At 53.5% G+C, this 55,833-nt stretch carries 60 protein-coding genes and 1 pseudogene (2 of these 61 running past the window's edge); 36 read left to right on the forward strand and 25 right to left on the reverse strand.

The window, feature by feature from the left end:
• From cmoB to LU196_RS15160, 3 genes are all read right to left on the reverse strand, one after another.
• A protein-coding gene (cmoB, locus tag LU196_RS15150) for a tRNA 5-methoxyuridine(34)/uridine 5-oxyacetic acid(34) synthase CmoB (protein ID WP_232759812.1) crosses the window boundary here: on the reverse strand, positions 1 to 357 show its 5' end (the start). It extends 612 nt beyond the left edge of the window; the window shows 357 of its 969 coding nt (coding positions 1-357); the start codon lies at positions 355 to 357; the stop codon falls past the left edge of the window.
• A complete protein-coding gene (gene cmoA / locus LU196_RS15155) occupies positions 354 to 1,082 on the reverse strand; it encodes a carboxy-S-adenosyl-L-methionine synthase CmoA (protein WP_232759813.1) in 729 nt (242 codons plus the stop codon). The genes cmoB and cmoA overlap by 4 nt, the downstream gene beginning before the upstream one ends.
• Before the next feature lie 74 nt (positions 1,083 to 1,156).
• Positions 1,157 to 1,978 carry a DUF72 domain-containing protein gene (locus tag LU196_RS15160; protein WP_232759814.1) on the reverse strand — a complete coding sequence of 274 codons (822 nt, stop codon included), beginning with the start codon at positions 1,976 to 1,978 and terminating at the stop codon, positions 1,157 to 1,159.
• 180 nt (positions 1,979 to 2,158) lie between these two features.
• Between LU196_RS15160 and aspS the strand changes: the two genes are divergently transcribed.
• The 6 genes from aspS (at position 2,159) to ruvB (ending at position 7,608) form a co-directional block, all read left to right on the forward strand.
• Complete coding sequence (gene aspS / locus LU196_RS15165) at positions 2,159 to 3,940, forward strand: aspartate--tRNA ligase (RefSeq protein WP_232759815.1); 1,782 nt, start codon at positions 2,159 to 2,161, stop codon at positions 3,938 to 3,940.
• Positions 3,940 to 4,371, forward strand: a complete 432-nt coding sequence (gene nudB, locus LU196_RS15170; RefSeq protein ID WP_232759816.1) for a dihydroneopterin triphosphate diphosphatase — start codon at positions 3,940 to 3,942, stop codon at positions 4,369 to 4,371. Before aspS ends, nudB begins: the two co-directional genes overlap by 1 nt.
• A gap of 212 nt (positions 4,372 to 4,583) precedes the next feature.
• Complete coding sequence (locus LU196_RS15175; RefSeq protein ID WP_232759817.1) at positions 4,584 to 5,327, forward strand: YebC/PmpR family DNA-binding transcriptional regulator; 744 nt, start codon at positions 4,584 to 4,586, stop codon at positions 5,325 to 5,327.
• A 37-nt stretch (positions 5,328 to 5,364) separates the two neighbouring features.
• On the forward strand, positions 5,365 to 5,892 hold the full coding sequence (gene ruvC / locus LU196_RS15180; RefSeq protein ID WP_232759818.1) for a crossover junction endodeoxyribonuclease RuvC: 528 nt from the start codon (positions 5,365 to 5,367) through the stop codon (positions 5,890 to 5,892).
• 89 nt (positions 5,893 to 5,981) lie between these two features.
• The gene (gene ruvA / locus LU196_RS15185) at positions 5,982 to 6,596 is read left to right on the forward strand and encodes a Holliday junction branch migration protein RuvA (protein WP_232759819.1); all 615 of its coding nucleotides are present in this window, start codon (positions 5,982 to 5,984) and stop codon (positions 6,594 to 6,596) included.
• 7 nt (positions 6,597 to 6,603) lie between these two features.
• Positions 6,604 to 7,608: a Holliday junction branch migration DNA helicase RuvB gene (ruvB, locus tag LU196_RS15190; protein ID WP_232759820.1), complete on the forward strand. Its 1,005-nt coding sequence runs from the start codon at positions 6,604 to 6,606 to the stop codon at positions 7,606 to 7,608.
• A gap of 6 nt (positions 7,609 to 7,614) precedes the next feature.
• Here the strand turns inward: ruvB and znuB are convergent, their stop codons facing one another.
• Both znuB and znuC read right to left on the reverse strand, forming a co-directional pair.
• Complete coding sequence (gene znuB, locus LU196_RS15195; protein ID WP_232759821.1) at positions 7,615 to 8,400, reverse strand: zinc ABC transporter permease subunit ZnuB; 786 nt, start codon at positions 8,398 to 8,400, stop codon at positions 7,615 to 7,617.
• On the reverse strand, positions 8,397 to 9,152 hold the full coding sequence (znuC, locus tag LU196_RS15200) for a zinc ABC transporter ATP-binding protein ZnuC (RefSeq protein WP_232759822.1): 756 nt from the start codon (positions 9,150 to 9,152) through the stop codon (positions 8,397 to 8,399). The genes znuB and znuC overlap by 4 nt, the downstream gene beginning before the upstream one ends.
• A gap of 76 nt (positions 9,153 to 9,228) precedes the next feature.
• Between znuC and znuA the strand changes: the two genes are divergently transcribed.
• The 3 genes from znuA (at position 9,229) to lpxM (ending at position 12,645) form a co-directional block, all read left to right on the forward strand.
• Positions 9,229 to 10,200 (forward strand): zinc ABC transporter substrate-binding protein ZnuA, encoded by a 972-nt coding sequence (gene znuA, locus LU196_RS15205; RefSeq protein ID WP_232759823.1) that lies wholly within the window; start codon positions 9,229 to 9,231, stop codon positions 10,198 to 10,200.
• 14 nt (positions 10,201 to 10,214) lie between these two features.
• Positions 10,215 to 11,543 carry a murein DD-endopeptidase MepM gene (gene mepM / locus LU196_RS15210; protein ID WP_232759824.1) on the forward strand — a complete coding sequence of 443 codons (1,329 nt, stop codon included), beginning with the start codon at positions 10,215 to 10,217 and terminating at the stop codon, positions 11,541 to 11,543.
• 127 nt (positions 11,544 to 11,670) lie between these two features.
• Complete coding sequence (lpxM, locus tag LU196_RS15215) at positions 11,671 to 12,645, forward strand: lauroyl-Kdo(2)-lipid IV(A) myristoyltransferase (protein ID WP_232759825.1); 975 nt, start codon at positions 11,671 to 11,673, stop codon at positions 12,643 to 12,645.
• Positions 12,646 to 12,671: 26 nt separating this feature from the next.
• On the opposite strand, the gene LU196_RS15220 is transcribed toward lpxM, so the two are convergent.
• Together LU196_RS15220 and pyk are read right to left on the reverse strand one after the other, a co-directional pair.
• Positions 12,672 to 13,907 (reverse strand): MFS transporter, encoded by a 1,236-nt coding sequence (locus tag LU196_RS15220; protein WP_232759826.1) that lies wholly within the window; start codon positions 13,905 to 13,907, stop codon positions 12,672 to 12,674.
• Between the two features lie 87 nt (positions 13,908 to 13,994).
• The gene (gene pyk / locus LU196_RS15225; protein WP_232759827.1) at positions 13,995 to 15,437 is read right to left on the reverse strand and encodes a pyruvate kinase; all 1,443 of its coding nucleotides are present in this window, start codon (positions 15,435 to 15,437) and stop codon (positions 13,995 to 13,997) included.
• A 715-nt stretch (positions 15,438 to 16,152) separates the two neighbouring features.
• On the opposite strand from pyk, the gene zwf reads away from it, so the two are divergent.
• Positions 16,153 to 17,628 carry a glucose-6-phosphate dehydrogenase gene (gene zwf / locus LU196_RS15235; RefSeq protein ID WP_232759828.1) on the forward strand — a complete coding sequence of 492 codons (1,476 nt, stop codon included), beginning with the start codon at positions 16,153 to 16,155 and terminating at the stop codon, positions 17,626 to 17,628.
• Positions 17,629 to 17,808: 180 nt separating this feature from the next.
• On the forward strand, positions 17,809 to 18,453 hold the full coding sequence (locus LU196_RS15240; protein WP_232759829.1) for a bifunctional 4-hydroxy-2-oxoglutarate aldolase/2-dehydro-3-deoxy-phosphogluconate aldolase: 645 nt from the start codon (positions 17,809 to 17,811) through the stop codon (positions 18,451 to 18,453).
• A 38-nt stretch (positions 18,454 to 18,491) separates the two neighbouring features.
• On the opposite strand, the gene purT is transcribed toward LU196_RS15240, so the two are convergent.
• On the reverse strand, positions 18,492 to 19,670 hold the full coding sequence (gene purT / locus LU196_RS15245; protein WP_232759830.1) for a formate-dependent phosphoribosylglycinamide formyltransferase: 1,179 nt from the start codon (positions 19,668 to 19,670) through the stop codon (positions 18,492 to 18,494).
• 161 nt (positions 19,671 to 19,831) lie between these two features.
• Between purT and LU196_RS15250 the strand changes: the two genes are divergently transcribed.
• Positions 19,832 to 20,470 carry a tellurite resistance TerB family protein gene (locus LU196_RS15250; RefSeq protein ID WP_232759831.1) on the forward strand — a complete coding sequence of 213 codons (639 nt, stop codon included), beginning with the start codon at positions 19,832 to 19,834 and terminating at the stop codon, positions 20,468 to 20,470.
• Positions 20,471 to 20,654: 184 nt separating this feature from the next.
• Positions 20,655 to 22,718, forward strand: coding sequence for a S9 family peptidase (locus LU196_RS15255; protein ID WP_232759832.1), 2,064 nt, complete (start codon positions 20,655 to 20,657; stop codon positions 22,716 to 22,718).
• On the opposite strand, the gene exoX is transcribed toward LU196_RS15255, so the two are convergent.
• On the reverse strand, positions 22,712 to 23,380 hold the full coding sequence (exoX, locus tag LU196_RS15260) for an exodeoxyribonuclease X (RefSeq protein ID WP_232759833.1): 669 nt from the start codon (positions 23,378 to 23,380) through the stop codon (positions 22,712 to 22,714). The two genes, LU196_RS15255 and exoX, sit on opposite strands and share 7 nt — an antisense overlap.
• Positions 23,381 to 23,383: 3 nt before the next feature.
• Complete coding sequence (locus tag LU196_RS15265) at positions 23,384 to 23,614, reverse strand: DNA polymerase III subunit theta (protein ID WP_232759834.1); 231 nt, start codon at positions 23,612 to 23,614, stop codon at positions 23,384 to 23,386.
• A gap of 151 nt (positions 23,615 to 23,765) precedes the next feature.
• Between LU196_RS15265 and copC the strand changes: the two genes are divergently transcribed.
• The 3 genes from copC to LU196_RS15280 are packed head-to-tail and all read left to right on the forward strand — an operon-like array spanning position 23,766 to position 25,399.
• On the forward strand, positions 23,766 to 24,143 hold the full coding sequence (gene copC, locus LU196_RS15270; protein WP_232759835.1) for a copper homeostasis periplasmic binding protein CopC: 378 nt from the start codon (positions 23,766 to 23,768) through the stop codon (positions 24,141 to 24,143).
• Positions 24,143 to 25,021 (forward strand): copper homeostasis membrane protein CopD, encoded by an 879-nt coding sequence (gene copD / locus LU196_RS15275; RefSeq protein WP_232759836.1) that lies wholly within the window; start codon positions 24,143 to 24,145, stop codon positions 25,019 to 25,021. Before copC ends, copD begins: the two co-directional genes overlap by 1 nt.
• A 24-nt stretch (positions 25,022 to 25,045) precedes the next feature.
• Complete coding sequence (locus LU196_RS15280) at positions 25,046 to 25,399, forward strand: YebY family protein (protein WP_232760087.1); 354 nt, start codon at positions 25,046 to 25,048, stop codon at positions 25,397 to 25,399.
• 316 nt (positions 25,400 to 25,715) lie between these two features.
• Here the strand turns inward: LU196_RS15280 and LU196_RS15285 are convergent.
• From LU196_RS15285 to LU196_RS15315, 7 genes and pseudogenes are all read right to left on the reverse strand, one after another.
• Positions 25,716 to 26,790, reverse strand: a pseudogene (locus LU196_RS15285) (tyrosine-type recombinase/integrase).
• Positions 26,759 to 27,031: an excisionase gene (locus tag LU196_RS15290; protein ID WP_232759837.1), complete on the reverse strand. Its 273-nt coding sequence runs from the start codon at positions 27,029 to 27,031 to the stop codon at positions 26,759 to 26,761. The pseudogene LU196_RS15285 and the gene LU196_RS15290 overlap by 32 nt, the downstream one beginning before the upstream one ends.
• 101 nt (positions 27,032 to 27,132) lie before the next feature.
• The gene (locus LU196_RS15295; RefSeq protein ID WP_232759838.1) at positions 27,133 to 27,576 is read right to left on the reverse strand and encodes a hypothetical protein; all 444 of its coding nucleotides are present in this window, start codon (positions 27,574 to 27,576) and stop codon (positions 27,133 to 27,135) included.
• A 700-nt stretch (positions 27,577 to 28,276) separates the two neighbouring features.
• Positions 28,277 to 28,765: a hypothetical protein gene (locus LU196_RS15300; protein ID WP_232759839.1), complete on the reverse strand. Its 489-nt coding sequence runs from the start codon at positions 28,763 to 28,765 to the stop codon at positions 28,277 to 28,279.
• 187 nt (positions 28,766 to 28,952) lie between these two features.
• On the reverse strand, positions 28,953 to 29,849 hold the full coding sequence (locus LU196_RS15305) for a RecT family recombinase (RefSeq protein ID WP_232759840.1): 897 nt from the start codon (positions 29,847 to 29,849) through the stop codon (positions 28,953 to 28,955).
• Complete coding sequence (locus tag LU196_RS15310) at positions 29,846 to 30,280, reverse strand: hypothetical protein (RefSeq protein WP_370641010.1); 435 nt, start codon at positions 30,278 to 30,280, stop codon at positions 29,846 to 29,848. Before LU196_RS15310 ends, LU196_RS15305 begins: the two co-directional genes overlap by 4 nt.
• Positions 30,280 to 30,462, reverse strand: a complete 183-nt coding sequence (locus LU196_RS15315) for a TraR/DksA C4-type zinc finger protein (protein WP_232760088.1) — start codon at positions 30,460 to 30,462, stop codon at positions 30,280 to 30,282. The genes LU196_RS15310 and LU196_RS15315 overlap by 1 nt, the downstream gene beginning before the upstream one ends.
• Positions 30,463 to 30,506: 44 nt before the next feature.
• On the opposite strand from LU196_RS15315, the gene LU196_RS15320 reads away from it, so the two are divergent.
• From LU196_RS15320 to LU196_RS15330, 3 genes are all read left to right on the forward strand, one after another.
• Entirely contained in the window at positions 30,507 to 30,827 is a 321-nt protein-coding gene (locus LU196_RS15320; RefSeq protein WP_370641013.1) for a hypothetical protein, read from the forward strand.
• 41 nt (positions 30,828 to 30,868) lie between these two features.
• Positions 30,869 to 31,705, forward strand: a complete 837-nt coding sequence (locus tag LU196_RS15325; protein ID WP_232759842.1) for an AAA family ATPase — start codon at positions 30,869 to 30,871, stop codon at positions 31,703 to 31,705.
• A gap of 167 nt (positions 31,706 to 31,872) precedes the next feature.
• Positions 31,873 to 32,151, forward strand: a complete 279-nt coding sequence (locus tag LU196_RS15330; protein ID WP_232759843.1) for a hypothetical protein — start codon at positions 31,873 to 31,875, stop codon at positions 32,149 to 32,151.
• Positions 32,152 to 33,112: 961 nt separating this feature from the next.
• Here the strand turns inward: LU196_RS15330 and LU196_RS15335 are convergent.
• The 3 genes from LU196_RS15335 to LU196_RS15345 form a co-directional block, all read right to left on the reverse strand.
• Positions 33,113 to 33,319 (reverse strand): hypothetical protein, encoded by a 207-nt coding sequence (locus LU196_RS15335; RefSeq protein WP_232759844.1) that lies wholly within the window; start codon positions 33,317 to 33,319, stop codon positions 33,113 to 33,115.
• A gap of 24 nt (positions 33,320 to 33,343) precedes the next feature.
• Positions 33,344 to 33,661, reverse strand: a complete 318-nt coding sequence (locus tag LU196_RS15340; RefSeq protein WP_232759845.1) for a hypothetical protein — start codon at positions 33,659 to 33,661, stop codon at positions 33,344 to 33,346.
• A 591-nt stretch (positions 33,662 to 34,252) separates the two neighbouring features.
• Positions 34,253 to 35,329, reverse strand: coding sequence for an acyltransferase (locus LU196_RS15345; protein ID WP_232759846.1), 1,077 nt, complete (start codon positions 35,327 to 35,329; stop codon positions 34,253 to 34,255).
• 731 nt (positions 35,330 to 36,060) lie between these two features.
• Here LU196_RS15345 and LU196_RS15350 point away from each other — a divergent pair.
• From LU196_RS15350 to LU196_RS15375, 7 genes are all read left to right on the forward strand, one after another.
• On the forward strand, positions 36,061 to 36,360 hold the full coding sequence (locus LU196_RS15350) for a hypothetical protein (RefSeq protein WP_232759847.1): 300 nt from the start codon (positions 36,061 to 36,063) through the stop codon (positions 36,358 to 36,360).
• A 261-nt stretch (positions 36,361 to 36,621) separates the two neighbouring features.
• Positions 36,622 to 36,915 (forward strand): hypothetical protein, encoded by a 294-nt coding sequence (locus tag LU196_RS15355; RefSeq protein WP_232759848.1) that lies wholly within the window; start codon positions 36,622 to 36,624, stop codon positions 36,913 to 36,915.
• A gap of 336 nt (positions 36,916 to 37,251) precedes the next feature.
• A complete protein-coding gene (locus LU196_RS15360; RefSeq protein WP_232759849.1) occupies positions 37,252 to 38,181 on the forward strand; it encodes a GGDEF domain-containing protein in 930 nt (309 codons plus the stop codon).
• A gap of 179 nt (positions 38,182 to 38,360) precedes the next feature.
• A complete protein-coding gene (iraP, locus tag LU196_RS15365) occupies positions 38,361 to 38,726 on the forward strand; it encodes an anti-adapter protein IraP (protein ID WP_232759850.1) in 366 nt (121 codons plus the stop codon).
• A gap of 303 nt (positions 38,727 to 39,029) precedes the next feature.
• Positions 39,030 to 39,164, forward strand: coding sequence for a hypothetical protein (locus LU196_RS20370; protein ID WP_255697842.1), 135 nt, complete (start codon positions 39,030 to 39,032; stop codon positions 39,162 to 39,164).
• Positions 39,165 to 39,298: 134 nt separating this feature from the next.
• A complete protein-coding gene (locus LU196_RS15370) occupies positions 39,299 to 39,472 on the forward strand; it encodes a hypothetical protein (RefSeq protein WP_232759851.1) in 174 nt (57 codons plus the stop codon).
• 392 nt (positions 39,473 to 39,864) lie between these two features.
• The gene (locus tag LU196_RS15375; protein WP_232759852.1) at positions 39,865 to 40,518 is read left to right on the forward strand and encodes a metallophosphoesterase; all 654 of its coding nucleotides are present in this window, start codon (positions 39,865 to 39,867) and stop codon (positions 40,516 to 40,518) included.
• Here LU196_RS15375 and rsmF read toward each other — a convergent pair.
• The 3 genes from rsmF to yebS all read right to left on the reverse strand — a co-directional run bounded on the left by rsmF (position 40,515) and on the right by yebS (position 45,860).
• Positions 40,515 to 41,939 carry a 16S rRNA (cytosine(1407)-C(5))-methyltransferase RsmF gene (rsmF, locus tag LU196_RS15380; protein ID WP_370641014.1) on the reverse strand — a complete coding sequence of 475 codons (1,425 nt, stop codon included), beginning with the start codon at positions 41,937 to 41,939 and terminating at the stop codon, positions 40,515 to 40,517. The genes LU196_RS15375 and rsmF overlap by 4 nt on opposite strands.
• Before the next feature lie 74 nt (positions 41,940 to 42,013).
• Positions 42,014 to 44,647 (reverse strand): PqiB family protein, encoded by a 2,634-nt coding sequence (locus LU196_RS15385; RefSeq protein WP_232759853.1) that lies wholly within the window; start codon positions 44,645 to 44,647, stop codon positions 42,014 to 42,016.
• Positions 44,616 to 45,860, reverse strand: coding sequence for a membrane integrity lipid transport subunit YebS (yebS, locus tag LU196_RS15390; RefSeq protein ID WP_232759854.1), 1,245 nt, complete (start codon positions 45,858 to 45,860; stop codon positions 44,616 to 44,618). Before yebS ends, LU196_RS15385 begins: the two co-directional genes overlap by 32 nt.
• Before the next feature lie 213 nt (positions 45,861 to 46,073).
• Here yebS and LU196_RS15395 point away from each other — a divergent pair, with 213 nt between their 5' ends.
• The 4 genes from LU196_RS15395 (at position 46,074) to htpX (ending at position 50,513) form a co-directional block, all read left to right on the forward strand.
• Entirely contained in the window at positions 46,074 to 46,574 is a 501-nt protein-coding gene (locus LU196_RS15395; RefSeq protein WP_232759855.1) for a GAF domain-containing protein, read from the forward strand.
• A gap of 96 nt (positions 46,575 to 46,670) precedes the next feature.
• Positions 46,671 to 47,351 (forward strand): RNA chaperone ProQ, encoded by a 681-nt coding sequence (gene proQ, locus LU196_RS15400; RefSeq protein WP_232759856.1) that lies wholly within the window; start codon positions 46,671 to 46,673, stop codon positions 47,349 to 47,351.
• A 19-nt stretch (positions 47,352 to 47,370) separates the two neighbouring features.
• A complete protein-coding gene (gene prc, locus LU196_RS15405; protein ID WP_232759857.1) occupies positions 47,371 to 49,410 on the forward strand; it encodes a carboxy terminal-processing peptidase in 2,040 nt (679 codons plus the stop codon).
• Between the two features lie 221 nt (positions 49,411 to 49,631).
• Positions 49,632 to 50,513, forward strand: a complete 882-nt coding sequence (gene htpX, locus LU196_RS15410) for a protease HtpX (RefSeq protein WP_232759858.1) — start codon at positions 49,632 to 49,634, stop codon at positions 50,511 to 50,513.
• A 47-nt stretch (positions 50,514 to 50,560) separates the two neighbouring features.
• On the opposite strand, the gene LU196_RS15415 is transcribed toward htpX, so the two are convergent.
• Complete coding sequence (locus LU196_RS15415; protein ID WP_232759859.1) at positions 50,561 to 51,943, reverse strand: MFS transporter; 1,383 nt, start codon at positions 51,941 to 51,943, stop codon at positions 50,561 to 50,563.
• Between the two features lie 188 nt (positions 51,944 to 52,131).
• Between LU196_RS15415 and kdgR the strand changes: the two genes are divergently transcribed.
• Positions 52,132 to 52,923 (forward strand): DNA-binding transcriptional regulator KdgR, encoded by a 792-nt coding sequence (gene kdgR / locus LU196_RS15420; protein WP_232759860.1) that lies wholly within the window; start codon positions 52,132 to 52,134, stop codon positions 52,921 to 52,923.
• A gap of 36 nt (positions 52,924 to 52,959) precedes the next feature.
• Here the strand turns inward: kdgR and LU196_RS15425 are convergent, their stop codons facing one another.
• Complete coding sequence (locus LU196_RS15425; RefSeq protein ID WP_232759861.1) at positions 52,960 to 53,196, reverse strand: YobH family protein; 237 nt, start codon at positions 53,194 to 53,196, stop codon at positions 52,960 to 52,962.
• A gap of 216 nt (positions 53,197 to 53,412) precedes the next feature.
• Here LU196_RS15425 and LU196_RS15430 point away from each other — a divergent pair, with 216 nt between their 5' ends.
• The 5 genes from LU196_RS15430 to rlmA form a co-directional block, all read left to right on the forward strand.
• On the forward strand, positions 53,413 to 53,688 hold the full coding sequence (locus LU196_RS15430; RefSeq protein ID WP_232759862.1) for a YebO family protein: 276 nt from the start codon (positions 53,413 to 53,415) through the stop codon (positions 53,686 to 53,688).
• 16 nt (positions 53,689 to 53,704) lie between these two features.
• Positions 53,705 to 54,715, forward strand: coding sequence for an MBL fold metallo-hydrolase (locus LU196_RS15435; protein WP_232759863.1), 1,011 nt, complete (start codon positions 53,705 to 53,707; stop codon positions 54,713 to 54,715).
• Positions 54,716 to 55,235: 520 nt separating this feature from the next.
• Complete coding sequence (locus LU196_RS15440) at positions 55,236 to 55,310, forward strand: DUF2627 domain-containing protein (protein ID WP_110866451.1); 75 nt, start codon at positions 55,236 to 55,238, stop codon at positions 55,308 to 55,310.
• 84 nt (positions 55,311 to 55,394) lie between these two features.
• Complete coding sequence (gene cspE, locus LU196_RS15445) at positions 55,395 to 55,604, forward strand: transcription antiterminator/RNA stability regulator CspE (RefSeq protein ID WP_021510024.1); 210 nt, start codon at positions 55,395 to 55,397, stop codon at positions 55,602 to 55,604.
• Between the two features lie 140 nt (positions 55,605 to 55,744).
• Positions 55,745 to 55,833: the start of a 23S rRNA (guanine(745)-N(1))-methyltransferase gene (rlmA, locus tag LU196_RS15450; RefSeq protein WP_232759864.1), read on the forward strand. Its footprint extends 718 nt past the window's final position; 89 of the gene's 807 nt are visible here — the first part of the coding sequence; its start codon is at positions 55,745 to 55,747; its stop codon lies beyond the right edge, outside the window.

Raw genomic sequence — 55,833 nt, forward strand, 5'->3', positions numbered from 1 at the left:
CGGGGAGATGTGCGGTAAAACGCGATCCCATTTCCAATCGGAACGCCATTCGGTGTCAATTTCGGTGCCATACAGCGAATAGGGGCCTTTGCGCCACGGCATCAGAGTGCGCAACAGCTTTTCAATGCCCGCGCGTTGACGATCGCTGAGGTCATCTGATTGGGCGCTGACGCTGTGCTGCAGATCGCAGGATTGCGGCGTCAACAGCGGCAGATACTGCACCGCTTTTTCCCAGTTACGGAAATGACCGTGCAGGTTTTCGCGCTGCCAGGCGGCAATTTGTGCCGGAAGAACTTCCAGCCAGCTCGCCAGCGGGCCGGTGGCGATTTGCTGATAGAAACGACCAAAATCCATCATTTTAATGCCACCAGCGAGCCGAAGTTAAAGCATTGGAACCACAGTTCGGCGTGGGCAAAGCCCGCTTGTTGCAGGCGCGCTTTATGCGTGTCGACGCTGTCGGTGAGCATCACGTTTTCCAGCATGCTGCGCTTCTGGCTGATCTCCAGTTCGCTGTAGCCGTTCGCGCGCTTGAAATCGTGGTGCATATCAAACAGCAGCTCGCCGACCTCGGCGTCTTCAAAACTAAATTTTTCTGACAGCACCAGCGCACCGCCGGGCTTGAGGCCATTAGCGACCTTGGTCAGCAGCGCCAGGCGCGCAGGCGGCTCAAGAAACTGCAGCGTAAAATTGAGGATCACCAGCGAGGCGTTTTCGATAGGAATATCGCGGATATCCGCCTGTCGTACCTCGACCGGCGTGTCGGCGCGGAAGGCATCAATGTGACGACGGCAGCGTTCAACCATCGCAGGGGAATTATCGACGGCGATAATTTCACATCCCGGTACGCGGATATTACGACGCACCGAGAGCGTGGCAGCACCCAGCGAACAGCCCAGGTCATACACCTTGCTGTTGGGCTGCACAAAGCGTTCTGCCAGCATACCAATCATAGAAATAATATTGGAATACCCTGGCACCGAGCGCTGAATCATATCGGGAAAGACTTCAGCCACGCGCTCGTCAAAGGTCCAGTCACCCAGTTTGTCGATGGGCGCGGAAAATAGCGTATCGCGGTCAGACATAATGAAAATCCGGAGAGAAAACGGAAAGGGCGCTATTCTGGCAGAAACTGCCGCCTGCTGCATCCGCTTTGCATTCAGAACAGCGCCGTTTGTTGGGGCCAGTCAGGCAGATTGGGCAGCGAAGGGCGCAGCTGTTGCAGCTGCGGCCACAGCGTCTGCACCAGCGGAAACACTTCGCCCATATCAGGCGTATGAATAAACAGCAGCGGCTCGCTTTCGGTTTGCCATTCTGCCAGTTTTTTCTGCCACGGCTGAAACAATGGAACGCTCTCTTCAACGCTGTCGCTGCCGATAAAGCGGACCATCGGCTGCGCGCCCGTTTTTACCGCATGCGGCGGTACACGCGGTTTTTTGCGCCGTGCCTCGATGGCCGCGGCATGCTGGGAGCGGGAGGCATGAACAGGGCGACTGTCGAGGATGACGCGATTCACGCCGCGCGCCGCCAGGCCACGATTCAAGGCGCGTTCAGCCTCGCCTTTGGCAAAAAACTGTGCGTGGCGCACCTCTACGCCGTAATGGAAACTGCGCGGCAGGTTATCGAGAAAGCGCCACAAGTCGTCAAGCTGCGCGGGCGAAAACGCGGCGGGCAGCTGGAGCCAGTATTGTCCGATGCGATGACTTAACGGATCGAGTAAACGCAGAAAGGCGCTGACCTGCTCCTCACAGTGGCGTAAGGCCGCCTGGTGCGAGATGCTGCCGGGAAATTTGAAACAGAAACGAAAATCGTCGTGCGTCATGTCACGCCAGCGCATCACCACCTCAGGGGACGGCAGCGCATAAAGTGTGGTATTGCCCTCAACGCAGTCAAACAGCCGGGCGTAATCAGCCAGGTTCTCCAGGCCAAACTGTTTCCAGCGAGCGTGATGCCACTGGGGTAATCCAATACGAAGCGTCAAACCCAAGCTCCTGACGTCGATAGCGGCGAATAATTGCCGATGAAATGTCCGCTTTGCGCGGGCTCCACTTATCCTGCCTGGGATTTTACATTATAATAGTCGCCTTTTTGCGACAGCATCTTAGAAGGTTACGCGGCCTGATGTTGTCTGGCAGCAGCGGCGAAGTTAAAAGGATACGTTATGCGTACAGAATATTGCGGACAGCTCAATCTGTCCCACGTAGGTCAGCAAGTCACTCTCTGCGGCTGGGTCAATCGCCGTCGCGATCTGGGTAGCCTGATATTTATTGATATGCGCGACCGCGAAGGGATCGCACAGGTGTTTTTTGACGCCGACCATCAGGATGCTTTCCAGCTGGCCTCTGAGCTGCGCAACGAATTCTGTATCCAGATCACCGGTACCGTGCGTGCGCGCGACGAGAAAAACCGCAACAGCGACATGGCGACCGGCGACGTGGAAGTGTTCGCCCACGCGCTGACCATCATCAACCGCTCTGAACCGCTGCCGCTGGACTCGAACCAGACCAACAGCGAAGAAGCGCGTCTGACTTACCGCTATTTGGACTTACGTCGCCCGGAGATGGCACAGCGTCTGAAAACGCGCGCAAAAATCACCAGCTTTGTTCGTCGCTTTATGGACAGCGAAGGGTTCCTCGATATCGAAACGCCGATGCTGACCAAAGCTACCCCAGAAGGCGCGCGCGACTATCTGGTACCGAGCCGCGTGCACAAAGGTAAATTTTACGCGCTGCCGCAGTCGCCGCAGCTGTTTAAGCAGCTGCTGATGATGTCAGGCTTCGACCGCTATTATCAGATCGTCAAATGCTTCCGCGATGAAGATTTACGTGCCGATCGCCAGCCAGAATTTACCCAGATCGACGTCGAAACCTCTTTCATGACGGCCGAGCAGGTGCGCGAAAAAATGGAGCGCCTGATTCGCGAGCTGTGGCTTGAGGTGAAGGGCGTGGATTTGGGCGAATTCCCGCAGATGACCTTTGCGGAAGCGATGCACCGTTACGGCTCCGATAAACCGGATCTGCGTAACCCAATGGAACTGGTCGACGTTGGCGATCTGTTGAAGCAGGTCGAGTTCCAGGTCTTTGCCGGCCCGGCAAACGACGCCAAAGGTCGCGTGGCGGCCCTGCGTGTGCCTGGCGGCGCGGCCCTGACGCGTAAGCAAATTGACGAGTACGGCAAATTTGTTGAAATCTACGGCGCCAAAGGCCTGGCGTGGATGAAAATCAATCAGCGCGCGAACGGATTTGAGGGCGTACAAAGTCCGGTCGCTAAATTCCTGACGCCGGAGATTGTTGAGGCTATGTTGACGCGCACGGGCGCGCAGGATGGCGATCTGATCTTCTTTGGTGCCGATCGGTCAAAAATTGTGGCGGATGCGCTGGGTGCGCTGCGCCTGAAAGTCGGCCGTGATTTAGCCATTACCGACGAAAAAGCGTGGGCACCGCTGTGGGTGATCGACTTCCCGATGTTCGAAGAGGACGAAGAGGGCGGTCTGGCAGCCATGCACCACCCGTTCACCGCGCCGAAAGCGCTGAGTGCTGAACAACTGGCAGCCGATCCTACGCAGGCGGTGGCAAACGCGTATGACATGGTCATCAACGGCTATGAAGTCGGCGGCGGCTCAGTGCGTATCCACAATGGCACGATGCAGCAAACCGTGTTCAGCATTCTGGGTATCACCGAAGAGGAGCAGCGCGAGAAGTTTGGCTTCCTGCTTGATGCCTTGAAATACGGTACGCCGCCGCACGCTGGCCTCGCGTTTGGTTTGGATCGCCTGACCATGCTGCTGACCGGTACCGAAAACATTCGTGATGTCATTGCCTTCCCGAAAACCACGGCGGCAGCTTGTATGATGACGGAAGCACCGAGCGAGGCAAATCCGGCGGCGCTGGCGGATCTGGGCATTCAACTTGCCCCGAAAAAAGAAAAGCCAGAGACGAAGTAATGCGCTACAAACATCCGGTTTCGGTGCTGGTGGTGATTTTTGCCTGTGACACTGGCCGGGTGTTAATGCTACAGCGGCGGGATGATGCCACCTTCTGGCAGTCGGTTACCGGCAGCCTTGAGCCGGGCGAAACCCCGGTTCAGGCGGCGCTGCGTGAAGTGGCAGAGGAGTTGGCTATCGATATCGCTGGCGAAGGCTTACGGCTTGAAGATTGTCACAAGCAGATTGCGTTCGAAATCTTCCCGCAATATCGTCATCGCTATGCACCTGACGTCACGCATAATCACGAGCACTGGTTCCGCCTGGCGCTACCCTGTGAGCGTGAACCGCTGCTGAGCGAGCATTTGGCCGCGCAGTGGGTGGCGCCTGCCGCCGCTGCCGCGCTAACCAAGTCCTGGAGTAACCGGCAGGCGATAGAAGAGTTCATTTAGCGACGGCTCGCAGGCCTGTTTTGCCGCAGCGAGTCGATAAGCCAAGAGATTTAGGATGCCGGGCCAGCGCGTGCCCCATCCCTGTTGAACAGTCAGGCGCCGATTGTGCGCTGCAGCGTTTTCCTGGTGCAGGCGCCCTCGGCGCGGGCCGTCGAAAACGGTGCGGCAGGCAAGGTAGCCTGAACCCAGTTAAAGATCGGAGAGAAAGTAACATGGCTGGACACAGTAAATGGGCAAATACCAAACACCGTAAAGCGGCGCAGGACGCCAAGCGTGGCAAAATCTTCACCAAGATCATTCGTGAACTGGTGACGGCGGCGAAGCTGGGCGGTGGCGATCCGGGTTCGAATCCGCGTCTGCGCGCAGCAATGGACAAAGCGCTGTCCAACAACATGACGCGTGACACCATGAACCGCGCGATTGCACGCGGCGTGGGCGGTGAAGATGACTCCAACATGGAAACCATCATTTACGAAGGTTACGGTCCGGGCGGCTCCGCAGTAATGGTGGAATGCCTGAGTGATAACCGCAACCGCACCGTAGGCGAAGTGCGCCACGCCTTCACGAAAACCGGCGGCAACCTTGGTACCGACGGCTCTGTAGCCTACCTTTTCAGCAAAAAAGGCGTTATCTCCTTCGCACCAGGTCAGGATGAAGATGCGGTCATGGAAGCGGCGCTGGAAGCCGGCGCAGAAGACGTGATGAGCTACGACGACGGTGCAATCGATGTCTTTACCGCTTGGGAAGAGCTGGGTAGCGTCCGTGATGCGCTGGAAGCGGCAGGGCTCAAAGCCGACACCGCTGAAGTCTCTATGATCCCGTCAACCAAAGCTGAACTTGATGCGGAAACCGCACCGAAACTGCTGCGTCTGATCGATATGCTGGAAGATTGCGATGACGTACAGGAGGTTTACCACAACGGTGAAATTTCTGACGAGGTCGCGGAAACGCTGTAATGGCGTGCCCTGATAACCCCCAAGCCGGAGACGCGCTATGACCGTTATTCTCGGGATCGATCCCGGCTCGCGCGTCACCGGCTATGGCGTGATTCGTCAGGTGGGCCGCCAGCTGACCTACCTCGGCAGCGGCTGTATCCGTACCAGCGTCACCGATCTCCCTTCCCGTCTCAAGCTTATCTATGCGGGCGTGAGCGAGATTATCACGCAGTTCTCGCCCGATTATTTCGCTATCGAGCAGGTGTTCATGGCCAAAAATGCCGACTCCGCGCTGAAGCTGGGGCAGGCGCGCGGGGCGGCGATTGTCGCGGCGGTGAACCTTGATCTGCCCGTGTTTGAGTATGCGGCACGTCAGGTCAAACAAACCGTCACCGGCACCGGCGGTGCAGAGAAAAGTCAGGTGCAGCACATGGTGCGCACGCTATTAAAACTGCCAGCAAACCCGCAGGCCGATGCGGCTGATGCGCTGGCGATTGCCATTACGCATTGTCATCTCAGCCAGAACACGGCGCGCATGAGCGATACGAAGCTGGTCATGACGCGCGGGCGATTGCGCTCAGGCTGATAAATCACGCACGTTTTTGAGGCTGGATATTCATCCAGCCTTTTTTATGGTATATAACGTCGCTGATTCAACGATTAAGGAGCTGCTCGGTGATTGGTCGCTTACGAGGCTATATTCTGGAAAAACAGCCACCGCTGGTGCTGATTGAAGCAAATGGCGTTGGTTATGAAGTGCACATGCCCATGACCTGCTTTTATGAGCTGCCCGACATTCAGCAGGAAGCCATCATTTTCACACAGTTCGTGGTGCGTGAAGACGCGCAACTGCTGTTTGGCTTCAACAGCAAACAGGAGCGAGCGCTGTTCCGCGAGCTGATCAAAGTCAACGGCGTCGGGCCCAAACTGGCCCTGGCCATTCTTTCTGGCATGTCAGCGCAGCAGTTCGTTACGGCCGTTGAGCGCGAAGAGATTGCCTCGCTGGTGAAACTGCCTGGCGTGGGCAAAAAGACCGCAGAGCGTCTGGTGGTTGAAATGAAAGACCGCTTCAAAGGCATGCACGGCGATCTGTTTGGCGGCGATTCGACCTTTACGCTGAGTACTCCTTCTGCCGCGCCGGACAGCAATGACGCTGAGTCAGAAGCCGTGGCGGCGCTGGTGGCGCTGGGCTACAAACCGCAAGAAGCCAGCCGCATGGTTAGTAAAGTAGGTAAACCGGATGCAGATTGCGAAACGCTGATTCGCGAAGCGCTGCGCGCAGCTATTTGAGGTCATCATGATTGAAGCCGATCGTCTGGTGTCGGGCAGCGCTTACACGGAAGAAGAGAGCCTGGATCGCGCCATCCGCCCTAAACTGTTGACGGAATATGTGGGACAGCCCCAAGTGCGCGAGCAGATGGAGATTTTCATCAAGGCGGCCAAGCTGCGCGGGGATGCGCTGGATCATCTGCTGATCTTTGGTCCGCCCGGTCTGGGAAAAACCACGCTGGCGAACATCGTCGCCAACGAAATGGGCGTTAACCTGCGCACCACATCAGGCCCGGTGCTGGAGAAGGCAGGCGATTTGGCTGCCATGCTCACCAATCTTGAACCTCATGACGTCCTGTTCATTGATGAAATTCACCGCCTGTCGCCCGTGGTGGAAGAAGTGCTCTATCCGGCGATGGAGGATTATCAGCTGGACATTATGATCGGGGAAGGGCCGGCGGCGCGCTCTATCAAACTTGATCTGCCGCCGTTCACGTTGATCGGCGCGACCACGCGCGCGGGATCGCTCACCTCGCCGCTGCGCGATCGCTTTGGCATCGTACAGCGTTTGGAATTTTATAATGTGGCGGATCTCCAGCATATCGTGAGCCGCAGCGCTGCGTGCCTGGGATTGGTGCTAAGCGAAGAGGGCGCGCGCGAAGTGGCATGCCGCGCGCGCGGTACGCCGCGCATCGCGAACCGCCTGCTGCGGCGCGTGCGCGACTTCGCTGAAGTGCGTGCCGATGGCAATATGAGCGGTGAAGTGGCTGCCAGCGCGCTGGATATGCTCAACGTGGACAGTCAAGGCTTTGACTATATGGATCGCAAACTGTTGCTTGCCATCATTGACAAGTTTATGGGCGGACCGGTTGGGCTGGACAATCTGGCCGCGGCCATTGGTGAGGAGCGAGAAACCATTGAGGATGTGATTGAACCCTTCCTGATCCAGCAAGGATTCATTCAGCGCACGCCGCGCGGCCGTATGGCCACGCAGCATGCCTACCAGCATTTTGGCATCGCCCGCGAAAGCTAACCGGCGTCAGACCGCCGGTTTCTTTACCATGCTCGCAGCAAAAAGCAGCGCGGCGCACAGCACCACCGACGGGCCTGCAGGCGTATCGTAATTGGCGGAGAAGGCCAGACCGCCCGTCACGGCAATGATTCCCACCACAACCGCAAAACCGGCCATCTGTTCTGGCGATCGTGCGAAGCGGCGCGCGGTCGCGGCCGGGATAATCAGCAGTGACGTTATGATCAGCGCGCCAACAAACTTCATGGCCACACCAATGGTGACCGCCGTGACCAGCATTAGCAGCATGCGGGTGCGAGATAAGTTTACGCCGTCAACCTGCGCTAATTCAGGGCTAATGGTCATCGAAAGCAAGGCGCGCCACTGCCATGCCATCACCGCTAACACCACCGCCACGCCGCCGCTCATGATGGCCAAATCCTGCGGCGTGATGGCCAGCAAGTCACCAAACAGGTAAGCCATAAGATCGACGCGTACGCCCTGCATCAGACTCACCACGACCAACCCCAGCGACAGTGCGCTATGCGCCATAATGCCCAGTAACGTATCTATAGCCAGATGCGGGCGTCGCTCCAGCCACACCAAGCCCAGCGCCAGACAAACGGTCACCGCAATGACCGCGTACCCTGGATTCACGTTGAGCAGAAGCCCGAAGGCGACGCCGAGCAGCGAGGCGTGGGCGAGAGTGTCACCGAAATAGGACATGCGCCGCCATACCACAAATGAGCCCAGTGGGCCGGCGGCCAGCGCGAGCAAAACGCCGCCAAGCCAGCCGGGAAGTAACAGTTCAATCATGACGAAGTCTTTCCTTTGCGCAGAACGATGCGTCCCTGTAAATCGTGACGGTGATTATGGTGATGGCGGTAAATGGCCAGCTGTTGCGCGCCGCGCGTGCCAAACATGGCAATGAATTCAGGATGCTGAGAGACCGCCTCTGGCGTGCCTGAACAACAAATGTGGTGATTGAGGCACAGCACCTCATCGGTTTTGGCCATCACCAGATGCAGGTCATGCGATACCATCAGCACACCGCAGTTAAGCTCTTGCCGCAGCTGATCGATCAAATCATAGAGCGCCACCTGACCGTTGACATCGACACCTTGGGTGGGCTCGTCGAGTACCAGCAATTGCGGTTGGTTGAGCAGGGCGCGCGCCAACAGCACACGCTGCGTTTCACCGCCGGAGAGCTTTTGCAGCGGCGCGCGCAGCAAATGTCCGGCCTGAACGCGCTTTAGCGCAGGCAGGATGGCGCTGCGCGCGGTGCCGCGCGACAGGCGCATAAAGCGCTCAACGCTGACCGGCAAGGTGGGATCGATATGCAGCTTTTGCGGCACATAGCCAATACGTAAGCCCGGCAGACGCGTGACGCTGCCGCTCGTAGGGGGCAGCAGTCCCAGCACCGTGCGCACCAGCGTAGATTTACCTGCTCCATTGGGGCCAAGCAGCGTCAGAATTTTGCCGGGCATCAGCGACAAGCTGACCTGACTCAATACCGGACGCTGAGCAAACTGCACAGAAATGTTTTCAAGTGTAACAAGTGGCGACATAAGATTTACGGTTGCATTGAGTTTCGAATGTTATAATATCACATTCCATCAACTGGTCACGATGGAATGACGCATTATGTTACATATTAACCCCCGCCTCGCTGTTACCGTCTCTGCGGTCACGTTGGCGACCGTTTTTTCTTTCTCTGCCCGCGCGGATGTGGTCGCTTCAATTAAACCGGTGGGATTCATTGCTGCCGCTATCGCCGATGGCGTCACGCCCGTAGACGTATTGCTGCCAGATGGCGCGTCAGAACATGATTATGCGCTGCGCCCCTCGGATGTAAAACGTATTAAAAACGCTGACTTAGTGGTGTGGGTTGGTCCGGAAATGGAAGCCTTTCTGACCCGGCCTGCCGCGGCGCTGCCTGCTGCGAAAAACCTGGAAATTGCGGCCCTGCCAGAGGTGAAATCGCAATTGATTAGCGGTGCTGAAGATGACGACGGCCACGATCACGATCACGCTAATGCAAAGGAATCGGAAATTTCCGAACAACAAGACACGTCTCATGAACATCACCATCACGGCGAATTTAATATGCATTTGTGGATGTCTCCTGAGATTGCGAAACAATCTGCGGTTGCAATCCACGGAAAATTATTGGAACTTATGCCGCAAAGCAAAGCCAAACTGGACGCCAATCTGCAGCACTTTGAAGCAGCCTTAGCGGACGCAGACAAGCACATTGGCGCGCAGCTTGCGCCGGTAAGAAGTAAGGGCTATTTCGTTTTTCACGATGCTTACAGCTACTTTGAGAAACATTACGGTTTGTCACCATTAGGTCATTTCACCGTCAACCCTGAGATCCAACCGGGCGCCCAGCGTTTACATCAAATACGAACACAGTTGGTTGAGCAGAAAGCCGTTTGCGTTTTCGCTGAACCACAATTCAGACCAGCCGTTATCGATGCTGTGTCACGCGGAACAACCGTACGTAAAGGTACGCTTGATCCGCTGGGCATGGGGATCAGCTTAACCAAAGACAGCTATGTGACCTTCCTCTCACAGCTGTCGAGCCAGTATGCGAGCTGTCTGAATGGAGCATAGAGGAATAGGTAAAAGTGCAGCAGATAGCCCGCTCTGTCGCCCTCGCATTTAATAATTTGCCGCGCCCCCACCGCGTTATGCTGGGATCATTAACCGTTGTCACGTTGGCCGTCGCTGTTTGGCGGCCTTACGTTTACCATCCACACGACGTTGCGCCGATTGTCAAAGACATCACGCTGGACAAAAACGCCCTGCGTAATCTGCTGCCGGAAGCCAGTGAGCCGTTGGACCAAACCACGGCGGCACCCGAAGACGATATTCCTGCGGATGACATTGATAACGATGTTTCCGACGCGCCTGACGCACATGATTACACCGTTTCCGCCGGCGATACCTTGAGCAGTGCGCTTAATCAGTATGGCATTGACCTCAGTGATATCAATGCGCTGGTCAGCAGTGACAAAGATCTTCGGACGCTGCGTATTGGTCAGCAGCTAAGCTGGACGCTCAGTGAGCAGGGGCAGCTGCAGGATTTCACGTGGGAAATTGACCGCCGCGAAACGCGCGTCTATACGCGTCAGCCGAATGGCACCTTCACCATGCAGCAGCAGATGCAGAAGGGCGAGTGGCAAAACAGCGTGCTGAAAGGCGAAGTGCGTGGCAGTTTCGCCGCCAGCGCGCAGCGCGCAGGGTTGACCAGCGCCGAAGCCAGTAGCGTCATCAAGGCGATGCAGTGGCAGATGGATTTCCGTAAGCTGCGTGCCGGCGATGAATTCAGCGTATTAATGTCACGTGAAATGCTGGACGGCAAAAGCGCGCAGAGTCAGCTACTGGGCGTGCGTCTGCGCACCGGCGGTAAAGACTATTACGCGTTCCGGGCGGAAGATGGCAAATTCTACGATCGCAAGGGCTCTGGCCTGGCGCGCGGGTTTATGCGTTTCCCGACGGTGAAGCAGTACCGCGTATCGTCGAACTTTAATCCGCGTCGCCTCAATCCTGTTACCGGTCGCATTGCACCGCACCGCGGCGTTGATTTTGCGCTGCCAATTGGCACGCCCGTGTTGGCGGTTGGCGATGGCGAAGTGGTGATGGCGAAAAACGGCGGAGCAGCCGGCAACTATGTGGCCATTCGCCATGGTCGCCAGTACATGACGCGCTATATGCACCTCAGCAAGGCGTTGGTTAAACCGGGGCAAAAAGTCAAACGCGGCGATCGCATTGCGCTCTCGGGCAACACAGGACGCTCAACCGGCCCGCATCTGCATTATGAAGTGTGGATCAACAATCAGGCGGTTAATCCGCTCACGGCCAAGCTGCCGCGGATGGAAGGCCTGACCGGGAAAGATCGCAGCACCTATCTGACGCAGGTGAAAAGTTATCTGCCTCAGCTCGCGTTTAAATAACGGCCTGACGCAGCCATACGTACAAAAACCGACGCTAAACACGTCGGTTTTTTGCTATCTGCTGCAGGATGATTGCAAATTTACCCGTCGCCACTATCATTGAGCCGTCATTTTCAGAGGCGAGTGCATGGAAACCCGAAAAAAAAATAACAGTGAGTTTATTCCCGTTTTTCAACGTTCATTTCTCAAGCCGAAATACTGGGGAAGCTGGCTGGCGATTGGGGCGCTGGCGGGTATGGCGATGTTACCCGCCAGGGTGCGCGATCCCGTGCTGGGCGGATTGGGTAAATTGGCCGGCAGGCTGGCGAAAAGTGCGCGCCGTCGTGCGCTGATCAATCTCTACTACTGTCTGCCGGAACTCAGTGATGCGCAGCGAGAAGAGATTGCTGATCGTATGTTTGCTACCGCGCCGCAGGCAATGGCGATGATGGCGGAATTGGGCATGCGCGATCCGGCGCGCGTCCGTCAGCGCGTGGACTGGCATGGCCGTGAGATCATCGACGCCTTGCAGGCGAATCAAGAAAACGTGATTTTCCTGGTGCCGCACGGTTGGGGAGTCGACATTCCGGCGATGCTGCTGGCCTCGGAAGGGCAGAAGATGGCAGCCATGTTCCACAACCAGAGCGATCCGCTGATGGACTTCGTCTGGAATACCGTACGTCGTCGTTTTGGCGGGCGGATGCATGCGCGCAACGACGGCATTAAGCCGTTTATCGCCTCTGTGCGGCAGGGCTATTACGGCTATTATCTCCCGGATCAGGATCACGGCGCGGAACACAGTGAGTTTGTGGATTTCTTTGCCACCTATAAAGCCACGCTGCCTGCGGTAGGGCGCCTGATGAAAGTGTGCCGCGCCCGCGTGGTTCCTCTGTTCCCGGTCTATAACAGCGCCACGCATCGCCTGGATATTTATGTGCGTCCGCCTATGGACGATCTGCTGGATGCGGATGATGTGACGCTGGCGCGCCGTATGAACGAGGAAGTGGAGATCTTTGTGCGCCCGCATCCCGAGCAGTACACCTGGATTTTGAAACTGCTGAAAACGCGTAAAGCCGGGGACATTGAGCCCTACAAACGCAAAGAGTTATTTCCGCGCAAATAACCATAAAGGGGCCGAGGGCCCCTTTTTTATTCGACGCTCGCCACGTGGCTACGTCGTTTGCGCTCGCGCAAGAACAGCGTGACCAGCCCGAACCACAGGAGGCCCGCCGTAAAGTTAATGGCGCTGAACCACGGCGTTCCGCCGCTGAAATAGCCGCTCTTGGCCAATTCAATGCCCAGCGCCAGTGTCAGGATGCTGATCATGCCCAGCATGGCGGCGATGCTGCCTTTGCCTTCGCTACTGGCGTAAAGCGTTAGTCGGTAGAGTCCGGCGTTCACCATGCCTGCGCCAAAGGCGTAAAGGCTGAGACCCGCGGTCAGCAACAGATAGGTATGGCTATCCAGCAGGTTTGCTATGAGCGCAATGCTTAAACCAATAAGAATGGGCCAGGCGGCAAATTTAACCGGCTGTTCAATGGGTACCCGGCCCGCGAGTTTACTCAGGGTAATATTGCCGCCAATCATGGCAAGAAACACCGGCAGCTGCAGCAGCGCGTACTGCATGCGTGATAATCCTTCATCGTGCATCAGGATCACCGGCGAGAGCGCCACCCACGTCAAAATGGGAATAAATACCAAGCCAATGGCGAATGAGCCGTACATAATCTGCCGATCGCGCGCCAGCCGCAGATAGGCTCGCGCTAAATTGGGCAGCGCAACCGAATGATGACGATCGCCTGCCGTCTCGGGCATGATGCGCCACAGCACCAGGAATGCGACCAGGCTACACGCCGCAAACAGCCAGAACATGCTGCGCCAGTCACCTACCGTGAGCCATGCGGCGCCTGCCAGCGGGCCAGCCAGCGGTGCCAATAGCGCCACGTTAGCCATCAGCGCCATCATGCGCACCGCCAGCGCCTCTTCAAAGGCTTCTTGTATTGCGGCATACCCCACCGCACCGATAAAGCACAGGCTGATGCCCTGCATAAAGCGCAGCGCGACAAACTGCTCTATGGTCTGAACCCAGTTGGTTAGCAAACAGGCGGCGGCAAAAAACACGATGCCAAACAGCAGCACAGGGCGGCGGCCATACTTGTCCGAAAGCGGCCCCAGTAGCCACTGCAGTACCACGCCCCCCATCAGATAGGCGGTGAGCGAAGTGGAAACCCACTCGGGACCAACGTTAAATTCCGTGGTCACCTGCAGCATGCCCGGCTGGATCATGTCATGGGCAATATAGGTCGCAAATTCAAACAGCACCAGCGCGAGAGGAAACAGCAGAGCGCGCCCGGTGAGCTGTGAGAGAGGACGATAGCGGGCCATCTGGCCTCCTTGTCAGTAAATGAAAACGCGACTGCCAGGCAGTCGCGTTTGTCCATGGTGTACAGCCGCTGGGAAAAAGCGTGACGATTAATCGACGCGTAAAACACGGCTGGTGTTGGTGGTGCCCGTGGTAGCCATCACATCGCCTTGGGTCACAATCACCAGATCGCCTGAGACCAGGAAGCCTTTATCACGCAGCAGATTAACGGCATCGTGCGCGGCGGCAACACCGTCATTGTTGCTGTCGAAAAACACCGGCGTCACACCACGGTACAGTGCGGTCAGGTTCAGGGTGCGTTCATGACGCGACATCGCAAAAATCGGCAAGCCCGAGGTAATGCGCGAGGTCATCAGCGCCGTGCGGCCTGACTCTGTCATGGTGATAATCGCGGAAACCCCTTGTAAATGGTTGGCCGCGTACATCGCTGACATCGCAATGGCCTCTTCGATATTATCAAACTGCACGTCAAGGCGGTGCTTAGAAACATTGACGCTGGGGATCTTTTCCGCGCCCAGACAGACTTTTGCCATCGCGGAAACGGTTTCCGCAGGATACTGACCCGCAGCGGTTTCGGCAGAAAGCATGACCGCATCGGTGCCATCCAGCACGGCGTTAGCCACGTCCATGACTTCGGCGCGCGTGGGCATCGGGTTGGTGATCATCGACTCCATCATTTGCGTGGCGGTGATGATCGTACGGTTCAACTGACGCGCGCGGCGGATCAGCGCTTTCTGGATACCCACCAGCTCAGGATCGCCAATCTCGACGCCCAAATCGCCACGGGCAACCATCACGACGTCAGAAGCGAGGATAATATCATCCATGGCTTCCTGGGTGGCTACCGCTTCGGCACGTTCCACTTTCGCCACCAGTTTTGCATCGCAGCCAGCATCACGCGCCAGGCGACGAGCATAATTCATGTCTTCGCCGTTGCGCGGGAAAGAGACGGCCAGATAATCCACGCCGATCTTCGCGGCGGTGACGATATCCAGCTTGTCTTTTTCGGTCAGCGCTTCTGCAGACAAGCCGCCGCCCAGTTTATTGATGCCTTTATTATTGGAGAGCGGGCCGCCCACCGTGACTTCGGTGAACACTTTCACGCCTTCCACGCTCAGCACTTTGAGCTGCACGCGACCATCGTCCAGCAGCAGGATATCGCCGGGCACCACATCTTCAGGCAGCCCTTTGTAATCGATGCCGACTTTCTCTTTGTCGCCTTCGCCTTTGCTCAGATTAGCGTCCAGCAGGAAACGGTCGCCCACATTCAGGAAGACTTTGCCTTCCTTAAAGGTTGAAACGCGAATTTTGGGGCCCTGGAGATCGCCCAGGATAGCCACGTGGCGGCCTAATTTAGCCGCGATTTCGCGCACTTTGTCCGCGCGCTGCTGATGATCTTCCGGTGTGCCGTGCGAGAAGTTAAGTCGAACAACGTTGGCACCTGCCGCGATGATTTTTTCAAGATTATTATCACGATCGGTAGCTGGGCCGAGGGTTGTCACGATCTTGGTTCTTCTGAGACGTCTGGACATGAAGGACTCCGTTTACTAAGTATCGTGTCGCGCTCACGGGGACACGGTAGGGTTGCCTATTCTGTATGCGTGATAGGCTGTGGTTCGACTCACAGGGTGAATGTGATAATACCTTCTACTGTGCAGTCATGCATAGCGCCGGGGTTCGTCGCGTCATGCGGGCCGATCTCGTTAGCTGGCAACACTGCGGCCAGGTAATGTGCAGCGCATGGACGGCTTCGTGAAAGCGGTTACATTCACCGGGCGAGCCAGTTCTATCATATTTTTCTTGCGACCAATATGCGTGATGAGAACAAACACGTCATTTGGTGCACTATTTATGCATCTCATGCGCTAGATCACACTATGATTAAGCCGAACAAAATCCCCCTAAAACAAGGGGGCGGACACCCTAAACCCTGTCGCTGACCCAGCCAGCGCCCTATGCGAAGCGGTAAAGCGCAGCGCCAGATAAATGCTTGCCTGCGGTTTTTGGCATACTTTACAGACGTGCAGCGCTCATCCAGACAAACATCGATACAGAAAAAGCGGCGCGATACGTGCGTTGATGCCGCTTTTTGCGCCATCTTATTCATAGTTATAGAGAAAGCCACACCGTATCCGGGTTGTTCCGGTGCGGGGAAAAAAGTACATTGTGCCGTAACAAAAAATACAATCAGGACCCGGAATGATGAGGACACTCAAACCGGGACCATCCTGCAACGAGGAGAGGAATATGGCGGTAACACAAACAGCCCAGGCATGCGATCTGGTGATTTTCGGTGCCAAAGGCGATCTTGCTCGCCGGAAACTGCTGCCTTCGCTGTATCAGCTGGAAAAAGCCGGCCAGATCCATGCTAACACGCGCATTATTGGCGTAGGGCGCGCGGATTGGGATAAAGCGGCGTACACCAAGGTGGTGCGTGAAGCGCTGGAAACCTTCATGAAAGAGAAGATTGACGAAGCGCTGTGGGATACGCTCAGCGGCCGTCTCGACTTCTGCAACCTCGATGTGAACGACACGTCGCACTTCACCAAATTGGGCAAAATGCTCGATCAAAAAGAGCGTGTGACCATTAACTATTTCGCCATGCCACCCAGCACCTTTGGTGCCATCTGCGAAGGCTTGGGTGCGGCAAAACTGAACGCCAAGCCCGCTCGTGTGGTGATGGAGAAGCCGCTCGGCACGTCGCTGGAAACCTCGCGTGAGATCAACGACAGTGTGGGCAAATTCTTTGATGAAAGCCAGGTGTTCCGTATTGACCACTACTTAGGTAAAGAGACGGTGCTGAACCTGCTGGCGCTGCGTTTTGCCAACTCGATCTTCGTCAACAACTGGGACAACCGCACCATCGACCACGTGCAGATCACCGTGGCGGAAGAGGTGGGCATCGAGGGGCGTTGGGGCTACTTCGACAAAGCGGGCCAGATGCGCGATATGATCCAGAATCACCTGCTGCAAATCCTGACCATGATCGCCATGTCCCCGCCGTCTGATCTTTCCGCCGATGCGATCCGCGATGAGAAAGTCAAAGTCTTGCGCTCGCTGCGTCGCATCGATCAAACCAACGTGCGCGAAAAAACGGTACGCGGACAGTACACCGCCGGTTTTGTGCAGGGCAAAAAAGTGCCGGGCTATCTGGAAGAAGAGGGGGCCAACAAGCAGAGCGCCACAGAAACGTTCGTCGCTATTCGCGTGGATATCGACAACTGGCGCTGGGCGGGCGTGCCTTTCTATCTGCGCACCGGCAAGCGTCTGCCGACCAAATGTTCAGAAGTGGTGGTGTACTTCAAAAACCCGGAAATGAACCTGTTTAAAGATTCTTACTCAGAACTGCCGCAGAACAAGCTGACCATTCGTCTGCAGCCGGACGAAGGCGTGGATATTGAGATCCTGAACAAGGTGCCGGGGCTGGATCACAAGCACAAGCTGCAAACCACCAAGCTTGATCTGAGCTATTCCGAAACCTTCAACCAGTCGCACCTGGCGGATGCTTACGAGCGCCTGCTGCTGGAAAGCATGCGCGGGATCCAGGCGCTGTTTGTGCGTCGCGATGAAGTAGAAGCGGCGTGGGCCTACGTGGATTCCATTATTGAAGCGTGGGGGGCAGACGGCGACGCCTCAAAACCATACCAGGCGGGCACGTGGGGCCCGGTGGCCTCAGTGGCGATGATCACTCGCGACGGACGTTCCTGGAACGAATTCGAATAACCCGTCTTAAAAGCCCGCCAGTGAGCGGGCTTTTTTGTGGCTGTCGACAGCCACGCAAAAATGAACCGGGGTTTTAAAAATCGTAAACAGCGGATAGACGACACACTTACCGATCTTGTATGGTAGACCCCTCTCTTACCCCCGGCCGACAGCGGCGCCGAATGTGCTAAAGGAAACGCAATGAAAAACTGGAAAACGAGTGCTGAACAGATCCTCACCACGGGGCCGGTAGTGCCAGTGATTGTGGTCAATAAACTGGAGCACGCGGTACCCATGGCGCGCGCGCTGGTGGCAGGGGGAGTGCGTGTGCTTGAGGTGACGTTGCGCACCCCGGTGGCGATGGATGCACTGCGCGCGATGATCCGCGAGGTGCCGGAGGCTATCGTGGGCGCCGGTACGGTCATCAACACGCAGCAGCTCAAAGAGGTCACTGATGCGGGTGCGCAGTTCGTGATAAGCCCCGGACTGACCGAGCCCTTGCTTAAGGCGGCGGTGGAGGGACCGGTGCCATTGATTCCTGGCATCAGCACGGTGTCGGAATTAATGACCGGAATGGATTACGGTTTGCGCGAATTTAAATTTTTTCCCGCAGAGGCCAATGGCGGCGTAAAAGCGCTGTCGGCAATCGGTGGCCCCTTCCCGCACGTTCGATTTTGTCCCACTGGCGGGATCACGCCCGCTAACTATCGTGACTACCTGGCGTTGAAAAGTGTGCTGTGTATTGGTGGCTCGTGGCTGGTACCGCCCGAAGCGCTGGAAAGCGGCGACTGGGCGCATATTACGCGGCTAGCGCGCGAAGCGGTGAGCGGCGCAGCAGCGCGATAAGCAAGACAGGGCGCACTGACGTGCGCCCGGAAGATGTCTTACCCTTGAACCTTCACCGCCGCAGCGCTGGCAATCGCCCGGGCGACGGCGTCATCGGTGCTGTCGCCGGTGGCCAGCGCAACACCAAGACGGCGCTGACCCGCAATCTCCGGTTTGCCAAACAGCCGCAGCTGCAATCCCGCGCCCAATGCTGCCTCGACATTCATAAAGCGCACGTTTTGGCTCTCCAGCTGCGGCAGAATAACGGCCGACGCCGCCGGACCGTATTGACGAATGGCACCGATCGGCAGGCCCAAAAACGCCCGCACGTGCAGGGCAAATTCAGACAGATCCTGTGAAATCAGCGTCACCATGCCGGTGTCGTGCGGGCGCGGCGAGACTTCGCTGAAAATGACCTCGTCGCCGCAGACAAACAGCTCCACGCCAAACAGGCCGTAGCCGCCGAGCGCCTTCACCACTTCAGCGGCAATGGCCTGCGCGCGCTGCAGGGCCGTCGCGCTCATCTGCTGCGGTTGCCACGATTCGCGATAGTCGCCATCTTCTTGCCGATGGCCAATCGGCGCACAAAAATGCACGCCATCGACGGCACTGATGGTCAGCAAGGTGATTTCAAAATCGAATTTCACCACCCCTTCCACAATCACCCGGCCTGCGCCCGCACGTCCACCTTGCTGGGCATAATCCCACGCGTGGTCCAGCTGGCTGGCATCGCGGATAAAGCTTTGCCCTTTGCCTGAAGAGCTCATCACGGGTTTTACGATGCAAGGAAAACCAATGTGCGCTGCGGCTTCAACAAAGGCCGCTTTGCTGTCGGCAAACTGATAGGTGGAGGTGGGCAATGACAGCGTCTCGGCGGCCAAGCGGCGAATGCCTTCACGGTTCATGGTCAGGCGTGCGGCGCGTGCGGTTGGCACCACTTTCTGGCCTTCTGCTTCTAGCGCCAGCAGCGTTTCGGTGGCAATGGCCTCGATCTCCGGCACCACGAAATCAGGTTTTTCCTGCGTGATGAGCGCGGCCAGCGCATCACCGTCGAGCATGTTGATCACATAGCGACGGTGCGCGACGTGCATCGCGGGCGCATCGGCGTAGCGATCTACCGCAATCACCTCGACGCCCAGGCGTTGGCACTCCAGAGCGACCTCTTTTCCCAGTTCGCCTGACCCTAACAGCATCACACGCGTGGCCGCAGGGCGCAGCGCGGTTCCCAGTGTTGTCATAATTTCACCTTAGCAGTCAAAATGCGCGCGCAGTATAAACGAAAACGTTTGCGTGCTCACGTTTATCCTGACGGTGGCTTTGCTGTACTTTGCTGCCTCTGACGTTATCTGACAAAGACTGCGGCAGCATAAAGGGCGGAAAAGTAAACGGGAGTTAAACGATGAGCCATTGGCTGCAACAAATTCAATCCCTGCTGACAAAGAAGAGCAGCACAAGCGCGAGCGGCCTCAGTGACATGCTGGCACCGGGTGCATTGGGTGGCCTTGCCGGTTTGCTGGTGTCCAGCCAATCGGCACGTAAGCTGCTGACGAAATACGGCGGTAAAGCCCTGATTATCGGCGGCGGCGCCGCAGCGGGGACCGTGCTGTGGCGCAAATATCAACAGCGAATACGCGAGTCGCATCAGGATGAACCGGGCTTCGGTCAGCAAGCCTCACCGCCGGACCAACGCGCCGCGCGCTTGATCACCGCGCTGGTGTTCGCCGCGAAAAGCGACGGACACATTGATGCCAGAGAACGTCAACATCTCGACGACGCCATTCATCAAGCAGGTTACGGCGCACAGGCGGAAGCACTGATCCAGCAGGCGCTGGCGCGTCCGCTCGATCCTCAGGGTCTTGCGGCGGAAGTCAAAAACGAGCAAGAGGCGCTTGAACTCTATTTACTCAGCTGTGCGGCGATCGACATCGACCATTTTATGGAGCGCAGTTACCTCGCGGCGCTGGGTGAAGCCCTGAAAATCCCGCCGGACGTTCAGGCTGACATTCAACGTGACATTGCCGCAGAGCAAGCCGCTTAACCGCCTTGGTTAAAGAACCTTTCACCATTCCACACAACGACGCGGCGGTGCACCTCGCAGCACCGGCGCGGGCATCGCCATCAGGACCAGGCTAAAGCCGTTGGCGCATCGCGTTTACGGCTTGTCAATGCGCGCGACCAGTGCCACGCTTGCAAGAGATTGTTTGATAGCCAAGGACTTTTTTATGAAACAGCCGCAGGCAAAAAAAATCCCCCATGCGTTGACGCTGCATGGCGAGACGCGCATTGACAACTACTACTGGCTGCGCGATGACGATCGACAAGACCCGGAGGTGTTGGCTTACCTGAACGCAGAGAATGCCTACGGTAAGGCGGTCATGGCACCGTTGGAACACCTGCAAGAGCGGGTGATGCAAGAGATCGTCGAGCGCATCCCCCAGCAGGACCACTCGGTGCCGTATGTGAAAAATGGCTACCGATATCAAAGCCGCTATGAGCAAGGTAATGAGTATCCGGGCTATTTCCGCCAGCGTATTGATGCGCCTGAAGATGAGCCGTGGCAACTGCTGCTGGATGGCAATCAGCGTGCGGCGCACAGCGATTTTTACACCATGGGCGCGCTGGCCGTATCGCCCGATAATCAGGTGATGGCGCTCGCAGAGGATTTTCTCTCGCGTCGCCAGTACGGCATTCGTTTTCGTAATTTGAGCAGTGGCAGTTGGTACCCTGAAGTACTGATTGATGCCTCATCCAGCGTGGCGTGGGCCAACGATTCGCGGACGCTTTACTATGTGCGTAAACACCCGAAGACGCTGCTGGCGTACCAGGTTTGGCGGCACGAGTTGGGCCATCCGCAGTCTGACGACCAGCTGGTGTACGAAGAAAAAGATGAGAGTTTTCACCTGAGCGTGCATAAAACCACCTCGGAGCACTTTATCCTGATCGCGCTCTACAGCACCACCACCAGCGAGATCATGCTTGTCGATGCGGCTTACCCAGACGCACAGCCCCAGGTGTTTTGCCCACGCCGCCGCGACCATGAATACAGCATCGATCACTACGACCATCAGTTTTATATTCGCTCGAATCGCGACGGCAAAAATTTTGGCCTCTACCGCAGCCAGTGGCTGGCGGAAGCCCGTTGGGAAACCCTGATCGCACCGCGCGATCACGTGGTGATGGAGGACTTCCAGCTGTTTCGTCACTGGCTGGTGGTGGAGGAGCGCCAGCGCGGCGTAAGTACGTTGCGTCAGATTAACTGGCAAACCGGCGAGAGCTTTGGTATCGCCTTTGACGATCCTGCCTACGTGACCTGGCTTGCCTATAACCCTTCTCCGGAAAGCGACACCGTGCGCTATGGCTACTCTTCCATGACCACGCCCACGACGCTGTTTGAGCTAAATATGGAAACGGGTGAACGCCGCGCACTCAAGCAGACGCCGGTGCCGGGCTTTGCTTCGGAGGAGTATAAAAGCGAACACCTGTGGATCACCGTGCGCGACGGCACCGAGGTGCCGGTTTCGCTGGTCTATCACCGCAAACATTTTCAGCGCGGCAACAATCCGCTGCTGGTGTACGGCTATGGCGCTTACGGCAGCAGTTTGGATGCCAGCTTTGGCACCAGCCGCCTGAGCTTACTGGAGCGCGGCTTTATCTATGCCATTATCCACGTACGAGGCGGCGGAGAACTGGGCCAGCAGTGGTATGACGACGGTCGCCTGCTTTCAAAGATGAACAGCTTCACCGATTTTATCGACGTGACCGAGGGGCTAGTGGCAAAAGGGTATGGCCATCCTCAGCAGCTATACGCGATGGGCGGTAGCGCTGGCGGATTGCTGATGGGCAGCGTTATCAATTTGGCCCCGTCGCTGTTCAACGGCGTGGTTGCGCAGGTGCCTTTTGTGGATGTCGTGACCACCATGCTGGACCCCAGCATTCCGCTCACCACCGGTGAATATGACGAGTGGGGGAACCCAGAGGAGGCTGAATTTTACCGCTATATTCGCCAATACAGCCCCTATGACAACGTCGAAGCCAAAGCGTATCCGCACCTGTTGGTGACCACCGGTTTGCACGATTCGCAGGTGCAATACTGGGAGCCTGCAAAATGGGTGGCCAAGTTACGCGAGCAAAAAACCAATGACGCGCTGCTGTTGCTGTGTACCGACATGGACTCCGGCCACGGCGGCAAGTCGGGACGCTTTAAATCGTATGAGGGCGTCGCCATGGAGTTTGCGTTTCTGATTGGGCTTGCCCAAGGTTGCTTATCCCGCGAAAGCGATCACTGATCGCTTTTCACGTATTTACGCAGCGCCTGCCGCAGCGGTGGGCGCAAATCGCGCACATTTTCCAGTACCCAGCGTAGATAGCCCGGATCTTTACGCGCAATGCTGCCAATACTTTGTCCGCGATATTTGCCGAAGGGAAAGACATCGCCGCTGATTTCAGCAGGCTGGCAGCGGGCCACCATTTCACTGACGCTCCAGCCTGACGTTTCCATAATGCGAATCAGCAGCGCGGCGGTGACGTAGCAATCGTAGAGCGCGCGGTGCGCATGAAGATCGGCGGGCGGGAACACCTCAAGCTTGAGACTCTGACGCAGCGCCTGGTTGCCGTATCGAATACCGGGCCACAGCTGGCGCGCCAGCGTCATGGTACAGATCCACTCTCCGGGCAGGGTGGGCAGCATGCGGCGATCAAAACTGGCGTTGTGGGCCACGTAGTGAGGACTACCGTGGTAGCGACCAATGGCTTCTTCAATGCTGGGCTTATCGGCGACCATGGCTTCGGTGATGCGATGCACGGCCATCGCTTGGCGGCTGATAGGCCGATCGGGGCAGATCAAGTCGCTCATAGGGTTAACAATGTGGCCGTCAATCACATCCACCGACGCCACTTCAACCACGCCACCCTGAAGGCCGCAGGTTTCCGTATCGATTACGCGTAACATAAATTACTTCTGTTTGGGTTCATAGGGCAGACGAGAGAGGCTGAGCGACGCCTGGCGATAGGTCATCAGGCGTTGGCGGAACCAGTCGCGTAACGCTTCAGGCTGCTCGCGTTCGACCATCTCAGCCACCACGGGCATATTGTAGCGTTCTTTGAAAGCCACGCCGGCGGCCGCCAGATCAACGTTGATTTTATCTTTCTCTTCCTGCGGCAGCAGGGCAAGGTTATGAGACATATTTTTCTCCTGACAATCAGGCGCAAAAGTAATGGTTTCGTCGTTGCGGATCAAGGAGATTGGATCGCACCGCAAGGCTCGACAGGGCCTGACCAGCGGCGTATCCTGCTGCCACATTACGGCCCAGCGCCGATGAGATGAGGGAAAAGCGATGAATAAAAAGGCGTTATTCCGCGCAGGTGCGCTTCTGCTGACGGTGTTCTCTCTGCTTTTTAGTGGGCTTGCGTCGGCGCATGCCCATCTTAAAACGCAGCGCCCTGCGGACAATGCCCAGTTAACGTCGTCGCCGACGGCACTGACGCTGACCTTCAGCGAAGAGATCGAACCGGCGTTCAGCGGGGTCGAATTACTCAATGAACAGCATCAGCCGCTCGCGCTGAAAAAAGCGGCCGTTAACCCTCAGAAGCGTGCGCAGTTGATCGTGCCGCTAAGCCAGTCTCTGTCGGCGGGTGAATATCAAGTGAAGTGGCACGTACTTTCAGTTGATGGGCATAAAACGCAGGGCAGCTATCGCTTCCGCGTGAAGTGATGTTAGCGACGCTGTGGATTATTCTGCGGGCAGTGCATTTTTTTGCTGTGCTGCTGCTTGCCGGTAGCGCGTTTTATACCGCACTGCTTGCGCCGCGCGGCTACCGGTCGCGGTTGGCCCAACGTCTTAACGCCATGATGGCGGGCGCTGCGGTGCTCAGCGCGATCGGTGCGGTTCTGATGCTTAACGTGCAGAGCGGTTTGATGAGCGGTGACTGGCGCAATATCGTCGATGGCACCACGATTCAGATCGTGCTGTCGACGCACTGGGGCCATGTGTGGTGTGCCGTCATCATCGCCGCGTTGTTGAGTTTACTGACGTGGCAATGGCAGGGCGCACGGCGGCAAGCGCTTTTGCTCTTGACCAGCCTCCTTCAGCTGATCCTGCTGGCGGGCGTGGGACATGCGGCGATGCGCGAGGGGTGGCTGGGGTGGCTGCAACAAAGTAATCATGCGCTGCATTTGATCGGTGCTGCCTTTTGGAGCGGCGGTTTGCTCCCGGTACTCCTGCTGATGCGCGAAGCCCGACAGATTGCTTTTCGCGGCGATGCGATTCGCGCCATGATGCGCTTTTCTCGCTATGGGCATCTGGCCGTGGCGCTGGTTTTGCTGACCGGCATTGTCAATGGCGTGCTGATAGCGGGAAACCCCCTCCATTGGCAGCGCTCGCTGTGGAGCACGCTGCTGTGGATAAAGGTGCTGCTGGTGGGCTTCATGGTGACCATTGCGCTAGTTAACCGCTATCTGTTAGTGCCGCGCTTTAGCGTGGCCGGCAGTCAGTCGGCCCAGCTGTTTATTCGCCTCACGCAGTGTGAACTGCTCGTGGCCATGATTGTTGTCGGGCTGGTGAGCGTGCTTGCCACGTTGTCCCCAGCCTGAGGATTTACTGGAAAAGAGGGCAAGATTTTGCTGAAAAAAGTCATTCCCGCCTGCATCCTGCTGGCGCTCTGCGGCCAGGCGATGGCGGCACAAATTATTACCGTAAGCCGTTTCGAGATAGGTAAGGACAAGTGGCCTTTTACCCGTGAAGAGGTGATGCTGACGTGTGAGAAGGATGGCAGCCTGTTTGCGATCAATCCCAGTACTTTATTGCAATACCCGCTAAACGAGAAGGCCCGCGCGCGCGCCGATGCCGGTAAAGGCACGCTGCAATCCATCGACACCATTGTGGCCGACGACAAAGCGCATCCCGGCAAAAAAATGAGCCTGCAGCCGATTGTCGACCGTGCGCAACAGCTGTGTGACCGCGCGTCCTGAGCAAAATCTGCGCCAGCGCACGCTTTTTAAGCTGCGTGGATCGACAGGAGTGCCGTCAGGATCACAGAGTTGGCAGCCAAAAGGGTGTCGCGCCATCGCTGGCTGGAAATTAAGCGATGTTGGTCTACCTTTAAATGGCAAGGCGTACCTCGCCTGCAAAAATGCCAACTTTTAGCGCACGGCTCTTAACGAGCCATTTCCCTGGACCCGATACAGGAATCGTATTGGGTCTTTTTTTTATATCGTTGTTTTTAAATGAAAAATTGATGGTTATCCCGAAAATTACCGACATTTTCCCGAAATTTTCATACTCAGTCTAAACCATCACATATTCCTGACCGCGAGAATCCAGATACTTTTTGGTCATAGCAATGCTTTTATGACCGAGTAATCGTTGCGCGAGTTCTTCACCATTCTCCAGTTCATAAAGCCTACTGGCAAGGCTTCTTATCTCGTGAAAAGAAGGTGGGTTCGCGCCGAATGTTAACCCACACGACTCGCGCGCAGCTCCAAATGCTCCGGTGATGGCATCAGGAGCAACAGGCCCGGCTTTTCTCCCTCCACGTCTTACAGATGAATAAATGAGATGATCGGAGGGATTCCCTTTTCTACAGCTCTCGATTGCTTCCCTCAAACTTAAACCTACCTCTCTCAACTGCAGTGAAAGTGGCAATGCGAGCTTGTGACCAGTTTTTCCCTGCGTAATGAATAAGCGATCATCTTTAACATCGCTGAATTTCATCCTCGAAATATCTTCCCTGCGCTGGCCGGTCAGTAGCGCCAGGATTAAGGCATTTTCAATCCATCCGCCAATAGCTCGCGCAGATAATCGGATCGCATTAAATTGCTCTACAGATAGGCGTTCTCGCTTCACTTCTGGTGCGGGGGTTTTTGTAGGCTCTACGATATTCTTTTCAATTATTCCTTCAACTATCGCTTCGCGAAATACATCCAGCAGCAAAGAACGCAGCGCTACCGCCATGCTTCGCTTTCCATCCCCTATGTATGTATCAAGGAATACTGCAATATCGCGCGTTGTTAATGATACTAATGGCCGCTGGCCAAATTCGGCCCGCAGTGTTACCAGTTGATTGGATCTTATTTTCAGAGTGGAAGACCTTAGATCCCTGCGCGCGAGTATTACTGTGTATCGGTCTACCCACTTATCAAAAGTGAGTTCGGGAGCAGCTTTAAGACGCTCAAGAAGGGCGGATGGAATATAGTTTTGATCAAGGTAATTGTTAGCCTCAATTGCTTGGGCTACCGCTTCCCTGCGGGAAATGCGTCCGAGCGATAGCTCCTGCCCGGTTATAGGAATAGATTTGTTTCGACTTTCTGAATGTCAGATTCCTTGGCAGATTACCGTCGTATCGTTCCGGCCTTTTCGACATGCTTCAGCTTCTCCAGCAACGATCCCTTTTTGGGCGGTTTATTAATCGAGGTTTTACGTACCATTTTGCTTTTACGAGGATCGACATATATTGAACCCGGCTCAAGCATGTACTCCCGTCCGTGCAGCTCAGGACAAGGGTAAATACGCCCCTGGCGCACCCAGCGACGCAGAGTAGAGAGAGAGGGCGGTTTCGAGTATGTCTCGCTCGCCCACTCCAGCAGGTTAAGTAGTTTTGCCATTTTTCCTCCAATACGTTTTAGCGGGATTTGAGCGCAAACTAACGCAACATTTTCGTTTATTGATATATGAGAACAAATTGATGTGGTGGGACGGGATTTTGCTATTTGGCAACGGTTATCGGGCGGAACAGGTCCAGACCACCACGATGCAAATAAATGCGACGAGCCAGAGGGTTAGCTCGTCTGTTGTGATGCCACGGATGGCACTCATCAGAACTGCTTGCCTTGGGCTGGCTGCGGTTTTCTTTTTTATGATCGGTGCGCTGACGGTTGTAATCGAGCTTCTCCGCAATCGCCCCTTCAATGTCGTAACCAAAAGCATGCGCATAATCGAGAATACGAATAACAGCGTCAGCCAATTCAACCTCTGCCATCTTGCGGTGTGGCAAATGGTCATCCATGAGATTCTTGCGCTCTCCTTCCATAGCCTCGCTGATTTCCGAGTGGATCAGGCAAAGCAGCGTACCTTTCTCGTGTGGATTCTCCCACCAACCAGCATCAATGTTCTGTTGATGGATTCTTTGCTGAAGCTCTTTAATAGACATAACAACTCCTTACGCAGAGCGCGATAAAAGTTAATGGGATGGGTAGACCGGCTGGGGCTAACAGGCAGGGAAAATTAAAAAGGTATTTTTAATGCACTATATTTGCTTTTGGCTTTTTTAAGCCTAAAGTTGATGGGCTTTACTTCATCCTCCAAAGATATACGGCGGTCTTTCAACCTTTTTAGGAACAGAGTGGACATACACACAGCCGTATCAGCTCAATTGTCCGAGCTAATTCATCTTCTTACTACTAGCGAAAGAGAGACTCTTAGCCAAGAAAGCAACGAAGAGATGATGGAAATGTACCTCGTACTAGGTGCACTTCTACAATGGACATTTCAGGTGAAAATCAAAGCCTAGTTGTCGAACCACTCGACATATTGTAGAACGCAGCAGGCCCGATAGGAAAGGGTCTGCTGAATGCTCCTCATGCCGCCCTCCGGTTCTTCATTGCCCACATCACTCGTTCATGGTCCTGACGGCACTCAGGCGAGCAGTAATTGCAGCTTTCGCGCGATGGCTCACCACAATCACCGTTGCGACAAACCAGTGACCGCGGCTCCGGTAGTGGCCGATTAGCCAGCGCAATCTGCGTGTTGAGTAATTCAAGTGCTGATGCGCTATCAATAGGGTCTGCACACATAGAGATTCTCCAGATTTAGGCAATAAAAAACCCCGCCGGGGCGAGGTTTAGTCGAAATTATCGTATTTTTTCAGGTCTCAATGTTGCACCCCACATTCCTTGATGGGGGCCTGAGCAAGCGATTACTGAAAAATATCCGGTAAGGAAATAGGCCCCCCTAAACCAATAAAATCTTGCGTCATGGGAATCGCCTTTTTCTATATGAATCTCAAGGCCTGAACATTTCCTGGAAGAGGGTTTCTCTCCAAGATTTAGTGTCTCAAAGCAGTTAGTCCAAACTACAAAGTAACCACCACCATCCTCATTAACCTCAGCGTTGAATGAATCTTCATCAATGATAACGTTAATAAAAACAGTTTTTTGCACGTTCTCTGTTATAAATTTTTCAAAAGCGTCAGATGTTCCATGAAAATTTTCGAGGAGTATTGGTTTTTTCCTTGCGTGATTCTTTGGAAAAGATACTTCTCTTGAATTTATGTATGCCTTGTACGCATAGTAGGCACCACATAATCCAGCAAGGAGGGATAGAGTGCTGGTGATATCCATAATTTTTCCAGCGATCAAGTCATAATTCTAAATATTACCTCCTTACTAATAGACACTCAAGGTATGTCATTGGAGTGTGCTATTGCTGTGCATCCTTATGATTTTGAGGATTTTTTATGGAGTAGTGCGTTAAGTCACAGCTTTTAATTAGACAGGCCTTAGGAAGAAATAATTAACATTTTCACGCTCAGCACTCATCAATTTCTGCTTTACGAATAAGAAACACATCGGTCGCTTTATCAAGCAGTGCTGGACTGCCAGCCAGTACTTTCGCAGCGTATTTGTAGCACTTATCTAAGCTTGCGACGTTGACTGAGTTACTCGCTGCCTCGGTGAAATCTGCCAGCAGCTGATCCGGAGTGCGCGGGGCGTCGCTGGGAGGGGTTGGATTGATTTCTCTTTCTGCCATTTGCTGCTGATCAGCTGGCCTGTTGTTAATCAAAGTGTTGAGGTCAGCACGGCTGCGCGCCGGCGTTACATCTCGTTCCGCGCGCTGTGTCTGCTCAAACTCATCAGGCGTATAAACGCCGAGAATAACGTCCGGGCAGTAAAGGCGCGCCCAGTACTTAACGGCCAGATACGCCAGCTGCTGTTTTGGTGCCGTCTTCCAGAGAGGGGAATTGCGCGTGGTGACGTATTCCATGTAGAGAGGCTCACCCCAGGTAATTTCCGTTTCACCACGCAGCACGGCGCCGACCCGCACACAAAGCCCTCGCTCATTAGATGCATTGGCCGCGCCCGGTTTGAACTTGTCCCAGTCACCGCCATATTCGTATTTGAAGCGCCCCTGTACGGCTGTTGAGCTGGTAATCACCGCATTGACCAGTTGCGCCTCATAGCCCAGCGTGCCGTTTACGAGATGCGTTTTCTGCGCCACTGCATACGGGTTCATTCCCCACTGTGCCGCCTGCAGCGCAATCGCCAGACAGTCAGCGGGCTTGCCTGCCAGATGCTGCGGAACGGTGGCTTTGCCCTGTGCCATGACCTCGGCAAATGCCTGCAGTTTTTGCAGACCGGTCGGGCTGAAAATTGCTGCTTTGGTGTCGGCCTCGTTGACCGGCGACTGCATCATTTCTTTGCTCATGCGTAATCCTTTCTCTTGGCCCAGTCAGGGCGCGTGATTTCTTCAATGCCGCCCCAGTTACCGGATTGCATGCATTTGTGATAGGCGTTGAGGTCGCGGCGAAACAGGTCATAGCCCACGGCGACGTCATCCTCACCGAGCTGGAAGACGCGTACCGGATAACTGACACATTCAACGCGTGGCAATGTGCGCTCAACAAAAGTTTTTGTTAAGTACGCATTGGCACGGGCAATGCCTAGGGTCTTTTCGAGCTCGCTTGCACGGCGCTTTACATCGTATTGAATCAGCTTTGGCTGCTTTTCCAGCAGCTCATATGCACGCGCTAAAGCCGCAATCATTTGATCGCGGCTCCGCTGCTCCTGATAGGTGGGATAGGGGCTAGCAATGGCTTCCCGTGGAGCATTCCACGGGTAAGCATATGTTTTGAACATCAGAGTCTTGCCTGCTGATGTTTCACGCGTTGTTCCGCTATTTCCTGACAAGAGACACAGCGAGTCACGCCAACGTATGCGCGACGACGCAATTCAGGGATGGGGGCGTCACAGTCTTCACAAAAAGAGGCGCTGACCGCGGGGGTACGGTTAACGATAAGAGCGATATTACGTTCAAGCAGGGCTACAACATAAAGAAAAAAATCAACTGAGTATTGGAACTTCTATTCCACGTAAAAACTTGGCCGCTGGAATCTTGCAGGATTTTGAATGCTGGGAAATTAATTTGGCTTTCATCCCTCATGCTGTTTGTGAACCTGTTTTCATTACAAGTAATACTGGAGCATGGATTGTTGATATTAGTTTGGACGAAATTAGTAACGGTAGATGGCTTTTAGGTGTAAATGATAAATACGATATATACGACGTTGCACTTTTACCAGGGAAAAAGGTTGATGTGACAAGTAAGGGTACAAGTTTTATTTGTAATTCTGAAGATGTCAATGTTGCTGGTAAAGTCATTTTAACAATGGGTTTCGATTTTTAACTGTATTTATATATTCATCTTGGATGAATGGAGTAATTGCTATGTTTCAAAGTGAAATTAGACAAGGCACGATAAATGAATTGCTGGAAAAAGTGAAGGCAAAAAGATACGGTAAATATCTCCTCAAAATTAACATCGATAAAGCTAGATTAATTAACAATAAAACAATTACTTTAGATTTCCCTGTAACTGCTATTGTCGGTCCAAACGGAGGTGGGAAATCAACAATAGCCGGTGCGGCGGCTATCTTATATAAAGAAGTAGCACCTGCTCTATTTTTTGCTAAAAGCGGAGCTTATGATGCCAGTATGCAAAATTGGAAGATTGAGTACGAAGCAATTGATAGGGGAGTGCAGAAAAGTAATGATACAGTTAAGCGTACTGCAAAATACCACAATCTTAAATGGGCAAGGGGTACTCTTGATAGAAATGTACTAGTTTTCGGTGTGATTCGTACCGTGCCAGCCTCAGAGCGAAAAGAATTAAAACGTTGTGTATCGAATAATTTTGTTGTTCAACCTGATAGAATCGAAGGGTTATCTGAGATTGTTGCAATTTCTGTATCATCTATACTTGATAAGGATGTTTCAGAATTCAAGCACATGAAAGTCGATGAGAACGGTAATGTGACTTTATTATCAGGGGTTAATAAAACTGGAGACTCATTCTCTGAATTTCATTTTGGTGCTGGTGAGTCTAGTATCATTAGGATGGTCTTGCAACTTGAAGCCGCTGAAGACCATTCTTTAGTTATTATTGAAGAAATAGAAAATGGTTTACACCCAATCGCTACCATAAGAATGGTAGAATACCTAATCGAACTTGCAGAAAGAAAAAAATACAAGCTATTTTCACAACCCATTCCAATGATGCTTTAATTCCACTTCCCAGTGAAGCTATATGGGCCTCAGTCAATGGGCAGCTATATCAAGGTAAACTCGACGTTAAATCATTACGTGCGATTGGTGGACAGATAAATTCAAAATTGGTCATATTTGTTGAAGATGAGTTTGCTGCTCTTTGGGTCAAATCGATATTGAACTTTATGCCAAATGTTGCTATTGATGCGATTTCCATCCACGCAATGAAAGGTGATGGAACTTCAGTTAAAGTTCATGAAAACCATAATTTAGATCCTAGCGCGCAACAAAAGTCCTTGTGCATTATTGATGGAGACTCGTTACAACGTGAGTCAGATGGAAAATTAATTTTCCGTCTTCCGGGTGCAGGTCCAGAATCAACTGTTTATAATTCAATATTAGATAGCATTGAAGATCTAGCTGGTGAGTTGTCAGTTCAGTTACTGAAACCGTTTGAATTCTAAGAACAATTAAAAGAAAAAATGCGCAGCGTTAGAAACACTAACCGTGACTATCATCTATTATTTAGTCAATTGGGGCGGGTGATTGGGTTGGTTTCAGAGTCCCGAGTAAAAGAAGCATTCCTAACTCAATGGTGTGTTAAGCATAAAGATTATATTAACAGTTTATACGAGAAAATATCAGAGTATTTACCTCTCGAAAGTGATGAAGTTGAAATAAAGCAATAATCATATTTCCAAGCCGAAGCGTATTGCTTTGGCTTGTTTTATTTCTGAGTAAGGTTTTATTGCGCGATCTATTTTTCTTTCAATTTTTATCGAGATCTTTAATTCATTACAATCTAAAGTTTCTTGATGCTGCTTTTATAAAAAACTTGATTTTTTATTTGTGGTGAGAAAGTTAAGTCCCCGATTATGGGGCTAGATAGCCTGATTTCTATATAATTTATCATTCTTAAGGTGCATTTTTTGTGAAAAAATCCATAGCTTTATGGGGGGTAGTGGTTGTTGGTTAAAGGAGAGTATTACAAAAAAAATTAATAATTAGCGTTGTAAGGATTTTGGGGAATACATTATCTTGGTAATTGCTATTGCTGAGGCTTTTAGAGGTGCGGTCGTAGGTCTCATTTTAGGGTTCATAAAGATTGAGGAATAAGTGAGGATTGTTTTTTATGGAGTAAAACCTGAGGATATGAGCACGTCAAATGACTCACCTGATGAGATTTTTACATCAATCAAAAAATCATAGCGATTAAATATTATCCTAAAGAGAAGTTTGAAAAGGAGAAGCCATCTTGTCGCCACGTATATTCATAACTATATGAATTATAGATGACAAAAAAGTATTGGGTCTTTTTTTGTCAGTTCAGCTGTACCCTCAACAGGATCTGCACACCGAGTGCTCCTCTGCTATATAGGCGTTAAAAACCGCCACGTTGGGCGGTTGGGTAAATCTCAATGGGCACTACGCTGATCTTACGGTGGCCTTTGTTGGATGCCCATCCGGCCCGTCATCATGCGTATGGTCAGGGTTAGGCTCGATGATGACGAGATAATCTTCACCTTTTCCATCACGCGTTAATGTCACCAAATCCCCGGCGCGAGGTTTGGCGTCGAAATCATGCTCCTCTTCAACACCGGTATCTTCGAAAATCACAGTAATTTTCATCATTCAGTCTCCTCCTGATAAACCGCCTCAGCGAGCGGCTTCTGCGGCTTTCTTGGCTTCATAATGTCGTCGTTTCTCAATCATCCTGATGTAAAAGTCATACAACTCTTTACGCATACGCTGCTTCATTTCATCAGGTAATGGCTCTTGCAGGTTCATCCATTCATTGAGTTCAGGCTTGCATTGTGCATAAGCGTCATCAACGACACTCTTTGCCGGGGTACTGGTCTCTATAAAGGGAATCGTGTGGTCATTCAAGCATCGAACCTCTGGAGTGTAAAAGCGTTGACCGTCCGCGATCGCTGAACTCGAAACCAACATGCCTGAAAGGAAAATCCATTTCACAATTTATTACTCCTACTTCTGATAAACGGCTCCAACGCCATGGCGAAATTTTCACCGCTTCAGAATGAAATTTTAGCGCTTTATTTGGAAGGCTAACCATTCTGACCAGCAATTATTTCCATTAATATCACGATAGCCCCGACTCTCGGCCATCGACTGGGCAATAATGCTATCTACATTGATAGCGATGGCATTGTCTCTGATACGTGAATCACGAAGGAATTTCTCGTCGGAAAAAAATGATTTACCAGCGTGTCCTACAAAACGTGGCTGGCGTGTGAGCGGTTTGATGACCCTATGGACGACGAGAGTGTGAAAGGCTATGCATAGACCTGTCGCGAATGCGATTGCTCTTGTGAAATGACTTCACACCGCGATTTTCCATGCTTTTTATATCTGGAGAAAACATGGCTAAACATATCAAAGCTGATGAGGATAGGGGAAACGTTTAGCCAAAGGGCGCAGGCTTATTGGAAAAGACAAGAGCCAACCCCCTGATTCTATAGATTGAAGAGGTTGGGGCTGATTCATGACGCAAGAAACTGAATGACGCAGTCTAATAACCCGCACATGGCGGGTTAGCGTAGAGAATCAGGAATTCACTTTGATTTCCGCGCGTCCAGCGTCGGCACGGCGGCGCCATATGTTCTGCCCGATAGGCTCGATGTAGCGAAAACTTAGCCAGCCAACAACGAGCGTGGCGGCGAGAGACGCAACAAAAAGTGATGTCCCACCCGCCGGGAAAAGTTTGTACATTTGGCGCATGATAACAATATGGATGAGGTAAACAGAGAAAGAAATATCACCCAAAAAGACCAGCCAACGCGGTGTGATGTGACGCAACCAACTGTCATTAAAAGCGACTGCGGCAAGCAGCAATGCCAGCACGGTTCCAGAAGCCATTAAACCATGGCCTACATTCTGATCGCTGCTCAAGTGCTTAACGACAAGAACCGCTGCCGCCAAAAGGAAAGGAACGCGAGCCGCTACGGGCAGACGGATGATATAGGGATAAACCAGCCCAATCACCACGCCTACCGCGAACTGCCAAATAATCGGGTTAGTCATAAGATTGAGATAGCTGAATCCCATATCGTGCCCGCTGACGCCCAATGTTAATTCTGAATCCGCAGCCAGCGGCACACCGATTAATAGTGCACTTAGCGCAACCGCCAAAGCGACCCACCGCTGCTTCACGACCAGGCACGCCGCCATGATCAGATAAAATAAAAACTCATAATTTAATGTCCAACGAACGTTCAGGAACCCCTCATCATCCATATAAAACGGGGCGTGTTGAGGCATGTAAACGGACAGCGTCAGCGCAGCAATGAGTGCCTTTACCTTATCCGGATAATGGAACGTTGCCATGGCGCCACCCAGCAAAAAATTAACCAGCAGGAGGATGTAATAGGCGGGCAGCAGCCTTAACGCACGACGCCTCAGGAAATCTGCGGCGGCGGCAAAACCGCTTCCCATACGGGATACTGACAGGGTAATAACAAATCCACTCAGAATGAAAAATAGGTCAACGCCCACCACGCCTTTGACCAGCCACTGGGCGAGCGAAGGGAATTGCTCTGCTAACGCGCTACGGTTATGAAAAGCGACAACGGCTAAACACGCAATCCCGCGCAGCGCCTGCATTGATTTAATTTTATGTGTCATTATTCCGTATGAGAATTGTCTGATTAGTGTAAGTAGGCTGGCATTCTATGGAGGGGAATCGTTAAGTGCAACTAATACTAAGAAAAGGAGAGCCTACAAGGTGATTTTGCTGCAGGGCAGTCTATATGCGCCGTTCTGATGTTTGTTGATCCGCCTTCTTTGCAAGAAATATTATTTTTGATGATGGTTAGTCGAAACATGCCTTTTCAAATAGAATGCCCTTTATGCTGTACTCAACTTATCCATTGCGATGCGCAGGACGAGACAATACAGCCTTAAACTCTCTTTTATGGCTAAACGGTAGCAATGACGTTAAGGCTGACTGATAAATATTTATAGCAAAGCCGTGGGGGCTATCTTTTGCTTCAGAATGAATACGGATTTCGCACTGCTTATTTTGTTGATAGCGACCTTTGATCATAAATAGATAGGCATATATTTAGATGAGTGTTTTATACCTCTTTTACATTCAGCCTACATACTAAATGGCCCGCCCGTGTTTACGAATTGAGCGCCTTATCGCCAGTGCGGTTTTATCTCTTGTTGACTCGTTTCGCAATATTCACCAACGCATTGTGGACTTCTATCGAAAATACATTGGGACCAATATCAAAGAAGCTAATCGCTGGGGGACAATGGTAATATGCGTAATTTTTGCGCGTTTATTCATCGATTGATGCCCGAGTCGCCAAGCTAGTATCAGGCTTCTTTGGGAGAAAGAGGTCATGTCGATGAAAGTTGATAAACGTCTGATGATGCCATTTTTTATTCTTCTCATCTTCATCTCAGATAATGCCAGCGCAAGGAGTATCAAGCTCTCAGACGAGCAGGTGAAACAACAGATTATTGATGAGTCTATTGCGTCGTATCCAGGAAACTGCGCCTGTCCATTTAACTCAGCGCGCAACGGCAGCAGTTGCGGCCGAAGAAGTGCCTGGAGCAAGCCGGGGGGCTATGCGCCTATTTGCTATAAAAAAGAAGTGACGAAAGCGATGATCGCGCAGTGGCGACAAAGCAACACAACGCAGTAACCTGGCCGGCAGAGTGAGGGTAAAACATAAACACTCTTATCCCGCGCAGCGGTGGGTGAAAGCAATCACATCGCCTGGTGCTCTACCTGAAGCATGCGGAGGCTGGCGGACACCCTCGTCCGGTATGAACAGGCGATTACCACCCGTTATGCGCCATATGGCTAGGTCGCTAAATCTGCTCCCCTCGGCCCCTAATTTCTGGCATGCTAGCCGTTCACGCGCGGTATTGATGGGAGAGTCAGGATGCAAGTCAGGAAAAGTATGAAGGGCGTAGGGCTCACCATCATGATGCTGTGCTTAGCGGCATGTTCCAGTGCAACCGGGCAGAATTTTGATACAGCGCGTATTCAAAAGATTCAAAACGGCAAAACCACACGTGAGCAATTGATCGCGATGTTTGGTCCACCCGACTCTGATTCGTCGTATCCTGATGGACAGCGGGTCATGATGTGGAAATACAGCAAAGCCAGGACGCTGGACACCACAGAAGGCAAAACGCTGACGGTGCAAACCCGCAATGGCACGGTCTTTAACTACACATTAAGTAAAAGCTAACGTTTCTCGCGCGACTTTATGGCATCACAACAAGCGGCTCATCACGCAAAAACGCCTGTTTGATAATGGTTAAACGTCGATTGAACCTCCTGTATACCGCTATTACAAAGTACCTGCCTGTATGAGCGGTAAATAGCCAGGCGCGGCGTTTCGGTGACATAACGGCGTGTCCAGCCGTGTAGAGAGAAGGGTAAATCTCGCTTCCACGGTGCCGCTGCCCGACCAGAAAGGACACGCAGCCACGATCGCCGCAACGCCGCAAGCTGGCCCGTTAAGTGGCTCAATCCCCTCACGTTCTGTTCCTCAGCCAAGAGGCTGCCCTTTAAAATCAACGTCATGCTAAAATGCCTCGCTCAACGCAAGAGGGAAAGCATGAAGTTCATACACCATGACACGCTGATTAAATTTCAAGGCAAACCGGATCGTCGCTTTTACTGCGCTTTTTTATCTTATGCGGTGTTATTACTGGGCGGCGCACTGTTTCTCGCCATAAGTGGTAAGCATCACGCGGGGGAAAAAATCTATTTCTATGTCGATTTTTGCACCGCCGCCATGCTCGTCTGGTTTATAGAGAAATCCTTTCGGACCCAGCCGCTGGAAAAACACGTAACGGCGTTTAGAGGTGGATTATTTGTACTGTTCAACGCGTTAATCATTATCATGGCGGGCGCGTTAAATTTACTTTCTCTCGAGAGTGCGCTTTTACTTTCATCATTATTGCTGGTGCCAGCGATGATGCTTATTATTCTTTCGTTTAATCATTTCATAAAATATATCAACGTAAATTATAAGTCTGTTGTTGATCTCTCTCTTACTGACGAACTCACCGGCTTGCCCAATAGACGTTTCCTCAATATGAAACTACGCGAGTGGGAAAAACAGCCCGCTACGGTGTGTGTGGCGGACATCGATCATTTTAAACGCATCAATGACACCTTTGGTCATGAAACCGGCGATAAAGTGTTAACCAACTTAGGGCTGATATTAACGACCTTTATCACTGAATCAGTGTTTATTGCGCGCTCTGGCGGCGAAGAGTTTTGCATTCTGTTATCAGACCGGGTAGAGACCGAGCGCGTGATTCACGCCATCAAAGCGGCAATGACCCTTGCCTATAATGATGACATTAACGTCACCATTAGCGCGGGCGTTGCGTACAAGCGCAAAAATGACCCCTTCACGCACGTGATAACGAATGCCGATGAAGCGCTCTATCGCGCCAAGCTGTCGGGAAGAAATCGTATTGTGGTTGCCACTGAGGCGTAAAGGTTTGACTGCCAGGGTGCCTGCGCCGCGCCTGGCGTCTTTTTGGACGCGCTGCACGGTTTAACGTCGCATCACGCGCTTCAGATTCAATAAGAACACGCCCCCAGAATATTCAGAATTTTTTAGTTTTCCCCGTTTGGTTTAGCGATTAAGATTTCTCTTTTTCCGGGGAATGCGCAATGAAAAATGTGGTGCTCAGCATGTTGGCAAAAATTTCTCAGATTGATGCCAATACCAAACAACTCACGGCGCGCGTTGAAGCGCAGTCGTTGCTGATCAGCGCGCTGGTGCTGGCGGTGAGCAAGCAGGGTGGCGTGACAGAAATGATTGAAAGTGCCAATAAAGCGATCAATACGGTGATTGACTCGGCGGAGTCGGACGAGTTACTGAAATCGGATGCGGCCATGTTGCTGCGCGAGCTGCAAGATTTGCTCACCATCTCGCGGGCGGTGGATGGCGCAGACGAAGAGATTAATCACCAAGGGCTTAATGATATCACCGGAGTGAGCGCTGAAGGGCAGGGTACTCTGCCCAGCGAAACATAGAGGCCGCTTCGCCGCGCGTTAAGAGGCAGCGATACGTTGCCGTCACCGAGCGCGTTTTGTCATGTCACCGTGAGCAGTCATGATAATTCTTAACGTTTTCATCGCGTCACATGCCTGGGCGTGCTTTGCGAGATTACCTTTAGTAAAAGCGCTACGCCTTAGCCGTCAATGAGTAATAAGCAAAGCGTTAACCGCAGACTAATTAACATCTTACGCTTATCTCACAGTTGGAGAATAAATGGCGCGGGAGAAGATACGGACTGACTAAACTCAACGTACCCCAATCAGGGTTTGGAGGTAGTTATGTCAGAACGTCCAGATGATGATGTGATTCCGCTGCCGGATGACGCGCAGCCGCCGGGCGGTGAACCACCGTTTGATGACGAGGATGAAACGGAAACGGATTATCCCGCAGACGACCCGTCGAAGCCGTTATAAATCATAAACCTCCTTCGGGAGGTTTTTTAATTTACCCGAGTTAAGCGCCTTTATCCAATGAAGTTTTTTACGCGATTGGGGGGCTAAAAATGGTATAACGTGCGCACGTTATCTGCCGCTAAAGGAGTCGTTTCATGGCGAACGCGCAGTATCTTTTCTGGGTCATGGTCGGCACGCTAACCGTGCTGAGTATTTTTATTGGTGTTGTGGTTGGGCGCACGAAAACGCCTCGTGCTGGATTCATCACATTCGCGGCGCTTTGGCTGCTGATTATTGCCGCGATTGTGCTCATTACCCACGCCCATTGAGGTGCGGGACTCGCTAATTTTCCCGCACTGCGCGGCGATGTGCGCAGTGCGGCAGGCCGTGGCGTGGAGGGCTCTGCGCCTGGGTTGTAACGGCCACGCCAGGCATAGAGAGGCGTTTGCATCATCAACCTGCTCAGAATCTCTGGTGCAAATGGCTAACAGGGCAAAGATCACCACGCTTAACCTCCCCGAACGCGACAGTTAACCCACCACCAAGAAGTGCACCAGACGCGCCAGCGATTCAAGCAGTAGCAGGCTGCCAATAAAAATAATGATTAATACGCCGGTAAAACGTTTCGTGCTGGCCATGCGCTCCCCTCTCCAGGCCTTGTCGGCAGACTATACTCTACTGCGATAGAAATAAACTTCCTGTCAACCAGCGGGTGCTCAAGATGCTTTATCAGAGTATTGACGCTGCCCAGTGGCGACATATTTGGGTAGTTGGCGATCTCCACGGCTGTCGCTCGCAACTGGATGCAGAGTTGAAGCTGAAGCAATTCGATCCCTCATGCGATCTGCTGGTGTCCGTGGGCGATCTCATCGATCGCGGGCCTGACAGCCTCGGGTGCCTGGCACTTTTACAGGAACCGTGGTTTCGGGCGGTACAGGGAAACCATGAGCAAATGGCGCTGGCGGCGTTGGCTGGCGGTGATCCCAGCGTATGGCGCATGAACGGTGGAGAATGGTTCTGGCGGCTTAGGGGCGTGCACCTGATTGCTGCCCGGCATGCCCTTAAGCGCTGTGGTGAACTTCCTTTGATTCTGCAGCTGGAGAGGCAGGGACGCACGGCGGTGGTGGCCCACGCGGACTATCCCGCCAGTCATTATCAAATGGGGCAGCCGATTAACGCTCATCAGGTGGTGTGGAGCCGCGACAGACTTTTGCGCCATCATCGCGGCCAAAGTGAAATCATTACCGGTGCCGGCGATTTTTACTTCGGTCACACGCCTGTTGAACAACCGCTGCATACGGCGAACCAGCACTACATTGATACGGGGGCGGTCTATGGCCACCGTCTGACGCTGCTTCCGTTAATGCAGCACTAGCGAAAGAGTCGCCCCTCGCGGACCCGTTCACGCGGATAGCTATTTTTTATCCGACTGCCCACTTTTTTAGCGAGTCCTAACGGCTGATCTTGGTAGGTGACAATGACCTCATCGCGGGCGGGCAGATTTACGGGATAAATATCTTGTCCCCGATACCACTGCTCAGCTTCGCCCTCATTGAGCGCAAATGCGATGTCGCCCTCTGGCTTAGCAAAGGCCACCACGGCTTCATGCTGCCAGCGATAGCCTTTGGCAAAGGTTTCTGCCAGCTTTACGCCAATGCGTGAAAAACGCACCTTGCTGAGCCACGCTTCTGACGCCGCGGGGAACAGCCACAGCTCTTTGTCACGCTGCCACAACGTATGATGATCATCCCACTTCAGAGCCACTTTCGCTGCCGCCTGCGCGACTTCCGCACGCAGTTTACGGCTGGCCGGCGTGAAGGGAAACGTGCCGAGTTTATACGTGGGGGCGGGGAGTGCGCTTACGCTGGCGGTTTTGCGCAGCCGTGCCACAAAAAAACCTTCGCTGTCAAAAATCTGCGGGAAAACGTGTAAAAATCCTTCTGGCGTCGCGGCCTGTTCGGCACCCGCAAAAAGATCGTTGAGCGGTAAAATATCAACGGCGTCCGGGTAGCGCTGACATAAATCGTGAATCACCTGCTGATTCTCAATCTGATTCAGGGTACAAGTCGAGTAGATCAGCGTACCGCCGGGCTTCAGCGCGTGAAAAGCGCTGTCGATAAGATCGCGCTGCGTCGCGGCAATCGCTTCTGTGCTCTCCAGCGTCCAATTGCGCAGCGCATCGGCATCTTTGCGGATCACGCCTTCGCCGGAGCAGGGCGCATCAAGCAGGATAGCGTCGAACTGCTCCGGCAGCGCGGCACCAAATACCCGGCCATCAAAATGGGTGAGTGCCACACTACTGACGCCACAGCGCGTGACATTTGCATGCAGGACTTTTATCCGGCTGGCGGCGTATTCATTCGCCAGGATGGCTCCGCGATTAGCCATCAAGGCCGCCATTTGCGTGGTTTTAGAGCCTGGCGCAGCGGCCATATCCATGACCTGTTGCGCCTCAGGTGCGGCGTCAAAGAGCGCGCTGACCGGTAGCATTGAGCTGGCTTCCTGAATGTAAAACAGGCCGCTAAGGTGTTCTGCCACGCTGCCGAGCGGCAGCTCTTCGTTGTCTCGTGCAATCCAGAAGCCTTCAGCGCACCACGGAATGGGCGTGAGTTGCCAGTGGTAGTCGGCCACACGCGCCAGAAAATCGGCCACGCTGATTTTAAGCGTATTGACGCGCAAGCTGCGACGCAGGGGTTGCTGGCTAATGGCAAGAAAGCGCTGAAACTCGGCCTCATCAGGGAGGCTGGCGTGCATCAGCGCCAGAAATTCTTCGGGAAAGCGTTCGGACACGGAGATATACCGGCTAAAAAATGGAGGGCGAAGTGTAGCACGTCAAAGAGAAACGGGCAGCCCGAAGGCTGCCCGTTGACTTAGTGCGGCTCTGGAATCGCCGTGCCCCAACTGCGCCACTCTTTCGGCGCTTCATCCTGCATCAGGAAATGCTTGTCGGTTCCCGCCTGCGGTGCCAGCGGCACGGTAGGCGGGGTCGCGAACTGGATCCCACCGCGAATAAACTGTTGGAAGGTCCCGGTCTTCACCACTCCGCCAATCAGGCCGAAGTCGAGGTTATAACCGGAGGCCAGCCAGAACACCGAGTTGTTACGCACCAGATGCTGGTATTTTTTACTGATACGCAGGGCGATCTGTACGCGATCGGCCATGTTGCCCAGCGACGTTCCGGTTACCGTACCGACTTCCACGCCGCGGAACAGCACCGGGGTGCCAATCGAGAGCGAGCCTGCCTCAGCGGCATCAACAAAGATGTTAAGACCATTGAGGTAGCGCGAGTCAGTGATGGTGCTCTCCTGCAGTTCAAAGGTGCGTGCCGGCTGACCTTTGCCGGGATCGACGTTGACATAAGGCTGCAGCAGCGTTTCCAAATGATTCACGCCAGCGGGTGAGATTTCCGGTGACACCACAGAGAAGCGGCTTCCTATGCGGGCGAAATCCTTTACGTACTCTGGATAGAGCACCGCTTTGGCCACCACCTGATTGTTGTCATTACTCAGCGCTAACGACTCAACCTGACCAATATTGATGCCCAGGTAGCGAATCGGCATGCCGGCAGAGAGTTTGCTGGCATCAAAGGTGTGCAGCGTGATTTGACTGCCCACCGCACGCGCCGCGGTCTCTGAAGGATAAAGCGTGCGTTTCACGCCCTTAGCCGCCTGCGCGCCAGTAAGATTATCGAAGCTGATCGCCCCTTTTAACGCACGGTTAAGCGGCGAGGCCTGTACCGTTAAGCCGCTGCCATTGAGCTGCACTTTAGCGCCGCCTTCGGCCCAGAACACGCTCTCGCCAGTGAGCAATTTGCGGTACTGCGGTTCGATGTGAATGGCGATTTCAAACGCATCGGCGCGCGGAATCACCTCCACCACTTCACCCACCTGAAACTTGCGGTAAAGCACCACCGATCCTGCCTGCACATCCGGCAGACTGCTGGCGGTAAGTTTCAGCGTAGTAGGCGGTTGATCGCCGACAATTCCTTCTTCGGCGCGTTCTGAATCCGCATAAAGTGGATAGCGAGATGAAGGTTTGCCTTTCGCACCCGGTACTAAACGAATGCCGCCGTCAACCCATTCACGCGCGCTGGCACCCAGCACCTGAATGCCATCGAGGCCAAATTTAACATCCAGCCGGCTGTTCACGATGAATTTGCTGTCAGCGTGCACCAGCGCGCGGTGCTGCGGATCGATGGCAACGGTAAAACTCACGGCATTCTCATTCAGCTCGCGCGAAATCACTTGGCCGATTTTCATGCCATAGAGGATCACCGGCTGCCCCGCGTCAATGCCATAGGTCTCTGGCGCGCTTAGCTGGACGGTTAACACATCCGGTTTTTGCAGCAGGGTTTCACTGGCGGGCAGGACGCTAAAGTGATCCTGCGGTTCGCCTTCTCCGGGCACCAGTTCCAGGGTATTACCGGTTAACAGGCTGCTCAGATTGGTGTCGGTCAGGCTCAGTTTCGGCGCGCGCATTTCAATCCGCGTGCCGCTGCGCATCAGGCTGGTTACCGAAGGATCGATGGTCAACTCACCGGTGACTTTGCCACCCGGTAGCAGTGTCAGTTTCGTCAAGGTGCCCACTTCAAGCCCCTGATACATCAGCGGCGTGCTGTTAGCTTTAAGGTTATCGCCGCTGGGCAAATCCAGGTTAATTTGTACGCCACGCTGGCTGTGCGCCAGATCGGGATACAGGCGATAATTTTGGTCGGTGTTCGCCTGCTCGCCTTCGGCGGGGGAGTCAAACGCGATAGCGCCATTCACCAGCGCCGCAAGGCTTTCAAGTTTGACTTTGGCCCCGCTGAGGCTGACATCGGCATCGACACCCGACACGTTCCAGAAACGGCTCTGCTTTTTAACCAGGTTAACAAAGCGGCGCTCAATCAGCACGTCTACGGTAACGCCATCGTGAGTGCCGTTGATGCTGTAATCGTACACGCGGCCCACCGGAAGCTTACGGAAATAGACCAGCGAACCGGTGTTCAACGATCCGAGATCCGGCGCGTGTAAGTGGATCATGAGTTCACCGGTGTTCACGCGATATTTGGGCTGCGTGTCCAGTGCGGTAAAGTGGTCGCGCGCTTTGCCATCTCCGGGCATCATACCGATATAGTTACCGCCTACCAGCGCGTCCAGGCCGGAAACCCCCGCCAGCGAGGCTTTGGGCGTTACCAGCCAGAACTGGGTATTTTCGCGTAGCGCATCTTGCATATCGCTTTTAATACTGGCTTTGATCTGGATCTTTTTATAGTCGTCGCTCAGTTCAATGCCCTGAACGGTGCCGACTTCAACCCCTTGATAGCGGATAGGGGTACGGCCCGGCACGATGCCATCTGCCGACTGGAAGTTAATCGTAATGGTGGTGCCGCGATCCTGATAATTGGTCCACAGCAGCCAGCCAGCAATCAGCAGAGCAATGATGGGCAATAGCCAGAAAGGCGAAATCTTGCGCTTGTTGCGCAGATTGGCGCTAGTCGGTGTAGTCGGCGTTTCCTGTTGCATGTGCATCCCAGATCAGGCGGCTATCAAGCCACTCCACAGCCATAATGGTCAGGACAACGGCGGCGCCAAAATAGAGCGCGGCAGGTCCCATGGTAAAAGCCAGAAGCTGATCGCGATTGACCAGCGACATGGTTAAAGCAATAACGAACAAATCCAGCATTGACCAGCGGCCAACCCAGGTGACGGCGCGTAGTAAACGAATTCGGGTTTTCAGTCCCTGTTCGCACTTAAAGTGGATGCTTAACAATAACGTCAACATCACCAGCACTTTGGTGAAAGGCACCAAAATACTGGCAATAAAGACAACGGCGGCGATCGGCACGTTACCGGAGGCCAAGCCAACAATGCCCGAGAAAATGGTGTCTTCACGACGCGAACCGTTGACGTACACCACCGAGATGGGCAACAGATTCGCCGGAATCAACAGCACAATCGAAGAGATCAACGCCGCCCATGATTTCTGCAGGCTATGACGGCGACGATAATCCAGCGGCGTATGGCAGCGCGTACAGCGGCCGCGCGCATCGGGCATGCCGGTGTGATGACAATTCAAACATACCTGCCAATTTTCCGGCGATTCGGTAGGCACCGCTTGCGGATAATACTGCTCCCAGAGCTGCTCTACGTTGAGGTGAATAAGCGTCAACACGCTCATGACCGTCAGAGCAATATAGGCTACCAGACCATATCCCACCTCCAGATCCGCATAATCCTGGACTTTAATGGACGCGACCGCGATGCCAATCAGGTAGATGTCGAGCATGACCCACTCTTTTAGGCGCTCCAGCATGAGCAGCACGGGGCGCAAATTCATCCCCAAGGCATTGCCGACCCACAAATAGCCAATGCCGGCTACCAAGGTGACAGGCGCGCCAATGGTGCAAAAAGCGACCATAGAGGCGGTCAGAATATTGCCTTGCAGTGCCATCTGCAGGACCCCTTCCAGCAAACTGGCATTAATGCGCATCCCCAGGAGCCGGATATCAATCAGCGGCAGGCTGAACGCAAAGGGCATCAGTACCATCATGGTTACGGCCATGGCGGTTAGACGCGTCATGGACCAGTCGCGTCCATTCTGAATTTGCGCATGACAGCGGGGACAATAAGCCGCTTGGTGCGATTTAACATCCGGTAAGGAAAAAAGGGTATCGCATTGCGGACAACGCTGATAACGTGCGTGGGGCAACGTCTGGCTGATAGCGTGAATTTTCATAAGTGACGCAAAGGCCCATCGTTTGTTACGGTTACCGGCTGAGGTCTGGCATCGCTGTGCCTGAAATAAAGTGGCACGGGAAAAGCCGTGTCACCGACTGCTAAGGGTATAGTAACTAACAGAATGATTCACCTTGTGGGGGTGGATTATTAGTGCTTATTTTAATGACTGGGTGACAACGCGCTCACAACAGTGATGAGTTATGGTTGAAAAATGAACAAAAAAGCCTTTTACGAGGATCTGCAACGCGACGCCAGCGCTTTGCTGGCGGGAGAGACATCTTTTCTGGCTGCGCTCAGCAATTGCAGTGCGCTGCTGTTTGAACGTCTGGAAGGCGTTAACTGGGCGGGGTTTTATCTGCTGACGGAAGCCAATACGCTGGTACTCGGGCCCTTCCAGGGCAAAATTGCCTGCGTCAGGATTCCGGTAGGTAAGGGCGTATGCGGCACCGCCATCGCCGAGGAGCAGGTACAACTGGTTGAGGATGTCCATGCCTTTCCCGGGCACATTGCCTGCGATGCGGCCAGTAATGCTGAAATCGTGATTCCTCTGAAAGTGAATGGCACGCTTGTAGGCGTGTTAGATATTGATAGTACGCTTTATTCTCGCTTCGATAATGAGGATAAAGCAGGGCTGGTCGGCCTTGCGGACGGGCTTTGTGACGTGTTGGCAAAGAGTGATATCGAAAAATTTATTCAGCTAGCGCGTAGCTAATCGACTGGATCACATGGCATTTAGCGATGTTGTCATTATAATGTCGCCTGTTCATGCCTGCTCTGGTCGGCAAACCCGTAGTAATCAGGAAATTTCATGGAAAATCAACCTAAGTTGAATAGCAGTAAAGAAGTGATCGCTTTTTTGGCGGAGCGTTTTCCGCACTGCTTTAGCGCTGAAGGTGAAGCGCGCCCGCTCAAAATCGGCATCTTTCAGGATCTGGTTGAGCGCGTTCAGGGTGAAAACAACCTGAGCAAAACGCAGTTGCGTTCAGCATTACGCCTTTATACCTCAAGCTGGCGCTATCTTTACGGCATTAAAGCCGGTGCCACACGCGTCGATCTGGACGGTAACCCCTGCGGTGTGCTGGATGAACAGCACGTTGAGCACGCGCGCAAGCAGCTTGAAGAAGCGAAAGCCCGCGTTCAGGCCCAGCGCGATCAGCAGAAAGCCAAGAAACGTGAAGCCGGTGAAGAGACCACGGAACGTCGTCCTCGCAAGCCCGCTCCGCGTAAATCTGCTGAAGGCGATGCGCCACGCAAGCCGCGTGCGCAGACTGCTCGCCCGGCATCGGCTGAACGCAGTGCCGCGCCACGCGCACCGCGTACTCAACCGGTCACTGATACCTCAACCTTGCAACCCGGCCAGAACATCAAAGTGAAAGCAGGCAAAAATGCAATGGATGCTACCATTCTTGAAATTACTAAGGATGGCGTTCGGGTGCAACTCGCTTCCGGCATGGCAATGATTGTGCGCGCAGAACACTTGCAGTTCTGAAACGGAGGCTGATCCTGGCATGAACAACTTTTTAAAGATCGGTATGATTACGGGCCTGCTGCTGGCGGGCCCTTCCTTTGGCGCAGACAATATTACCCGCGCCGATCAGATTCCACAGTTGCATGAAGAACCTCAGCATCCAACCGTCAGCGAACGTGTGACCTCGCGTTTTACGCGCTCCCACTACCGTCAGTTCGATCTCAATCAGGATTTTTCGGCCAAGATTTTTGACCGTTATCTCAATCTGCTCGACTACAACCACAACGTGCTGCTGGCATCCGATGTTGCACAGTTCGCCAGCCAAAAGACCACGCTGGGCGACGAGCTGCGCACCGGCAAGCTGGACGTGTTTTACAATCTTTATAACCTCGCGCAAAAGCGCCGCTTTGAGCGCTACCAGTACGCACTCAGCGTATTGAATCGCCCAATGAATTTTACCGGCAATGACACCATTGACATTGACCGAGCCAAAGCCCCATGGCCGAAAAGCACCGACGAGCTCAATGCGCTGTGGGATGCCAAAGTCAAATATGACGAGCTGAGCCTCAAGCTGGCGGGCAAAGATGACAGAGATATCCGTGAGACACTGACCAAACGCTACAATTTCGCTATCCGTCGTTTGGCCCAGAGCAACAGCGAAGATGTCTTCCAATTGGCTATGACGGCTTTCGCGCACGAGATCGATCCCCACACCAACTATCTCTCTCCTCGCAACACGGAGCAGTTCAACACCGAAATGAGCCTGTCGCTTGAGGGCATTGGTGCGGTGTTGCAAATGGACGATGATTACACCGTCATCAACTCCATGGTGGCCGGTGGACCTGCTGCCAAAAGTAAAGCCATCAGCGTGGGCGATCGCATTGTTGGTGTGGCACAGCCAGGCAAGCCGATGGAGGATGTCATTGGCTGGCGTCTTGATGACGTCGTGTCAAAAATCAAGGGCCCTAAAGGGAGCAAAGTACGCCTTGAAATTTTACCGGCGGGTAAGGGCACTAAAACGCGCACGGTTACCCTGACGCGCGAGAAGATTCGCCTTGAAGATCGGGCCGTCAAGGGTACCGTACACAACGTAGGTAAAGAGAAAGTTGGCGTACTGGATATCCCGGGCTTCTATGTCGGCCTTACGGATGACGTGAAAGTACAGCTGCAGAAGCTGCAAAAACAAAACGTCGACAGCATTGTTATCGATTTACGTACCAACGGTGGCGGTGCGCTGACAGAGGCGGTGTCGCTCTCCGGCCTGTTTATTCCGAGTGGTCCAGTCGTACAAGTTCGTGACAACAATGGCCGCGTGCGTCAAGACAGCGACAACGACGGTGTGGTGTATTACAAAGGGCCGCTGGTGGTGCTGGTCGATCGCTTTAGCGCCTCGGCTTCGGAAATTTTTGCCGCTGCGATGCAGGATTACGGGCGCGCGCTGATCGTCGGTGAACCGACCTTTGGTAAAGGGACCGTGCAGCAGTACCGCTCTCTGAACCGCATCTACGATCAGATGCTACGTCCAGAGTGGCCAGCGCTCGGCTCAGTGCAGTACACGATCCAGAAGTTTTACCGTATCAACGGCGGCAGCACGCAGCGTAAGGGCGTGACGCCCGATCTGCTGATGCCGACCGGCGTTGAAGCGGCGGAAACCGGCGAGAAGTTTGAAGACAACGCGCTTCCCTGGGACAGCGTTAACGCGGCAACCTACACCAAAACCGGTGATATCTCTCCGCTGGTTCCGCAGTTGACCAAGGAGCATGCTGACCGCATCGCTAAAGATCGTGAATTCCAGTACATTCTCAAAGATATCGCGCGTTACGATGCTATGAAAGACAAGCGTAATATTGTCTCTCTGAATTTGGCCCAGCGTGAGAAAGAGAATCGCGAAGATGACGCGATGCGGCTTGAGCGCATTAACGCGCGCTATCAGGCTGAGGGGAAAGCGCCGCTTAAGCGCCTGGAAGATTTGCCCAAAGACTATAAAGAGCCCGATCCTTATCTCGACGAAACGGTAAACATTGCCAACGATCTGGCGCAGTTGGAGAAAAACCAGGCGCCTGCTGAAACCAGCAAATAGATGTTCAGGTAACGGAAAAAGCACTGCTAAAGCGGTGCTTTTTTTTTGCATTATGCGTGCTAATGAATGGTGTGAGGCATTGCACAGCGCAAGACATTTCCTAATGTAAAGTTATGTCTTTTTAGGCACTTAAAGATTAAGGTCGCTTGAAAAGCGCTGTAATGCACATACGATGTATACCCGCGCATGAGCGCGAGCACAACTGAGGAAGATTAACGTTTATGATGCGTATTGCGCTTTTCCTGATCACCAACCTGGCGGTGATGTTGGTATTCGGACTGATTCTCAGTCTGACGGGAATTCAGTCAAGCAGTGTTACGGGTCTGATGATTATGGCAGGTCTGTTTGGCTTTGGCGGTGCGTTTGTTTCACTGCTAATGTCCAAATGGATGGCGCTGCGGTCTGTAGGCGGTGAAGTGATTGAACAGCCGCGCACCGAGCAGCAACGCTGGCTGATGGAAACCGTTAGTCGTCAGGCGCAGCAGGCTGGTGTAGCGATGCCGCAGGTTGCGATTTATCACGCACCGGATATCAACGCCTTCGCCACAGGCGCACGTCGTGACGCCTCGCTGATCGCCGTGTCCACGGGACTCTTGCAAAACATGAGCCGCGATGAGGCAGAGGCGGTACTGGCGCATGAAATGGCCCACATCGCGAACGGGGACATGGTGACGATGACGCTGCTACAAGGCGTGGTGAACACCTTTGTTATCTTCATTTCGCGCATTATCGCCCAAATCGCTGCGGGCTTTATGTCCGGCGACCGGGAGGGTGAAGAGAGCAGTAACGGTAATCCGTTCGTGTTCTTTGCGGTGTCCATGGTGCTGGAGCTGGTGTTTGGCATTCTTGCCAGCATCATCACCATGTGGTTCTCACGTCATCGTGAATTCCACGCTGACGCCGGCTCTGCGAAGCTGGTGGGGCGTGAGAAGATGATTGCAGCGCTGCAGCGCCTGAAAACCAGCTATGAACCTCAAGAGCCGGGTAACATGGCGGCGTTTTGTATCAACGGCAAAAATAAATCGCTGAGCGAAATGTTTATGTCGCACCCGCCGTTGGATAAACGCATTGAAGCCCTGCGTAACGGCGATTATCTTAAGTAACCGATTTGTGTGTTTAATCAGGGGCGCCGACAGGCGCCCCTGCTGTTTTATGATGCCGCAACAGTGCGCCCTGAACGCATCCGCGTCAGGCTGACCAAGGCCGCCACGCCGGCAAATCCGCCCGCCAATAACAGAGACGCATGCGTACCTTGCTGGTTGAACAGATTGAACATCCACGCCACCAGCGCCGCGCCGCTGCTCTGTCCCACTAAGCGTGCGGTGCCAAGCATGCCGCTGGCTCCCCCGCTGCGATGACGGGGAGCCGAAGAGATAATGGTGTGATTATTGGGCGACTGGAAAAGGCCGAAGCCTGCGCCGCACAGCAGCATGCGCCAGATGATATCCACATCGCTGGGTTGCGTGGGGAGAACGGCAAGTAAGAACAACCCTAATGAGAACATTGTAAGCCCGAGCCCGCCCAGCAATCCTGCATGAAAGCGTTCAATCAAGCGGCCCGCTATTGGCGCCATCACCATTGTGGCTAGCGGCCAAGGCGTTAACAGCAAGCCCGTGGCGACTTCGCTCCGGCCGAGCGTGTTCTGCAAAAAGAACGGCAGTGCAACCATCGCGAGCATCTGCGCGCAGAAAGCACACACCGAGGTGCAAATCGACAGTGAAAACACGGGGATTCGCAGCAAATCCACGGGAAGCAACGGTACTGACATCGTGAGCTGCCGACGAATAAATACCACGCCCACAATCGCCAGCGCGATGAGTTCAATCAGGCCCAGCGTACCGCTTTGTCCTTGGGCAAAGCCACTCAGCGCCGCGATCAGTAACCCGAAAAACAGAGCGTTCATGATCGCGCTTGGAATATCAAACTTCTGCTGTTTGGCCTTCTGCGGATTATCGGGCAGAAAGCGCAATGCCAACCACAGCGCAATCACGCCCAAAGGCACATTAATCAAAAACAGCCACTGCCAGCTGGCCACGGAGAGGATGGCGGCGGCGACGGTGGGCCCAGCCGCACTTGAAACGGCGACAATCAACGAATTGATTGCCATGCCGCGGCCCAAAAAGCGCTGCGGATAGATAATGCGGATCAGTGCGGTATTGACGCTCATCAGCGCCGCTCCGCCAAACCCTTGCATCACGCGCGCGACGGTGAGCACCGACAGGCTGTTGGAAACTGCACAGAACAGCGATGTCGCCATAAACAGCATTAAACCCACCTGATAAACCCGGCGGTAGCCAAGCATATCGCCCAGAAACGCCAGCGGAAGCAGCGCGATCACGATGGCTATCTGATAGGCATTCACAATCCAAATGGATTGCGCTGGGCTCGCGTGTAAATCTCTGGCAATCGTGGGCAACGCAACATTGGCAATCGCGCCATCCAGCACTGCCATCATGATGCCTAAAGCAATCGTAATAATCGCGCCATAGCGCCGGGGCGTGGGTAGCCCATCTTGAGAACCGGTAGGAGACATAATCGTGAGAAGTGAAGTCAGTGAATATCATCATGCTAATCAATTTTGCGTCGAAATGCATGGCGCGCGCCGATAAAAAAGTAAGAGCGAATATGTCGCGGGCAGCATGCGTTGCTGAGCGGAATCAGATAAGCCTATACTGGCGTTTCTGTTCTGATTTTTTTGAAACACGGTAAAGGACGTACACCTTGGCGAGCAACGAAACCGATAAACAGCCAGACGCCGTTTCATCCGTGATGAAGGTTTTCGGCATTTTACAGGCGCTGGGTGAAGACCGCGATCACGGAATAACGGCGCTTTCACAGCGGCTAATGATGTCCAAAAGCACGGTTTATCGCTTTCTACAAACGATGAAATCGCTGGGATATGTGGCGCAGGAAGGGGAGAGTGAAAAATACTCTCTCACGCTTAAGCTGTTTGAACTGGGCGCAAAAGCGCTACAAAACGTAGATTTGATTCGCAGCGCCGACATCGAGATGCGTGAGCTTTCACGCTTGACTAAAGAGACGATTCATCTCGGCGCCCTGGAAGAAAACAGCATCGTTTACGTCCATAAAATTGACTCACTTTATAATCTGCGCATGTACTCGCGCATCGGCCGTCGCAATCCTCTGCATAGCACGGCGATAGGAAAAGTGCTGCTGGCGTGGCGCGATCGCGCCGAGGTGAATCAAATCTTGGCTGACGTCGAATTTCGTCGCAGTACCGCCAATACCCTTGTCAGTGCTGAAGCGCTGCTTACCGTATTAGATCAGGTAAAAACTCAGGGGTTTGGCGAGGACAATGAAGAGCAGGAGGAGGGGTTGCGCTGTATTGCGGTACCTGTGTTTGACCGTTTTGGCGTGGTCATCGCGGGCTTAAGCATCTCTTTTCCCACCCTTCGCTTCACTGAAGAAGCGAAAAATGCATACGTGGCCATGCTGCACCGTGCCGCCCGCAACCTGTCTGAACAGATGGGCTACCACGACTACCCGTTTTAATGGGCGTAAGCGGGCTGAAACCAGCCCGCTTACGATTTAATTATCAATGACGTCGCCGCTTTTTTTCAGCAATGGGCACTCTGTTACGCCGATAATGCCGCTGTCGGTATGCAGATATTGGGCATTGATCACGCCGCGCGCCGTCAGGTAGCTACATTGCAAACCGAGGCCCGCCGCGTTTTTGGTGCTGCCGGTTAATACACCGTAGCCGGTCAACAGCATGGCTAACCAGATAATCGCTACTCCGGCAATCGCCCTAATCAACATCTTCATAATACTCTCCTTATGATGCACAACGCAGCCATCCTGCAGGCGCTGCGATTCCACTGCATGCAGCATGCCTTTCTCCGACAGTGAAATCGATCAGAGATAACTGAAAGCGTTTGGCTTGGGGGCGTTGAGGTTTTGCGCGTCGCCCGTTTCTTTTCACGTCATAACGAGTAGAATCAGCCGCGGAAACGCCAGGTCAAGTTACTCACAGAGGCAGGTATGAACGAATTAGCCGCAAATAGCAGTCCGCTATTCCTTTCCGGCGTGATGGCTATCATCATTTTTGTGGCCCTTTACGTCTGGTTTTATGTCAACCGGGCCAGCGTTCGCGCCAGTGAACAAATCCATCTCCTGGAAGCACTGCTGGAAGAGCAGAAAAAACAGAACGCGCTGCTGCGTCGTCTGGTCGATGCGCAGCCAGCGGCGGCGAACCCACCCGAAGACGCTGAAGCGGCTGATTCGCAAGGTTTCATCCGCATGATCCCTGAACGCTAGTTGATACGGAGTTATCATGGCTTGGCAAAATCCCTGGTTCGACGCAATGCTGACGCACCATACGCCTGAAGGCTTCCGTAACCCTGAAGAGGAGCTGCGTCAGCCCGGGGATTTGCAACGCTGGCGGCGAGAGCGTAAACAGCAAAATTTGCCTAAGCCGCCCGTAATGGGTTATCAGGCGTTCACTGAGCAGTGGTATCAGCCCGTGGATTTAGGCGGAACGGACGATCGCGTTTGGTGGCTGGGACATGCGGCGATGCTGTTGCGCATTAACCAACGCTATATGCTTATCGACCCCGCGTTATCGTCGCGGGCCTCACCGCTGCCGTTTGCAGGACCGCGGCGTAAGACGCCCGCACCGTTGCGCGTGGCCGATCTTCCCCATCTGGATTACGTACTGATATCGCATAACCACTACGATCACCTCGATCGGCCCACGGTGAAACGCCTGGCGCGCCGCTTTCCGCAGGCGCGCTTCATGGTGCCGCTTGGTATGGGAGCATGGTGCCGCAAACGTGGCGTTCACGAGGTAACAGAGCTGGACTGGTGGCAGTCAATCACGTTTGGCGATCTTCATCTTACCGCGGTACCTGCGCGGCACTGGAGCATGCGCACGTTTTGGGATCGCAACCGTTCGCTGTGGTGCGGCTGGGTGGTACGCGCCACCGGTCTTAATTTCTGGTTTTCTGGCGACAGTGGCTACAGTGAAAACCTCAAGGAGATTGGTCAGCGACTTGGACCCTTTACCTTTGCCGCCTTACCGATAGGCGCCTACGCACCTCAATGGTTTATGCGCGGACAGCATATGGATCCCGACCAGGCCGTTGAACTGTGGCAACACATAGGCCGTCCCGTGGCGTTGCCGATTCACTGGGGGGTGTTTGAATTAGCGGATGAGGCGCTTGATGAACCGCCGGTCGCCCTTGCGCAGGCGTTACGCGCCGCTGGGGAGCAGCCAGCAACGTTCTCTCCGTGGAAAATAGGCGAAAGTCGTAGCTTAAAAGCTCTTGCATCAGAATTATCTTAAGCACAATAAATCGCACCTAACCAGACCGATCCGACGTCACGCAATAATTAGTATGTAGTTAAGATGAAAATGAGAAAAGGGCCATGGGCGTCATGCCTATATTTGGGGCAAGCGATAACGGCAATGCTTTTTTTTGGTGCGATATAATAAAAGTTATACAGTAATATTAAGAATGCATAAGTTTGTTGTTGCACAATAAATGCATGCGCAGGTGTTTTTCGCCTGTTTTATTTCGATAATGCCATATTAATGCAATGTTTTTGTCTTATGACAACATAATGGTAATGTGCGTATTTTTTTAAGGCGTTTGGCTTGACGATTTCAGTACCGCATACTAGCGACAGGTGCTCTGTAAGCCGAGGTGCCGGATGATCATGCCTGGGCGATAATTATTTGCGTACCATACTTAGCCTCCCTGACAATTATGTGCGGCAGATCGTTCAACTATTAAAAATGGCTTGCCATTAATTTTCGAATATGTGATAACAATTCTTGGGTCAAACGAGGTACAGTTCTGTTTATGTATGGCATCTTCAGTAAAGAAGTTACGAGTAAAGACGTTGACGTTGAATACCGCTTCCTTGCCGAACCTTAAATTAGTGCCTCATTCAGTAATGTCTCTGGTTTATCTGTAAGACTGCCCTCGGGCAATATAAACATTCAAAGGAATTTGCAAAAAATGGCAAAGATTAAAGGTCAGGTTAAGTGGTTCAACGAGTCTAAAGGTTTTGGTTTTATCACTCCTGCTGACGGCAGCAAAGACGTGTTCGTTCACTTCTCTGCTATCCAGGGCAACGGTTTTAAAACCTTGGCTGAAGGCCAGCAGGTTGAATTTGAAATCCAGGACGGCCAGAAAGGTCCAGCCGCAGTAAACGTTACTGCCATCTGATTTAGCATTCAGCACCGGTGCTTCGCACCGCTGATACGAATGACAAAGCCCTGCTCATTGAGCGGGGCTTTTGTTTTGCGCTTTCTGTTGCCCGTTGACCAGGGTAAACTTCGCCGCGAATTGCTAATCCGGAGTTGTGTATGTCTTTGATTTGCCCCCTATGCCATCAGCCACTGATGCTGCAGAATCACAGTTTTCACTGCGCGGCGTCTCACCAGTTTGATAAGGC

The organism is Pantoea sp. Mb-10 (assembly GCF_021272205.1).
Classification (GTDB): domain Bacteria; phylum Pseudomonadota; class Gammaproteobacteria; order Enterobacterales; family Enterobacteriaceae; genus Pantoea.

Excerpts from the sequence above, each read along its gene's own strand:
- cmoA (WP_232759813.1), bottom strand. The coding sequence starts at position 1,082 with ATGTCTGACCGCGATACGCTATTTTCCGCGCCCATCGACAAACTGGGT.
- aspS (WP_232759815.1), top strand. The coding sequence starts at position 2,159 with ATGCGTACAGAATATTGCGGACAGCTCAATCTGTCCCACGTAGGTCAG.
- nudB (WP_232759816.1), top strand. The coding sequence starts at position 3,940 with ATGCGCTACAAACATCCGGTTTCGGTGCTGGTGGTGATTTTTGCCTGT.
- LU196_RS15175 (WP_232759817.1), top strand. The coding sequence starts at position 4,584 with ATGGCTGGACACAGTAAATGGGCAAATACCAAACACCGTAAAGCGGCG.
- ruvC (WP_232759818.1), top strand. The coding sequence starts at position 5,365 with ATGACCGTTATTCTCGGGATCGATCCCGGCTCGCGCGTCACCGGCTAT.
- ruvB (WP_232759820.1), top strand. The coding sequence starts at position 6,604 with ATGATTGAAGCCGATCGTCTGGTGTCGGGCAGCGCTTACACGGAAGAA.
- znuB (WP_232759821.1), bottom strand. The coding sequence starts at position 8,400 with ATGATTGAACTGTTACTTCCCGGCTGGCTTGGCGGCGTTTTGCTCGCG.
- znuC (WP_232759822.1), bottom strand. The coding sequence starts at position 9,152 with ATGTCGCCACTTGTTACACTTGAAAACATTTCTGTGCAGTTTGCTCAG.
- znuA (WP_232759823.1), top strand. The coding sequence starts at position 9,229 with ATGTTACATATTAACCCCCGCCTCGCTGTTACCGTCTCTGCGGTCACG.
- lpxM (WP_232759825.1), top strand. The coding sequence starts at position 11,671 with ATGGAAACCCGAAAAAAAAATAACAGTGAGTTTATTCCCGTTTTTCAA.
- LU196_RS15220 (WP_232759826.1), bottom strand. The coding sequence starts at position 13,907 with ATGGCCCGCTATCGTCCTCTCTCACAGCTCACCGGGCGCGCTCTGCTG.
- pyk (WP_232759827.1), bottom strand. The coding sequence starts at position 15,437 with ATGTCCAGACGTCTCAGAAGAACCAAGATCGTGACAACCCTCGGCCCA.
- zwf (WP_232759828.1), top strand. The coding sequence starts at position 16,153 with ATGGCGGTAACACAAACAGCCCAGGCATGCGATCTGGTGATTTTCGGT.
- LU196_RS15240 (WP_232759829.1), top strand. The coding sequence starts at position 17,809 with ATGAAAAACTGGAAAACGAGTGCTGAACAGATCCTCACCACGGGGCCG.
- purT (WP_232759830.1), bottom strand. The coding sequence starts at position 19,670 with ATGACAACACTGGGAACCGCGCTGCGCCCTGCGGCCACGCGTGTGATG.
- LU196_RS15250 (WP_232759831.1), top strand. The coding sequence starts at position 19,832 with ATGAGCCATTGGCTGCAACAAATTCAATCCCTGCTGACAAAGAAGAGC.
- LU196_RS15255 (WP_232759832.1), top strand. The coding sequence starts at position 20,655 with ATGAAACAGCCGCAGGCAAAAAAAATCCCCCATGCGTTGACGCTGCAT.
- exoX (WP_232759833.1), bottom strand. The coding sequence starts at position 23,380 with ATGTTACGCGTAATCGATACGGAAACCTGCGGCCTTCAGGGTGGCGTG.
- LU196_RS15265 (WP_232759834.1), bottom strand. The coding sequence starts at position 23,614 with ATGTCTCATAACCTTGCCCTGCTGCCGCAGGAAGAGAAAGATAAAATC.
- copC (WP_232759835.1), top strand. The coding sequence starts at position 23,766 with ATGAATAAAAAGGCGTTATTCCGCGCAGGTGCGCTTCTGCTGACGGTG.
- copD (WP_232759836.1), top strand. The coding sequence starts at position 24,143 with ATGTTAGCGACGCTGTGGATTATTCTGCGGGCAGTGCATTTTTTTGCT.
- LU196_RS15290 (WP_232759837.1), bottom strand. The coding sequence starts at position 27,031 with ATGGCAAAACTACTTAACCTGCTGGAGTGGGCGAGCGAGACATACTCG.
- LU196_RS15295 (WP_232759838.1), bottom strand. The coding sequence starts at position 27,576 with ATGTCTATTAAAGAGCTTCAGCAAAGAATCCATCAACAGAACATTGAT.
- LU196_RS15300 (WP_232759839.1), bottom strand. The coding sequence starts at position 28,765 with ATGGATATCACCAGCACTCTATCCCTCCTTGCTGGATTATGTGGTGCC.
- LU196_RS15305 (WP_232759840.1), bottom strand. The coding sequence starts at position 29,849 with ATGAGCAAAGAAATGATGCAGTCGCCGGTCAACGAGGCCGACACCAAA.
- LU196_RS15310 (WP_370641010.1), bottom strand. The coding sequence starts at position 30,280 with ATGTTCAAAACATATGCTTACCCGTGGAATGCTCCACGGGAAGCCATT.
- LU196_RS15325 (WP_232759842.1), top strand. The coding sequence starts at position 30,869 with ATGTTTCAAAGTGAAATTAGACAAGGCACGATAAATGAATTGCTGGAA.
- LU196_RS15330 (WP_232759843.1), top strand. The coding sequence starts at position 31,873 with ATGCCAAATGTTGCTATTGATGCGATTTCCATCCACGCAATGAAAGGT.
- LU196_RS15335 (WP_232759844.1), bottom strand. The coding sequence starts at position 33,319 with ATGATGAAAATTACTGTGATTTTCGAAGATACCGGTGTTGAAGAGGAG.
- LU196_RS15345 (WP_232759846.1), bottom strand. The coding sequence starts at position 35,329 with ATGACACATAAAATTAAATCAATGCAGGCGCTGCGCGGGATTGCGTGT.
- LU196_RS15350 (WP_232759847.1), top strand. The coding sequence starts at position 36,061 with ATGAAAGTTGATAAACGTCTGATGATGCCATTTTTTATTCTTCTCATC.
- LU196_RS15355 (WP_232759848.1), top strand. The coding sequence starts at position 36,622 with ATGAAGGGCGTAGGGCTCACCATCATGATGCTGTGCTTAGCGGCATGT.
- LU196_RS15360 (WP_232759849.1), top strand. The coding sequence starts at position 37,252 with ATGCTAAAATGCCTCGCTCAACGCAAGAGGGAAAGCATGAAGTTCATA.
- iraP (WP_232759850.1), top strand. The coding sequence starts at position 38,361 with ATGAAAAATGTGGTGCTCAGCATGTTGGCAAAAATTTCTCAGATTGAT.
- LU196_RS20370 (WP_255697842.1), top strand. The coding sequence starts at position 39,030 with ATGTCAGAACGTCCAGATGATGATGTGATTCCGCTGCCGGATGACGCG.
- LU196_RS15370 (WP_232759851.1), top strand. The coding sequence starts at position 39,299 with ATGGCGAACGCGCAGTATCTTTTCTGGGTCATGGTCGGCACGCTAACC.
- LU196_RS15375 (WP_232759852.1), top strand. The coding sequence starts at position 39,865 with ATGCTTTATCAGAGTATTGACGCTGCCCAGTGGCGACATATTTGGGTA.
- LU196_RS15385 (WP_232759853.1), bottom strand. The coding sequence starts at position 44,647 with ATGCAACAGGAAACGCCGACTACACCGACTAGCGCCAATCTGCGCAAC.
- yebS (WP_232759854.1), bottom strand. The coding sequence starts at position 45,860 with ATGAAAATTCACGCTATCAGCCAGACGTTGCCCCACGCACGTTATCAG.
- LU196_RS15395 (WP_232759855.1), top strand. The coding sequence starts at position 46,074 with ATGAACAAAAAAGCCTTTTACGAGGATCTGCAACGCGACGCCAGCGCT.
- proQ (WP_232759856.1), top strand. The coding sequence starts at position 46,671 with ATGGAAAATCAACCTAAGTTGAATAGCAGTAAAGAAGTGATCGCTTTT.
- prc (WP_232759857.1), top strand. The coding sequence starts at position 47,371 with ATGAACAACTTTTTAAAGATCGGTATGATTACGGGCCTGCTGCTGGCG.
- htpX (WP_232759858.1), top strand. The coding sequence starts at position 49,632 with ATGATGCGTATTGCGCTTTTCCTGATCACCAACCTGGCGGTGATGTTG.
- LU196_RS15415 (WP_232759859.1), bottom strand. The coding sequence starts at position 51,943 with ATGTCTCCTACCGGTTCTCAAGATGGGCTACCCACGCCCCGGCGCTAT.
- LU196_RS15425 (WP_232759861.1), bottom strand. The coding sequence starts at position 53,196 with ATGAAGATGTTGATTAGGGCGATTGCCGGAGTAGCGATTATCTGGTTA.
- LU196_RS15430 (WP_232759862.1), top strand. The coding sequence starts at position 53,413 with ATGAACGAATTAGCCGCAAATAGCAGTCCGCTATTCCTTTCCGGCGTG.
- LU196_RS15435 (WP_232759863.1), top strand. The coding sequence starts at position 53,705 with ATGGCTTGGCAAAATCCCTGGTTCGACGCAATGCTGACGCACCATACG.
- cspE (WP_021510024.1), top strand. The coding sequence starts at position 55,395 with ATGGCAAAGATTAAAGGTCAGGTTAAGTGGTTCAACGAGTCTAAAGGT.